Genomic DNA, 52,178 nt, shown 5'->3' on the forward strand with positions numbered 1-52,178 from the left:
TCAGGGCGTTCGCCGCGGAGGGACACCGGTCGGTCCTGGCTATCCCCTCGCCCGACGGCTCGTTGATCTCCTATGACGTAACAGTCGCGGACGGGAAGGTGAGCGCCGTCGTCGTCCGTTGATCTCCCTGATCGGCGCTATTTCCTGATCGCCACCGACTCCGCCATGAACTCGGCAACCACCTGCTGGGAGATCGCGACGTCGAGGACGAACACGCCGTCGTCGTGGGTCGCCAGCCAGTCGGCGAGTGTGGAAAGGTCCGCGAGCGAGTGCGCCTTGATGCCTTCAGCACCGAGTGCCCGCCCGACGGCGGCGAAGTCCACTTCATCGATGAGCATCGCCTGGTTGTGGAGCCCCTTGGCCGCGTATTGATGGAGTTCAGCGCCGTAGGCGGAGTCGTTCAGCACGATCAGGACGCCCCTCCGGGTGGCGCGGAGGAAGGTCTCGAAGTCAGCCAGCCCCATCAGGCCGCCGCCGTCGCCGCTGACCAGGACGGTGGTGCGCTCCGGTCGGGCGACCGAGACGCCGGCGGCGGACCCGAAGCCCATGCCGATGGACTGGAAGGCCGTGCCCACCAGGATCATGGCGTGCGGATCGGGCACCGAGAGGTACATCGGGGCCCAGCCGATGAAGTGTCCGCCGTCCATGACTACGGACCGCTCACGGGGAAGTATGTGCTCGAGCGCCGCGACCACCGCGCGGGGGTTGAGCCTGCCGTCCGGTGCGAACTCGACCGGGTCTTCGATTGGTGCGGATGAGCGGAACTCCTCCCCCGCGACTTCCGGGATGCTTTCACGCCAGGTGCTCTCCGCAGGCTGCACGAGCTGCAGCAGGGCTTCGGCGAACGGGCGGATGTCGGACCGGATGTAGTCCACGACGATCGGATGGCGCTCGTCCGGTTCGTTGTCCACGCGGATGATCCGCGTCTCCGGTGGGAAGAGCGTTCCGTAGCGCGTCTGGAAGATGTTCATGCTGGCACCGACCACCAGCACGACGTCGGCCTGCCGCGCCACCTCGAGGCGGTGGCGGCGGGTGAAGCCGCCCGCGACGCCCAGATCCCATTCGCTTTCGAACGCGTTGATCGCCATCACGGAGGTCATGAACAGCGCACCCAACCGGTCGCCGATGTCCCGCAGCGGGGCAGCGGCACCGGCGAGGACCACGCCGCGGCCGGCAATCACGACGGGCCGCTTCGCTGAGGCGAGGAGTGCGGCCACCCGCTCCAGGTCGGCTTCCTGCGGGGGCCATGCTGCCTTGGCGGGTAACGGCTCCAGCGGCTCGGCATCGGTGAGCGGTTCGGTGGCAAGGTCGTATGGGATGGCGACGATCACGGGCTGCACCGTCTGCAGCGCCAGGTCGAAGGCCCGGTGCGTGATCGCTGCGGCATTGCCCGGATGAGCTACGAGCGTAGTCACTCCGACCGCCTCAGCAGCTTTGGGCTGGTCAATGTCGAAGTTCCGGAAGCCACCGGCAGGCGCATCCCCGACAACCAGCACCAGTGGAATCCGGGCGATGCGCGCCTCAGCGAGGGTGGTATAGGCGTTGGTGAAACCCGCACCGTAAGTGGTGGTAGCTGCGGCTACCCCGCCGGTCGCCCGGTGATAGGCGTCCGCCATGGCGACGGTCGCGGATTCATGACGGGCTGAGGTAAATGGGAAGCCGCTCCGTGTGAGCCTGCTGATGAAGTGGGCGTTGCCGTTGCCCATCAGCCCGAAGAGATGGCCTGCCCGCTCTGCGACGGCGTCAGCAACGGCCGCCGATACATGGCCTTCGTCCGGAAGCTTTTGCGCCCCGGCCGTGGGTGGAACGTGCGTACTCGCGCTCGTCATAGTCCTCTGCACTCCTTCGTGTCGTCGTGAATAGGGTATGTGATTCACGGTGCACCGATGACTTCGCCGGCTTGCCCGCGTCTATAAGGCAAACCACAACGGTTGGACGAAGGAAAGGAAGATTGCGATGAACGGCACCTCAGCACCCGTTACCGGCTACGCCCCCGTCAACGGGCTGGACATGTACTACGAGATCCACGGTGGAGGAGGCGATGTTCCGCTTCTCCTCCTCCACGGCGGACTGTTCAACATCGACCTGCAGTTCGGTCAGCTCATCCCTGATCTGGCGAAGACACGCAAAGTCATTGCCGTCGACTTCCAGGCACACGGACGGACAGGCGATATCGACCGTCCGCTGACCAGCGCGGGCCTGGCGTCCGACGTCGTCGGGCTCCTCCGCCATCTGGGCATTCCGCAGGCGGATGTTTTCGGTTACAGCGTGGGCGGTGCAGTGACCATTCAGCTCGCCGTCGAGTACCCCGAGGTTGTTCGCAGGATCGTGACCTCCTCGGTGTCGTTCGACCCGAGCGGTGACAGGTCGGAGAACCAGGGCGCTATGGAGGAGATGACCGTGGACATGATCGCGGGCACGCCGATGGAAGCGGACTACCTCGCGAAGTCACCGACTCCTGACAGGTTGCAGGACCTGTTGAACAAGCTGGTGCGCTTTGACGACGGCGCCTCCGGTTGGAGCGAGGACCAGATCAAGGCCATCGAAGCACCAACCCTCATCACGGTCGGTGACTGCGACATGGTGCGCCTCGAGCACGCTGTCCGGTTCCTTCAACTGCGCGGCGGTGATGTGAACGGCGACTTCGAGGGCGTACCTGCCTCCCAGCTCGCCGTGCTTCCCGGCACCACGCACTTCTTTGGTCTCAGCCGTCCGTCGCTGGTGCTTGAGCTGGTAGTCCCGTTCCTCGATGCGCCGATGCCCGGAACGGAACCGTCGACGCCGTTGATGTCCTGAGGACGGCTAGCTCCGGCGCACGAGCGCATACCCGAACGGCTCAAGGTGGACTTTGTCCACGGAGTCACCGTCCACGGAGTCACCGCCCAGCAGGTCAGTTCCTGACACCTCGATGGCGACGGCGTCGGCACCGTGGTTGATGAGCGTTACCACGTCACCGCGCTGAGCAACCTCCACCAGCTCGGGCAGTCCCTCAAGTACGGGCACGACGCCGGCACCTGCGAACACGTGAGCGCTCACCTGGCGTGCGCCGTCGTCGTCGGGCACCGTTGCGAGGTAATAGGCGCGCCCGGCGCCGGCCGTGCGGCCGGTGAAGGCGGGCAGTCCCTCGGTCCGGCCGCCGCTGAAGCTGCCAAGCACCTCCGCGTCGACGGCGGCGATCTCCTCGGCGAGATACAGTCCGTCGAAGGAATCGGAGCCAAGGGAAACCGGCGCGGTCTGCTGGCCGGGCGAGGTGGAAGAAGGCGGCACAAGCGCGCCGAACTCCTCGAGCGTCACGCCGAGCAGCGGTCCGAGCTGGGTCAGGTAGCCGCCCTCGCGGAACCGGTCATGCTCGTCCACAACGTCGCTGAACGCGGTCACCAGCAGGTGCCCGCCGTCCGTAACGAACCGGGTGAGGTTCGCGGCGCCGTCGGACGTCAGCAGGTAGAGCTGCGGCGCGACGACCACGGAGTACTGGGCCAGATCCGACGTCGGCTGCACGAAGTCGACCTGCACGTGCTGGCGGTGGATGGCGTTGTACCAGCGCTGGACGCATTCGACGTAGTCCAGGACAACCGGGTGATCGGGGTTCTCGATGGCCCACCAGTTCTCCCAGTCGAAGACGATGGCGACGCGGGCGTCCCGCGAGCCGGCAGGAAGCGTCGGCAGGGAGGCGAGTTCCTGTCCCAACTGGACAACCTCGCGCCACGTACGGGTCGATGTGCCGGCATGCGGGAGCATCGCGGAGTGGAACTTCTCGGAGCCTGCGCGGGACTGTCGCCACTGGAAAAACAGGATCCCGTCGGCGCCGCGCCCGACGCACTGCATGCTGAGGGCCTGCATCTGGCCCGGCGCCTTCGGTGCGTTGGTGGGCCGCCAGTTCAGCGCGTTCGTGGACTGTTCCATCAGCAGCCACGGCTTCTCCGGCTTCAGCGAGCGGATGAGGTCGCGCTGGAACGCCCCGGCGCGGAAGCTCTCGGCCTCGTTCGGATCGGGGTAGCAGTCATCGGAAATGACATCCATCTCCGCGGCCCACTCCCAGTAATTCGCGGGCTTGAACGCACCCATGAAGTTGGTGGTGACCGGCTGGGTGGCTCCGGCGGCGCGGATGATGTCCCGCTCCATCCGATAGCACTCGAGCAGCATGTCGGAGGTGAATCGGCGGAAGTCGAGCAACTGCCCGGGATTGTGGCTGTAGGGCGCCTTGCGCGGGGGGAAGATGTGGTCGAAGGACTCGTAGTGCTGGGCCCAGAACCAGGTGCCCCAGGCAGCGTTCAACTCTTCGAGCGTGCCGTACTTGCGCTTCAGCCAGCCGCGAAAAGCATCACGGGCCGAGTCGGAGTAGTCCAGGTTCAGGTGACACCCGTACTCGTTGTTCACATGCCACAGGACCACTGCGGGGTGGTCCTTGTACCGCTCGGCCAGTCGCTGCACGAGTGCGGAGGCAAGCCTCCGGTACGACGGCGACGACGGCGCGTAGTGCTGGCGGCTGCCATGCCAGTACGGTGCGCCGTTCTCATCTGCGGCCTGGATGTCGGGATAGGCGACGGTCATCCACGGCGGTGGTGACGCCGTCGCGGTTGCGAGGTCGACGGCGATTCCGGCCTCGTGCAGCATGCCGATGATGCGGTCAAGCCACTCGAAGTCGTAGACGTCCTCCGAGGGCTGGATCCGCGACCACGCGAAGATGCCGAGGCTCACCATCGTGACCCCGGCCTCGCGCATCCGCTCGACGTCTTCCGGCCAGACCGATTCGGGCCACTGCTCAGGGTTGTAGTCGCCGCCGTAGTGCACGGTTGATATTCCTTTCGATGTGGGAAAGTTCTAGCGCCGGGTGACGTTCTTGCGCTCGCGTTCCTTCACAACGAGCACGGCAAAAACCAGACAGCCCATTCCGGGCACAATCAGCGGCGGCAACTGCCAGGTCACGACGACGGTCAGCGCCAGCGCGACAAGCAGAGGCAGGATCGCTCCGGCGTCGGAAACGAAGGCCTGAACACCGTCACGCACAGCCTGCCGCCAGCCCTTCTCGAGACTCCAGCGGACAGCCGACTGCAGCAACGTGACCGCAAGTGCTGCCAGACCAAACAATCCGACGGCGAACACCGCCTGCCAGCCGGGCAGCACCTGGGTGCCGGCGAGGAGCAGGTTGAAAAGTAGGACTGCGGCGAGCGCCACCGCTCCCACGCCGACGATCCAGCCGGTTCGCAGGGCGGACAGGTAGTCCTGCCACCACTGTCCGACGGTGGACCGTTCCGCCAGCAGGTAGCGGTGCAGGTGCCGGGTGGAGGCCGCAACCGCGGCCGGGAGTGTGATCAGCAGGAGTCCGCCGACCACGGTCAGTACACCCATCCACAGCACTTCCGCGAACAGCGCGAACTTCCCCTCGGCACCCGGCCACTTGAGCTGGGTGCCGTCGGGAAGGGGGCGCCTTTGGCGCCTTTCGCGCTGTCCGCGGGGTGTCATCCCTTCAGACCCTGGGTGGCGACTCCGTCGACGAGGAACCGCTGGAAGATCACGAAGAACAGCATCACAGGCAACAGGGCGAGGACCGAGATTGCCACGGTGGCCCCGTAGTCGGAGGCGCTGGACTGGTCATTGAAGACTCGCAGGGCCAACGGCAGCGGGTAGTTCTCGGGCGAGTTCAGGTAGAGCAGAGGCCCGAGGAAGTCGTTCCAGCTCCAGATGAACGCGAAGATCGAGGAGGTGATGAGCGCCGGCTTGATGAGCGGGAGGGTGATCGACCAGAAGATCCGCCAGTGACCACAGCCATCGATGCGGGCAGCTTCGTCGAGTTCCTTCGGCAGGTTACGGATGAACTGGACCATCAGGAAGACGAAGAACGCCTCGGTTGCCAGGAACTTGCCGACCAGCAGGGGGAAGAACGTGTCAACCATGCCCAGGTTCCGGAAGATCATGTACTGCGGGATGATCAGCACGTGGAACGGCAGCAGCAGTGTTCCGATCATCATCGCGAAGAACAGCGGACGGCCCTTGAAATCAAGACGGGCGAAGGCGTAGGCCGCCATCGATGAGGAGATGACCGTACCGATCACCGCGCCGATACCGAGGATGGTCGAGTTCCAGAAGAACTTCCAGGTGGGAATGCCTGCCACGCCCTCCATGACCTTCACGAAATTGTCGAAGGTGGGGTTCTCGGGCAGAAGGCTCTGGTTCGAGCCGAACTCGGCGTTCGGCTTGAAGGATGCCGAAATCATCCACAGGAGCGGATACAGCACGACGGCGGTAAGCAGGACGATCCCGACGATCCACGCTACTGTCGCTGCAGTCTTGCGGGGGGTCTGAGGGCGCTTCCGGACCGGACGGACCGGGGAACCAACGGAGTTAGTCGCTGATTCGATATTTGCAGTGGTCACTTTGTGTCACCTCCGTAGTGCACCCAGCTCTTGGAGGTGCGGAAAAGAATGAACGCGAGAATGCCGACGGCAATCAAGAGAACCCAGGCCATCGCGGCGGCGTAGCCCATCTGGTTGTTCGTGAAGGCGCGGGTGTAGAGGTAGACGGTGTAGAAGTTCGTCGCACCCGCCGGTCCGCCGCTGCCCGAGCCGATGATGTAGGCGGAGGCAAAGATCTGGAAGGCGTTGATCATCTCAAGCAGCAGGTTGAAGAAGATGACGGGAGAGAGCATCGGCAGGGTGACGCTCAGGAACTTGCGCCAGGCCTTTGCACCGTCCACGGATGCTGCTTCGTAAAGCTCTCCCGGAATCTGCTTCAGGCCGGCCAGGAAGATGACCATGGGGGCACCGAACTGCCACACGGCCAGGAGGATCATCATCGGCATGACCAGGGCCGGTACTCCGACCCAGCCGCCGAGGTTGATGCCGAACAGGTTCAGGCCGTTGTCGATCGGACCATTCGTGGAAAACATTGCCCGCCAGACGATCGCAATGCTTACCGATGCTCCGATCAGGCTTGGTGCGTAGAACGCCGACCGGAAGAAGCCGGTGCCCTTCGACTTGAAGTTCAGCAGCATCGCGACGCCAAGCGCCGCGGCCAGCTTGATCGGCGTGCCGACCAGCACGTAGATCAGGGTGATCTGGACAGAACCCCAGAAAACGGTGTCGCCTGCCATCCGTTCGAAGTTGCCCAGCCCGGTCCATTTCGGAGCGGTGAAGAGGTTGTAGTCCGTGAAGGCGAGGTAGAGCGAGAAGAGCATGGGGCCCAGGGTGAGGGCGAAGAGCCCGATCAGCCAGGGGGTGAGGAAAAGGTAGCCGGCGAGATTGTCCTTGCCGCCCTTGCGTTTGGGCTGACCACCCGTCCGGCGGTTGCCCGCCGGACGGGTGCCGGGTTCGGCGGTAGTGCGGGTGTTTACTGGCGCGTGCGCCGATCCCGTTGTCATGAACTGCTCCTAATAGCGGCGATAGCTAAGGTCGGTGTTCAGCCGGCGAGGGTTACCGCGGCCTCGTCGAAGAACTGCTGGGCAGCATCTTCAGGCGAGATTGAACCCAGGCCGATTGAGGTGCCGAGGGTGAGGAAGGTGTTTTCCAGTGCGCCGTAGCCTACGACGGGCGCTGCCGGAGGCTCACCGATGCGGTCAGCGACCGAATCCAGGTACTCCTTGACTTCAAGCTCAGGACCTTCGAGTGCCGCGCCTTCGAGTGCGGTTTCGGATGCGGGAACGCCCAGCGATGCTCCGAAGATCTTGCCGACCTCGGGGCTGTTGATCAGGAACTCGACGAACGCCACAGCAGCTTCAGGGTGCTCGGTGCCGGCTGATACAGCGTGCAGCATGGAGGGCTTCTGGTAGAGGTCCTTCACCGAGGGGTCGTTCGTGGGAGGAGCAACGATGTTCAGGTCCTCAGCACCGGTGTCACCGAGGTAGCCGCCCATGAAGTTGGACCAGGTCATCTCGCTTGCGGTGAGGTTGGAGCCGAACCCGGACTTGGGCAGCAGTTCCTCAAGGGTGCGCGCTGGGATGACGGTCTCGTTTTCGCGAAGATCCGCGGTGCTGCTCCAGAATTCAGCAAGCTCTTCCTGTGTGAAGTTCAGCTGGCCGTCCTCGGTGAAGAGCTCGCGGCCCTCCTGGCGGAGCTGCAGCTCGAAGTTCTGGATACGGCCGGTGTAGTCGGTTCCGCCGAAGACTTCATCGCTGGCGTCACTCACGCTGGCCATGTACTCCTCGTATTCCTCCCACGAGGTTCCGCCTTCGTAGCCTTCAACACCTGCCTGCTCGATGAGCGCAGGGTTCTCGAACAGCGACCAGGCGTTGTAGCCGGTGGGCACACCGAGGGTCTGGTCCTCGAGCTTGCCCGTAGCCAGCAGGGTGTCGTCGATGGTGTCGGTGGTCAGGCCGTTGCCGACATAGTCGTTGAGATCCAGCAGCAGGCCGTTCTGGCCGTACTGGCGCAGGTAGCTGTAGTCGAACTGCATGACGTCCGGCAGTCCGCCGCCCGCGGCTTCGGTCTGGCGCTTCTCCCAGTAGGCGGGGAAGTCCATGAAGGTTCCGTTGACGTCGATGTTCGGGTTCTCTTCCTCGAACAGGGCGATCGCCTCGTTGTAGCGCTCAGCGCGGTCTTCGTTGCCCCACCAGGTGAAGTTGAGGGTGACTTCCTCGTTCGGGTCTGGGGTGCCGCCGGCTTCGCCGCCGCCATTGCCGCCACAGGCGGTCAGCATGAGAGCTGCCGCGACCGTGACCGCTACGCCGGAACCGGCGCGTCGTGAGAATTTGTTGAACATCTTTGTCCTCCTGGGGAACGGCTCAGATATGAGGTGAAGCTCTTTGGTTCCGCTGCTACAGTGGTGTGCATCACGGAAAGCGCTCTCCAATGAGAGTAAATTGAATCGTCTCAACACGCAAGGCCTATCTCTAGAATAATGTGATCCGTGATACTTCCGAGACCAAAGAAGCGAAGGATTTCCTGAAGATGCCGCAGTTTGACCTCCCCCTCCGCGAGCTCGAACAATACGCGCCGGAGCGGGCTGAGCCCACTGATTTCGATGCCTTCTGGGAAAAGACGCTTGCCGAGGCGGCGTCGTTCTCGCTTGACGCCCGCTTCGAGGAGGTGGAGGCAGGTTATACCGAGCTCGTTACTGAAGACGTCACTTTCGCGGGATACGGAGGGCACCCGATCAAGGGGTGGATGCTGCGGCCCCGGTCTGCGTCCGGCCCGCTGCCCACCGTCGTCACGTACATCGGTTATGGCGGCGGCAGGAGTCTTGTCGGTGAGTGGACAGCCATCCCCAGCACCGGCGTCGCACACTTTGTCATGGATCTGCGTGGCCAGGGGGCCGGACACAAAAGCGGAGACACCCCGGACCAGGGAGTGAGCGGACCGCACTTCGGAGGGCACCTCACGCTCGGAATCGATTCACCCGAGACCTACTACTACAGGCGCCTGTTCACCGACGCCGTGCGCGCTGTAGAGGCTGCGCAGGCTCATCCGTTCGTGGATCCCGCGCGTGTAATCATCTCCGGGGGAAGCCAGGGCGGGGCGATTGCGCTCGCATCCGCAGCCCTCACCCCAACCGTCCTGCAACAGGCCCCGCTGGCCGCAATTGTGGACGTTCCGTTCCTCTCGCATATCCGGCGCGCGACCGAGATTGTGGACACGGCACCCTACGGCGAGTTGGTGCGCTACCTCGGTGTACAGCGGGGTCGGGAAGAGGAAATCTTCAACACTCTCGGCTACTTCGACGGCGTGAACTTCGCAGCCCGCGCCACCATGCCGGCGCTCTTCTCCGTGGGTCTGCTCGATGACGTTTGCCCGCCTTCCTGCGTCTACGCCGCCTACAACCACTACGCAGGCGAGAAATCGATGAACGTCTACCCCTACAACGGACACGAAAACGGCGGAGCGGTCCAGCTCGCCGAGCACATCCGGTTCCAACGGGAGATCTTCGCCTCGGCCTGAGCCCCGGACGGTCGGTTGCGCGCCGCGGCCCGGTGATTTCCGTCGGCGGCACCGGTCCGGCGATCATTGAGCGGTGCCCGATACTTCTCCGCCGCAGACCGCCACCGTGACCGAAGTGCCCGAACTGAGGTTCGGCGTCGTCGTCCCTCCGTCGCTCGATCCGGCAACCATGCAGGAGCTGCGTGCATCCCTGCCCGTGCTGCTCACCGAGTCGTATCCGGGAGTCGGATGGCGCGTGGACCTTGCAGTCGAGACCCTCGACGGCCACGCGCCGTCGGAGCTGTTGGAAACCGCGCGGGATCGGCTGCTGGATGAGGACTGGGACCTCGCCGTCGTTGTCAGCGATCTGGCGTTGCGCAGCGGGCGGAAGCCCGTGCTCACGCAGATCAGCCCCGTTCACAGGGTGGGCCTGGTGGCTCTGCCCGCGCTGCGGGCGGTGGGACGCAAGGAAAGCATTACGACGGCAGTCAGCCGCCTGGTCGGCCCTCTGGCGGGATGGGACGACGACGACGAACCCGTTGACCGCGCGCGCCGCGCGCACGAGATGGCCGACGACCTGCCCGACCTCGCCGACGAGAACCCTCTTCAGTTCACCGGCCGGGTGCTCGCGGGAAATGCCCGCGTACTGCTGGGCCTCATCCTCGCGAACCGGCCGTGGCGGCTCGCCGTCACGCTCTCCCGTGCGCTGACCGCGGCGGCGGCCGCCGGCGTCGTCACCCTCGCGACCAGTGACCTCTGGCTGCTCGCAACCGCCTACGGGCCGTGGCGATTGGTCCTCCTGACCCTGCTTGCGGTGGGAGCCGTCACGCTGACGCTCATGATCGGTGCGGACCTGTGGGAGCGCCCACGGCGGCGGGTCGAGCGGGAACAGGTTGCTCTGTTCAACCTCGCGACGACGGCAACCGTGGTGATCGGTGTCGTCACCTTCTTTGCGGCGCTCTTCGTCCTGTCCTTCCTGGCAGCGGTGCTGCTGGTCGACGCGGGGGTGTTTGCCGCCGTCGTCGGTGAATCCGTTGGCCTCGCGGAGTATGCGCAGCTCAGCCTGCTGACCGCCGCGTTGGCGACCGTGGGCGGTGCGCTCGGCGCGGGGCTGGAGAACGACGACGTCGTCCGTGCCGCGGCCTTCACCCGAAACGACGTCTAGCTCCTCGCCGCCGTCCTGCCGGGAAGCGAACAAGAGCAATCCGGACAGGATGGCGCTGACTCGCACCTTCCTGTCCGGATTGCTCTTTTATCCGTAGGGGCCAAACGCTACCGGACCATAGTGAGGACCGTCTGCGCTCCGTTGTCCAGAATTCCCCGGGCGGCATCGGATACGACGTCCGGCTTCTTGCCCTGGTTGAGCGCCTTCACGAACCGGTCCATCGCCTTGCCGACGTTGGCGACATTGCCCTGCTCAACACCCTCCTGCGCCTGGGCCAGCGAGGTTTCGAGCTGCTTGGCTACCGGTCCCGCAACATCGCCGCTGGCGATCAGGGATTCGAGCGTGGCCTGCAGGTATCCGATGAGCCCCGGAGTCCAGGCATCTGGCACCGGAACATCTGCGAAGTCCATGTCCGAGGCAAAGTAGTAGCTCGTGTAGGACGGCTGGTTGTAGGAGGTGTTCTGGCGGGCCACCTCAGCGCGGTACTGCGGGTCGTGCATCAGCGTGGTCAGCTTGTGGTCCGTGACCTCGGTGCTGAGGTACACGCGGATCGCCGAGCTGTCTGCGGTACGAAGGAACAGCTCTTCCCGCCAGTCACCGAAGGCGTCCGCCACCAGTGCCGGGTTGCCCTTGGTGCCGTTGTTGGTCCGGGTGCCCTCAGCTGTCACGAGGCGGCCGCGGGTCCAGTCGTCGATGGTCGGCGTCCCGTTGCCGGAACCGTTGACGAGCTGCGTGGTCATGTCCGCCGCCCACTTGATGCTCTGGTTGGTGCCCGGGGTGCGGGACTCAACCCGCTCGCCGGTTGCGTTGAGCAGACCGGACCCGTCGCTGCCGCCAGGCATGCTGGCCCACACTTCGATACCCTCGACGTCGGAGCGCACATCACCGATCATGCCGCGGCCGGTGTCGCGGCCGGAGTACGCGCCGAAAAGCACTTCGCCGGTTGCCGCGTCACGCATGGCCGAGCCATAGGGAGCCCAGGCTCCGCCCTCGTGAACGGTCCAGATCTCCAGTCCGGGGCGGTTCGGATCAATGTCGGTGACGTGCATTGCGTCGCCGTGGCCAAGGCCTGCTTCCGCACCCGGATTGCCGCTGCCCGACGGCAGGGTGTCGAAGGAGCTGTAGAGGAGCGAGCCGTCGTCGTCGATGGTGGCTGCGCCGTAAACGATCTCGTGCTTGCCGTCGCCGTCCACATCGGCGGCGCTGAGGGAGTGGAAGCCCTGAGTGGTGATGGAACCGAACTCGGGATCAGTGCCCAGGCGTCCATGGGGGCCGTCGTTGAACGGATTGGTCATCGGAGTCCAACCGCTGTCCACGTTCCAGACCTTGGAGAGGTTCTTGCCGTCCCAGTTGTAGGCAACCAGGGTGGAGCGGGTGTAGTAGCCGCGGGCGAAGACGGCCGACGGACGCTGGCCGTCGAGGTAGGCGACACCCGCCAGGAAGCGGTCCACACGGTTGCCCGGCTCGATGCGGCTCATGGCGTAGTCGCCCCACATGAGGCCGTCGTCGTGACGTCCCGGCTCGTAGTCCACGGTCTGGAGCTCATCTCCAGTGGCGCCGTCGAACACCGTGAGGTATTCGGGGCCGCTCAGGATGAAGCCCTCGAAAGCGCGGAGGTTGTTGCGGGTGCTCCGTGAGGGTGCGTAGACGTCGATGAAGTAGTCCGCCATCGCGCGGGCATCGGCGTCGGAGAGCGGGTACTCGTACCGCTGCTCGATTCCGAACGCTTCCTCGAGGGTTGCCGGCCAGTTTCCGGCAACCACCTCAGGGTGCTCGTGCCAGCCGGCGAACATGTCGACGACGTGCTCGTAGTAATCGGCCGCGCTCTTCCGGTAGTCATCGGTGTTGCTGTAGCCCGCCGCGACGTCGTCCGCCGGCATGGTGATGTATTCAGGCTCGCCGGCCACGCCGTCCGTGTACCTGGTGACCGTGGTGCCTGGCGCGGTCTTCATCATCATCTCGGTGCGGCCGTCGCCGTCGAAGTCATAGACCATGAACTGCGTGTAGTGCGCGCCGGAACGGATGTTCACGCCGAGGTCGATGCGGTGAAGCAGTGTGCCGTCCATCGCGTACGTGTCGATGTAGGTGTTGCCGGTGTAGCCGACCTGTGAGACGTCCTTGGAGTTGTTCGGCTCCCACTTCACGACGTACTCATAGTCGCCGTCACCGTCCGCATCGCCGAGGCTCATGTCACTCGCCGAGTAGGCGTAGCTGTCACCCTTGGGAGTGACACCGTCGGCCGGCTTCTGGAGCGGGATCTCGGTGTACCCCTGCGCCCACGGGCTGACGTCTGCGCTGCGCTGCAGTTCAACCCCACCGACGACGGCGGCAACGGAGTAGGTTGCATCAGCCGGCGCGCCGGTGTCGAGGTAGTTGGTGCTGTCGGTGACTGTGGCGATCTTCTCGCCGTTGCGGTAGACGGCGAAGTCGGCGCCGGTCTGACCGGTTTCGTTGGCTCCGGTTACTTCAGTAGCCAGGAGACGCCAGCTGAGGAAGGTTCCCTCGGTCGTGGCGGCCGCGACCAGGCCGCGGTCGAGGTGTTCGAGCTGTACGCCGATCTGGGCGTCGGGGGCGGGAGCAGCTGCGGCGGGAACGCCGCCGCCTCCCGCAATCAGGGCTGCACTGACGGCAAGCGTCGCCGGTATGGGTGTCAAGCGAAAGCGCGGGTTCATCTTTGAATCCTTTCAACGGAAAACGCTTTCTCTAGGCTAGGGGAAGTGCCGGAGACAGGTCAAGGTTTTTCCAAGGTCGAGATGAGTGGCCTCGATGCCGCCGGATGCGGAGAAGGTTCGGTGGTGTCCGCGGCCGCCTACCGCGCCGCGGGGCTATGTTGTCTCAGGCAGTAAAGTCGGCCCCCACGACTCGATCAGCAACAAGCGGGGTTGATGGGGTTTGCTAACTGGCGACTCGTTCAGTGATCGTCCGGCTCCTGGAACTCCAATGGAACAGCATCCGGATCACCATCCGGGGCAAGGAAAAGGTGTACGTGTCCTCCCCCTGACTCAACGGTCAGGGTGTCGAGCTGCGCTGCTCCGGACTGCCAGAGGCGAACCGCCGCATCGCGCCGCTCGATCACAGTCTCGGCATACGATTCGCGCTCCTCATGGGGCGCATTGAGAAGGTGGCCATAATCCGCCACAGCCGACTCGAGCAAGTGGGCGGCACCGACGAAGGCCTCCCTGGCCACCGTCTGTTCGCTTGTGCCTTCCCCGACAGCGTCCAACGACGACATCGCGCGCTCCAGCGCCAGCTCCCACTCACCCGCCTCACCGGCGCCTGCGACGTTCGGAGTAGCGTCTTGCTGCGCCGACACAGCGAAGGAGAGCTTCTGCAGGACCTCCCCCATATGCCCATGCGCCACTTCGGCGGCGGAAGCAAGGCTGACGTTGAGCTCTGCCCGTTCCCGCGCCTGCTCAGCAGCCAGTTTCTCAGCGACCGCTTCAATTGAAGCGACCTCAGGCGCCTCCTCTCCGCGCGGATCCCGACCAGCGGCAAGCGCGGTAGCGGCGACAGCGACGAGCACCACGGCAACTGCAGCCATGGCGAGGACCAGTGTTATGCGCCAGCGGCGGGACAAACGGTTCACGATGATCAACACAACCTTTGATGGATCTACCACACGCTCCATTCGCTGCCGACTTTTGACGGCAGTGTGGAGCGTCGCGAAGCAAGCACGTCAGCAGGTATCGGGGTAGGCGACCTGATGGTCGCCAGAGGAAGATCGCCGCACTGGCCCTGACGCAGCGGCCAGTGCGGCGACCATACGTTTACTCCAGCTCGCTCTGCCAGGTTTGCAGGTCGCGAACCTTTCCGATCAGCAGGCCCTGCGCTCCGGAACCAGCGTCAACGTGCGCCCGTACCTGTGCGACAGCTGCATTGAGCTTGTCTGCAGAGTCAGCATGCAGGCCCGCATCCGCCAGCTCCTGGGCCTTCTCCAGTTGCTTCGACAGCTGTTCGGCGGCCTTCGGCGAAATCGTTCCGTCAGCCAGCAGGTTTTCGGTCAATGATTCCACCTCGTACCAAGTGGTGCAGTCGCCGCCGCCGTCGACAGCACCGGCCGACCATGCGATCCCACCCAGAAGGTGCTCAAGGAACACCGGATCCACGTACGACGCTTCTGTGTGCCCTCCGGCCGTGTACCACGAGCGCGCTGACTCAAAGTTGTGGCACCAGGACAGCGGGTGATCGGAACCCATGGCATTACGGCCGGGGTTGTAGGTTGTCTCATCGAGATTTGTGAGCACACGTACGGCATCGCGCGGGCTCTGGTTGAAGTTGTACCACTCGTCAAATCGGGTCCAGGATCCTGACAGATGCTTCGTGGAAGGGTGGGTGCCGTCTTCAACCGTCTGAACGGCGGTTTGCTGCGCGGGATGGCTGACGAACCGGGCACCGCCGCCTGTTAGTTCGCTGTACCAGGGAACGGTGTGCATCGAATCTGTCGCGGCATGGACACCGGCAAATCCGCCGCCGGCTCGGATATACCCCTGGAATGCTGTCAATTCACTGGTGTCGAGCAACGTGGGTTTCGCCGGATCGAGGTTATTCGTGCCGTCGACCGTGGATACGAAAACGATCGTTTCGTACTTGGCCAGATCCGACGCACTGGTGAAAGGGGTGGTTGGCAGCGTGCGGTCCGGTTGCCCCAGATTCCTCGACGAGGTCGGCGGATCCCAGACATCGACGCTGAAACCGTTCGCTTCACCGAGGGCGATGATCGCCGTTGTGGCCTCGTCGATGCTGCTATGGCGGAAGCCTGTCGTCTTTCCCACCACAAGAACGTCATAGTCCTCGACCACAGCGGCTGTGGTGGAGACTGGCTCGGCCTGGGCGGGGGCCGTCGCCAACGCGGGAACGACGAGCGCCGCTCCTAAAACGCCGAGGGCTGCCTGACTGATGTATCGCTTCATTGCGCTCCTTCTGTTACGGCTGAATTCCCGAGCCGCGGACGGCTGAGCCGGAGGTTCGGGGGAAGTACGCTGCCGGTCCCCTTCAGCGCCGCTACTCTCATCGGCGGAATATGTTGGATCGAACAACATATTCCAAGTAAAGCGCCAATTGCGTCAGGAATCTACAGTTCGGCCTGAGGAAAATGCCCTGCTGATGAGAAGGGACCGGCAGCCCTACGCCGGGGACAGCCTGATTGGAGACCTGACCGTGTCATTACGCCGCCGTATCGACAGAAGAAAAGACGGGTTGCGCAGAGCCCTGCTTCGGTCAGCGCAGGGCATCCACGGGCGCGTCGCGGTCGCAGATCAACGTCCCGCCCGCGACCCATAGGCGGGCGCGGTGCACCTCCGAGCGCCGCAGTGCGCCGGACTGAAGCTCGACGTCGTTACTTCCGTCCCACTCCGGATGCGTGAAGTAGAACGCGACGGCTTCCTCGCCACGGACGACGACGTCGGCATGCCTGCCCACCTGCCGATCCTCGGGGTGCTTTCCCGGCGCGTCGAGGATGAGACCCTGAGCGGTCCAATGCACACCGTCATGTGACCGGTAGACGCGCTGGCCCCGCCACTCGTCGACAATCATCCACATCCAGCCGGCGAGCGGGAAAACGTTCGGCCCTTCGTGCGGCAACCCGTCGATGACCCGCCCTTCCACGGTCCACGACTGTCCGTCCGGACTTACTGCAGCCCAGGTGGTGGAGCCGTCCGCTTCGTCCTTGTACCAGAGGCGGAGCAGTCCGTCAGGGGTGCGGGCGACCGCGGCATCGATGACGTAGTTGGAACTCAGCTCAAGAAACCCGCGGTGTTCCCAGTTCTCCAGGTCGTCGCTGACCAGGTGGGCGATACGGCGCTCGTGGCCCTCCCAGGTCGAAGCCACCCCACGGATCCACGTGAGGTACATGGAGTACTGCCCGCCGTCCCACACGACTTCGGGCGCCCAGTGGGTGTTCAACCCGGGCTCATCCGCCGGGTCGAGCCCGTCGACCACACCGCGATAATGCCAGTGAGCGCCGTCGTCGGACACCGCCATGCCGATCCGGCTGCCGTGCACCCACTCGACGCCGTGACCGGGGTCCGAGGGGCGCCGCTGGGTGTAGAACATCCGCCACTGCCCGGTCTGTTCATCCCGGATGACCGTTGGATCGGTGGGTCCGCCGAGCGGGTCGGACAGCAGCGGCGCGCTCACTGCCCGGGACGCAGGTCGCGGACCGGTACGCGCATGCTTCCGCGGAAGTCCGGCTCGGCCAACTCGGTTCTGGTCACGGGCCGTCCGCGCCCGGCTGAGGCATACAACGCCGCGACGATCTCGATGGCGCGCGCAGGATCCGCAGCGACCGGCGGCACCTCGCCACCGGCGAAGAGCGATGAGTACACCTCGGAAAGAAGCGCATCGTGTCCACTCGGCACCTCGACCTCCGGCAAGGCCCAGGAGGCGACGCGCTCTGATGTCACATGGCGGGCCGGCGTCAGCTTCCAGCTCGCATGATGGTGGCCGTAGAGGTGCTCGAGCTCAATGGTGGCGTGCTCGGTGTCAATCCGGATCAAACTCGATTCGCGGGGCGCGAGCACGGTGGTCATCACGGATGCCACGGTGCCGCGCTCAAACACGACGACGCCGCAGGAGGTGTCCTCAGTCTCCACATCGCGGTCCAACCGGAACAGCTGCCCCGAGGCGGAGCTCCACTCGCCGAGCAGGTAGGAGAGCAGATCGATCTGGTGGATCCCGTGGCTGAGGGTGGTGCCGCCGCCCTCAGACTCCCAGGTTCCGCGCCACGGCACGTCGAAATACTCTGCTCCGCGGTACCAGTGCGTATGGCAGACTGCGGTCAGCGGCCGGCCGAGTTCCCCGGACTGCAGCAGGTTCCGGATGTGCGTTGCCGCCGTACCGGTGCGCTGCTGGAAGACGACGGCGAGTTGCCGGTCAGCTGCGGCGGCGGCCGCCTGCATGGCGTCAACTTCGGCCAGCGACAGCGCAGGCGGCTTCTCGGCGATGACGTGGGCACCGGCGTCGAACGCCGCTGCAGTCTGCTGCGCGTGGCCGGCAGGAGGAGTGCAGATATGCACGACGTCGACAGCCTCCTCCGCGAGCAACTCCTCCAGGGTGCCGTACCCGGCTGGGATACCGTGCCGTGCGTTGAAATCGCGGACGCGCTCGTCGCTGGGGTCAGCGGATGCGATGACGTTGACGCCGGCGATGTCTGCAAGTGCCTCGGCGTGCAGGTGTGCAACAGCGCCGGTGCCAAGGATGGCGGCACGGAGGGTGGGGGTCATTCGGGATCCTTAGGTGCAGGGCGCAAAATTGTCGGTGTGCCGCAGGATCGTCGAGAGATCGCGACGGTCCTGAGAACAAGTGACGATCCTGGGGAGGCGGGTCACTTAGAGTGCGGCTCGAGCTGGTCCTCGAGGTTGAAGACCTCTTCGAGCTGAAGGAATCCCTCATCAGGACGGCCCTCGAGAGCCACAAAGAACTCCCCCATCTCAGCTTGCCAGCGGGCGTTGACGCCGGTCTCCGCCATGGCTTTCTGCGCGGCGGCGAAGTCATCCGACTCGACGTAGCCGATCAGGAGACCGTCCGGGCGCAGGAAAAGTGAGTAGTTGTTCCACCCGGTGTCCTTCAGAGCACGCAGCATCTCCGGCCAGACCGCCGCGTGGCGCTCCTTGTATTCCTCGATGCGGTCGGGCTTCACCTGCAGTTGGAAGCAGACGCGTTCCATGATTCTCCTCGTTGAGCGTTGTTCGAATGGCATAGTGAATCGTTTCACGGCAGATGCTATCACCGGAGAAAGCCGAGCAGTAGCGCGTTGGAGACGCTAGAGCGTGCTCCCGCGGCTGACCAGCTCCGGCTGGAAAATGACTTGACGGCTTTCCGATGTGGGCCGGTCGATGGCCTCAAGCAGGAGTTCGATGGCGGTCCTGCCCATCAGCTCGGTGGGACGCCGAACGGTGGAAAGCGGGACGACCGCGGACTGCGCGAAGTCGATGTCGTCGTAACCAATCAGGGCCAGATCCTCCGGGATGCGGAGCCCTCGGATGAGCAGCACCGCCTGCATGACGCCAATCGCCACCAGATCATTCGCACAGAAGATGCCGTCGGGCAGCGCTTCAAGGCCTCGCTCCGCAAGAAGCTCACCGGCAGCCCGCCCGGCGAGCACCGTCATCGCGGCCGCTTCAACGACCTCGAGCTCCGCATCCGGATACTCAGCGACTGCTTGCTGCGCTCCGGCAAGGCGATCCGCTACCTGCTGGATGTCCGTCGATGCGCCGACGAAAGCGATCCTCCGCCGTCCGCGCGTGAGCATATGCTTCACGGCCATGTACCCGCCCGCGACGTCGTCGACTGACACGGAGCTCACGCGACGCTGCGGGTCGACGCGGTCCACCAGGACCACCGGAACTCCGTGCGCACGGAGCTGCTTGAGCCGCTCGTCCACGTTTCCCACCGGTGAAATCAACACACCCTTGACGCGTTGCTGCTCGAACACGTCGAGATAACGGCTCTCCCGCTCTCCGTCGTGTCCACTGTCCCCCAGCAGCACCGTACTGTCCGACTCTGCCGCGCGGTCCTCGGCGGCGCGAGCGAGGGAAGAGAAGAACGGGTTGCTCACGTCGAGCACGATGAGGCCGATCGTGCGGCTCATTCCGGCTCTCAGTTGCCGGGCGGCGTCGTTCCTCACGAAGCCCAGTTCAGAGATGACGCTGAGAACCCGCTCCCGGGTTTTTTCCGCGACGCGGTCCGGGTTGTTCAATACATTGGACACTGTTCCAACAGCGACCTGCGCCTGGTCTGCGACATCTTTGATACTGACCATTGCGGCTACGCCTCATTTCGTGGGATTGGTAGCTGTGAGCAAGTGATGTTCAGAAATGTGCAGTCTCCAAAAGATTGCTTGACACCACTTTGAGCCAAGGATACCTTTGAATCGTGCCAATGAATCGATTCAAATTCGATTTCATTTGCTGACTCTCCACCTCAGCCTCAGCGGTCCTGTGAAGAGTCGGCGCAAAACAACGACGACGCGCGCCGGCCAAGTAGCCAGCAGCAGTAGATGTGGAGAAGTAATGGTTGACCTGAGCGGCATCACGCCAACCCTGGAGAACCTCGCTATCGAGGTGCCGTCCTGGGCTTACGGCAATTCCGGAACCCGTTTCAAGGTGTTCCAGACACCGGGCACCCCGCGCACTGTGCAGGAAAAGATCACAGACGCCGCCAAGGTTAACGAACTGACCGGTCTGGCTCCCTCTGTTGCCCTGCACATCCCATGGGACAAGGTCGAGAACTACTCGGAGCTGTCGGACTTCGCGCAGGGCCTCGGCATCAAGCTGGGCACGATCAACAGCAACACCTTCCAGGACGACATCTACAAGTTCGGTTCCCTGACCCATAGTGACCCGTCCGTGCGCAACAAGGCCCTGGACCATATGTACGAGTGCATTGACGTCATGAACGTCACCGGCTCCCAGGACCTGAAGATCTGGCTGGCCGACGGCACCAACTACCCGGGGCAGGGTGACATGCGCTCACGCCAGGACTGGCTGCATGACTCCCTGCAGAAGGTCTACGCCCGCCTGGGCGATGACCAGCGCATGGTCCTCGAGTACAAGTTCTTCGAGCCGGCTTTCTACCACACCGACGTTCCGGACTGGGGCACCTCCTACGCCCACACGCTGGCCCTGGGCGAGAAGGCGTTTGTCTGCCTGGACACCGGCCACCATGCACCCGGCACCAACATCGAGTTCATCGTGGCGCAGCTGATCCGTCTCGGGAAGCTCGGATCCTTCGACTTCAATTCACGCTTCTACGCCGACGACGACCTCATTGTGGGATCGGCAGATCCGTTCCAGCTGTTCCGCATCATGTACGAAGTTGTCCGCGGCGGCGCGCTCGATCCCGCCAGCAACGTCGCGTTGATGCTGGACCAGTGCCACAACCTCGAAGAGAAGATCCCCGGGCAGATCCGCTCGGTGCTCAATGTCCAGGAGATGGCCGCGCGTGCGCTCCTCGTCGACCGCGCGGCGCTGACCAAGGCGCAGGAGGCCGGCGACGTACTCGGCGCCCATGCCCTCTTCATGGATGCCTTCTACACCGACGTCCGTCCGGCGCTCGCGCAGTGGCGTGAATCCCGCGGCCTCCCCGCGGACCCGATGGCTGCCTACGCAGCCAGCGGCTACCAGGAAAAGATCAATGCAGACCGCCAGGGCGGGCAGCAGGCAGGATGGGGCGCGTAACGATGGAGAACGCAGTGAGCACAGTAAACAGCACAGTCCAGGCTCTCATCGAGCGCTCCAACCGGCTGGGAGCGGACAAGCGCAACACCAACTACGCGGGCGGCAACACGTCCGCGAAGGGCTCCGACACCGACCCGGTGACCGGTGAAAACGTCGAGCTGCTGTGGGTGAAGGGCTCCGGTGGTGACCTCGGCACGCTCAAGGAGCAGGGGCTGGCCGTGCTGCGCCTGGACCGCCTCCGCGCCCTGACCAACGTCTACCCGGGCCTTGACCGCGAGGACGAGATGGTCGCCGCGTTCGATTACACCCTGCACGGCAAGGGCGGCGCCGCCCCTTCGATCGATACCGCCATGCACGGCCTCGTCGACGCCGCGCATGTTGACCACCTCCACCCGGACTCCGGTATCGCGATTGCAACGGCGGTCGACGGCGAAGCGCTCACCGAGAAGATTTTCGGTGACAAGGTGGTGTGGGTTCCCTGGCGCCGTCCCGGATTCCAGCTCGGCCTGGACATCGCCGCGATCAAGGCCGAGAACCCGCAGGCCGTGGGCACCATTCTCGGTGGGCACGGCATTACCGCCTGGGGTGAGACCTCCGAAGAGGCCGAGAACAACTCCCTGTGGATCATCGAAACCGCCGAACGCTACATCGCCGACAACGGCCGCCCGAACCCGTTCGGTGAACCCCTCGAGGGCTACGCGGCGCTCCCACCGGAGGAGCGCCGCGCGAAGGCCGCCGCCCTCGCGCCCGTAATCCGCGGCCTGGCCTCCACAGACCGGGCGCAGGTCGGGCACTTCACCGATGACGACGCTGTCCTGGACTTCCTGAGCGCCTCCGAACATCCACGGCTGGCAGCCCTGGGCACCTCCTGCCCGGACCACTTCCTGCGCACCAAGGTCAAGCCGCTGGTGCTGGACCTGCCGGCAGATGCTTCCATCGAGGCTTCCGTTGCCCGCCTGAAGGAACTGCACCAGGAGTACCGCGAGGACTACCGCGGCTATTACGAGCGCCATGCCGAGTCTGATTCCCCGGCCATGCGCGGAGCCGACCCCGCGATCGTCCTGATCCCCGGCGTCGGAATGTTCTCCTACGGGGCGAACAAGCAGACCGCCCGCGTCGCAGGCGAGTTCTACATCAACGCCATCAACGTCATGCGCGGAGCCGAGGCGATCTCGACCTACGCACCGATCGATGAGTCGGAGAAGTTCCGCATCGAATACTGGGCACTGGAAGAGGCCAAGCTCGCGCGGATGCCCAAGCCCAAGTCCCACGCCACCCGCATCGCGCTGGTCACCGGCGCCGCCTCCGGCATCGGCAAGGCCATCGCCACCCGCCTGGCCGCTGAGGGTGCGTGCGTGGTCATCGCCGACCTGAACCTCGAAAACGCTGAGAAAGTAGCCGAGGAACTCGGCGGCTCCGACGTCGCTATCGGCGTCCAGGCCGACGTGACCAGCCCCGAGCAGGTTCAGCAGGCGATCGACGCAGCCGTCCTGGCCTTCGGCGGGCTCGACCTCGTGGTCAACAACGCCGGCCTGTCCATCTCCAAGCCGCTGCTGGAAACCTCCGAGAAGGACTGGGACCTGCAGCACAACGTGATGGCCAAGGGCTCGTTCCTGGTCTCGAAGGCCGCCGCGAAGGTCCTCATCGACCAGGAAATGGGCGGGGACATCATCTACATCTCCTCGAAGAACTCCGTCTTCGCCGGCCCGAACAACATCGCGTACTCGGCCACCAAGGCAGACCAGGCCCACCAGGTGCGCCTGCTCGCCGCTGAACTCGGTGAGTATGGTGTCCGGGTCAACGGCATCAACCCCGACGGTGTGGTCCGCGGCTCCGGCATCTTCGCCGGCGGCTGGGGCGCCAAGCGCGCCGCGGTCTACGGCGTCGACGAGGAGAAGCTGGGCGAGTACTACGCCCAGCGGACCCTCCTCAAGCGCGAGGTGCTCCCCGAGAACGTGGCCAACGCCGCCGTCGTACTCACCTCCGCCGAACTGTCCCACACCACCGGGCTGCACGTCCCCGTCGACGCCGGCGTCGCCGCCGCGTTCCTCCGCTAAGTTCCGTCGATGAGTTCGAAGCCTGCGGTCTACGCAGCCATCGATATCGGCGCCTCATCCGGCCGGGTCATCCTCGGCCGGATGGGCGCCGACGGCCCGTCCCTCGAAGTCGTGCACCGGTTCCCGAACGGCGTGCAGGAGAACGACGGCGCGCTGCGCTGGAATGTCGCTGCACTCTTCGAGGAAGTGCTGCACGGCCTCACACTCGCGGGGGAGCGGGCGAAGGCCGCCGGCGAGCAGGTGGTGAGCATCGGTGTCGACACCTGGGCCGTGGACTACGGCCTGGTGCACGACGACGGCGAACTCACCTCCCAGCCGCACAGCTACCGTGACTCCCGCACGGCGGATGTGACGGAAAAGGTACACGCCACCGTTCCGTTCGAGCAGCTTTACGAAACAACCGGGCTGCAGTTCCTGCCGTTCAACACCGTCTACCAACTGGCGGCCGAGCCCTCCCTCGCGAACGTCCAGGCGCTGCTGATTCCGGACCTGCTCGGGCTCTGGCTCACGGGGGAGCGCCGAACCGAGGTGACGAATGCCTCGACCACCGGCCTGCTCGACGCATCGACGGGCAACTTCGCTACCCACCTCTTCGACGCACTCGAGATTCCGCGCCAGATCTTCCCGACACTGATCGAACCCGGACAGGCGCTGGGGTCCCTGCTGCCGTCGATCGCGGAACGCATCGGACTGGATGCCGCAACGCGGATCGTCGCCGTCGGATCCCACGACACCGCGTCCGCCGTGGCCGCGGTGCCCGCCGGTGAAGCGAACTTCGCCTACATTTCCTCCGGCACCTGGTCGCTCGTCGGCGTCGAGCTTCCCGAACCGATCCTCACCGCAGCCAGCCGCGCCGCAAACTTCACCAACGAACGCGGCGTCGACGGAACAATCCGCTACCTGCGCAACTGCGGCGGCCTGTGGCTGCTGCAGGAGTGCCTGCGCGAGTGGGGGCCGTCGGTCACGCTTGAGAACGTCCTGGCGGAGGCGGCTGCTCTGCCGCCCGGCGGCCCACAGATCGACGCCGATTCGGATGACTTCATTGCGCCGGACACTATGCCGGACCGCATCCGGGCCGCGGCGGGTTCCACGCTTGAGTCCCCCGCCGCCGTCGTCCGCTGCATTATGGACAGCCTCGCGCAGGTCTACGCGCGCACGCTTGCCCAAGCCGCCGACCTCAGCGGACAACCGATCGACGTCGTCCACATTGTGGGCGGCGGATCGCAGAACCGGCTGCTATGCCAGTTGACCGCCGACGTTACGGGTCTGCCCGTGGTTGCCGGTCCGGTTGAGGCGACGGCGCTTGGCAACGTGTTGGTCCAGGCGCGGGCCGACGGCGCACTCGGTGAGGGCGCCACCCTCGCCGACATCCGAGCGGCTGTGAGGAGCACGGCACAGACTCAGAGCTACGAGCCGTCAAGGCATGTCGAAGCAGCACTGACCAACAGCTAAGGCAAAGGATCACAGTGACAGTTCGCACCACACCCATCCGTACCGCCGTCGTGGGAGCCGGAGGAATCGCACAGGGCCAGCATCTGCCCGGGCTGCGGGGGCTCGGCGACCGGATCGAGATTGCGGCGATCGTGGACATGGACGGCAACCGCGCCGCCGAGGTGGCCCGTGAATGGGGCGCGCCGCACTCATTCACGGTGGTGCCGGACATGCTCGAAACGGTGCAACCCGACCTCGTCGTGGTATGCACTCCCCCCGGCTCCCACACCGACGCGGTGATCCGTTCACTCGACGCCGGCGCCTCGGTCTGGTGTGAGAAACCACCGACCCTGTCGCTCGCCGAGTACGACGCGATCCTCGAACACGAGCGGGAGAACGGCCCGTATGCGTCCTACGTCTTCCAGCACCGGTTCGGCTCGGCTGCGCGAACGCTGCGGTCACAGATCGCAGCCGGTGAGTTGGGCCAACCCCTGATCGGTATCTGCCACACGCTCTGGTACCGGGACGCGGCCTATTACGACGTCGCATGGCGGGGCAAGTGGGAGACCGAGGGCGGTGGTCCTGCCATGGGACACGGGATTCACCAGATGGACCTGTTGCTTTCTCTGCTCGGTGACTGGACCGAAATCAACGCCACCATGGCAACTCTCGGCCGTGACGTCGAAACCGAGGACGTATCCTTTGCCCACGTCACGTTCGAGAACGGCGCGATCGTGTCCGTGGTGAACAGTGTGCTGTCTCCCCGGGAAACCAGCTACCTGCGCTTCGACTTCGCCGATGCCACCGTGGAGGTCGAGCACCTGTACGGCTACGACAATTCGCACTGGAAGTGGACGCCGGCGCCACACGTCAACCCTGACACCGTAAGCTCCTGGGCGCCTACCCAGAACCTCGCCAGCTCGCATGCCGTACAGCTAGAGGAGCTTGTGTCCTCCCTCGAACGTGGGGAACGGCCGGCAGCATCCGGTCACGACGGACGGCGGGTACTTGAGCTCGTGGCAGGCCTGTACCAGTCGGCCATCACAGGACGGCGGGTGCGGCGCAACCAGCTGACCCGCGACAATCCGTTCTACTGGTCCATGAATGGTGAACACTCAACGATCGGGGAAACAGCGAATGCCTGACCTGCAGCTCAGCCGTCCGAACAACAGCGAGCTCGTGATCTCCTGCGGCTCCGTGGACCTGGCGACGTACGTGTTCATTCCACCTGCCACCCGGTCCGAAGCGCCAAAGCCGTATCTGCATCCTCTCCGGACGCTGAGCGGGGCGCCCCTGACCGGCTTCCGCCCCTGGGACCATCGCTGGCACAAGGGCCTGCAGATGACGTGGTCCCATGTTTCCGGACAGAACTTCTGGGGCGGGCCCACCTTCTCTCCGGAGACCGACTACCAGTGGAGGGACAACCTGGGCTCGATCGAGCACGACGGGTTCCCTGCTGTGTCCGCAGCCCCGGAGCGCATCGCGCTCGGTGAGGAGCTGACGTGGCGCAACTCCGCCGGCGAGCGGTGGATCTCGGAGCAGCGCGAGACCGTGTTCTCCAGCGTGGACCTGCAGGAAGAGTCCTGGCAGCTGGATTTCAGTACCGAACTCACCAACATCTCCGACCGTGTTCTCGACCTTGGCAGTCCCACCACGCACGGACGCCCGAACGCAGGCTATACGGGGTTCTTCTGGCGTGGTCCCCGCAGTTGGACCGGCTGTGCGATCGTCGGTCCTGACGGCGTCGACGGGGAAGCGATGATGGGCACCTCCGCACCCTGGATTGCCTTGGTTGGGGACAATGACGAGCTCGACGGCGGTGCCACCATTGTGGCGTTGGCGGGGGCGTCGTCGTCGTCGGTTCCGCTGAAGTGGTTCGTCCGGAGCGAGCCGTTCGCGGCGCTGGCCCCCTCCCCCGCGTTCGACGAGGGGATATCGCTGGCACCGGGAGAGTCGCTGCGGCTGCAGCACCGGTACGTCTTCGTGGACCGCATCTGCGAGCGCGACGACGTCGAGCGGTTGGCCAAACAGGCGGCCCTGTGAGTGCTTCGCCGCCGCTGTTCCCCGGCAGCGTAGGCATGAGTGATCTGCGTGTCTACGAATGGGAGACCGAAGACGGTCATCACGGCGGGACCCCGCACCTGCACACCGTGTCGAACGAGGGCTATGTGGTGGTCGGCGGCTCCGGGGAAGTACACACGCTCTCGTCGGAGGGCTACGCCCGAGATTCCCTGACAGCCGGTTCTGTGCTGTGGTTCAGTCCGGGCACCGTGCACCGGCTCATCAACACCGGCGACCTGCGCATCCTGACGGTCATGCAGAACTCGGGCCTGCCCGAGGCAGGCGATGCGGTGCTCACCTTCCCACTCGAGATCGTGCAGGATGCTGACCGCTATCGCTTGGCGGCCACCTTGCCCGAGGGGGACGAAAGCGAGCGGGCGGACGCAGCACGACGGCGGCGCGATCTCGCGATCGAAGGCTACGGTTCCCTGCTGGCTGCCCTAGAGGACGGCGACCGGGGGCCGCTCGAGGAGTTTTACGCGGCCGCCACGGCGTTGGTGCAGCCCCGTGTGGAGGAATGGGCCAGGCTCTGGTCGGACACCGTCCTCGCCGACGTTGAGACGACTCGCGCTCAACTGGCCTCCCTCGCTGAAGGCGACGCTTCGCACCTGCGGGATGCCGTCGTCGTGCGCGCCGTGCCCCGGCCGGAGCCACGGGCCTTCGGGATGTGCGGGCGGCTTCAGGTGTGGGACGCTCACAGGCCTTAACCCGCGCCCCTGACCAATGCGGCGCCGCAAGAACGCCGATAAGTGGCAGGATCGCGGGGTAGTCTCCACGTTTTTGCGCAAGCCCGGCACTTTTGCGGATCAGGTTGCTCTCGCAGCGGCGCGCTCGTACGGACCGGGCGCCCTTCCACCTCGATAAGCTCTACGGGTGACCCACCATCCGGGTGCCGGCCTCGGCGCGCTCTTCGTCCTCATCGCCGCGGTGCTGTGGGGCACCACCGGGACGGTTGCCAGCTTCGCTCCCGATGTCGGACCCCTCGCCATCGGCGCGGCCGCCATGGGGGTCGGCGGACTCCTGCAGGCAGCCCTCGCCAGCCCTGGTCTGGCTCAGGCACGTCAGGAATTACGACGGCGGTGGCTCACCATCGCCGTCGGCGGCCTCTCTGTCGCTATCTACCCTCTCGCCTTCTACAGCTCGATGCGCCTGGCCGGCGTGGCAGTCGGCACGGTCATCTCCATCGGCTCGGCACCCATCGCGTCTGCGGTCATCGAGCGGGTGATTGACGGGCACAAGCTGACGCGGCGCTGGGTGATCGGTGCCGGCGTCGGGCTTGCGGGAGTGGTGCTCCTGACCTTCGTGGAGCCCGCGCACGCGGCTGAGGCCGGCAACGCCGGCGTCGGAGTCCTGCTTGGACTGCTGGCAGGGGCCACCTACGCACTGTACTCGTGGGCAGCGCACCGCACCATGCAGGGTGGCGTGCCGTCACGGGTTGCCATGGGCACGATCTTCGGAGTGGGCGGAGTCCTTCTGATGCCGGTGCTCCTCGCCACCGGAGCACCGCTGCTTGAATCCTGGAACAACTTCGCGGTCGGTGCCTACATGGCGTTGGTCCCGATGTTCCTCGGTTATGTGTTCTTCGGGCTCGGCCTCGCCCGGGTCAGGGCAAGCACCGCGACCACTCTGTCCCTGGCGGAACCGGTGGTGGCTGCGATCCTCGCCGTCGTCATCGTGGGTGAGAGGCTGCCCGCGGCCGGATGGATCGGCGTCGCGCTCGTGATCGCGAGCCTTGCCGTGCTTACGGTGCCGGTGCGGCGCAGGATCCCCACGCCTGCCGGAGCGCCCTGACCCGTAACGACGTCCGTTTGGTCACAGCCGCCGTGGAAATGTGGCCGCCTAGAGTGGGAGCATGTGGTGGGAACCGGTGCTCGCAATCCTGGCGGGGCTCCTCCTGCTGTACGCGGTGGCGCTCGTGCTTCTCTACCTCTACGCGCGCCGTCACCCGGAAACGGTGAGCATGCGCAGCGCGATGAGACTGCTGCCGGACCTGCTCAGGCTTTTCCGCTCATTGGTAACTACCCCCGAAGTGCCGACGGTCGTCCGAATGCTCATTGTCGGCTTGCTGGTGTACCTCGTCCTCCCGATCGATCTCGTTCCCGACTTCATCCCGGTCCTCGGTTACGCCGACGACGTGATTGTGGTCGCCGTCGTCCTCCGCGCGGTGATCCGGCGGACCGGCCCTGATCTGGTGGCCAGCCTCTGGAAGGGCGACGACGACGGCCTCCGGATTGTCCTCCGCCTCGCCGGAGTGTCCAGGGCTTGACGGCGTGAACGACGTAACTTTCCGGCAGATTGAGTGGTTCACGCTCCTTTATGCCCCTGGATCTGAGCAAGTTTTTTGGAGTTCAGGGACCAGCGAAAATGGCATGCACCGGTCCCGCATTCCGCTAGTTCGCAATGAATTCGACACCAATCCCGGGTGAACTCAACCCCAACCGGCAGTAAACACGTCGTGGTGCAACATCATGGTCGTCAGTATGCTTACTAAACTGCTGCTCGACCGGGAACAGGGTGGGACCATGGTGGATAGAAATGAAGCGCTCGGCGGGAACATGCACGCCCGGACGTCGGCTCGCTCCAGAACTGTCGGAGTGATTCTTGCCGGTGGAATCGGAACCCGGATGGGCCTTGATATTCCAAAGCAACTGGTGCCTATCGCGGGGAAAACGAGTCTCGAGCACACCACAGAGATCTTCCAGAACTGTGAGCTCATCGACGAAGTCCTGGTGATGATGGACCCGCACTGGATCGACCGGGCGCGAGAGTTACTGCCGACGGCGCACTACTCCAAAATCACGACAATCCTCGCCGGCGGCCGGGACCGCAATGAAACATCGTTCCTTGCCCTAGAGGAGATCGCCGATCCCCAGGCGAAGGTGATCTTCCACGACGCCGTCCGCCCCCTTCTCGACGCCGGAATCATCACGTCCTGCGTCGACGCTCTGGACACCTATTCCGCCGTGGACACCGCCATTCCCTCTGCCGACACCATCATCGAGGTGGACGAGCACGACTTGATCCGGGCCGTACCCCCTCGCGCATCGCTCAGGCGTGGCCAGACACCGCAGGCTTTCCGATGGGAGGTGCTGATGCGGGCCTACTCACTGGCCCGGCAGGATCCGGATTTCGCCGCAACGGATGACTGCAGCGTGGTCCTCAAGTACCAGCCGGAGGTGCCGATCTTCGTTGTCCCCGGACATGAAGCGAACATCAAGCTCACCCATCCCATCGACATCCACCTTGCCGACAAGCTGTTCCAGCTCAAGCACCAGCACCCCGGGGCGATCCCACTACCCACGTCAACGCTTCGGGGCGCGTCCGTCGTGGTGCTCGGAGGAAGCTCGGGCATCGGTGCTGAGCTTGCCCGGCAGCTGAAGGAGGCGGGGGCCGACGTCGTGTGCCACAGCCGGACCGGCAGCGGAACCTTCGTGGAAGACCGGGCGTCCGTCCGGAGCGCACTCGCTTCCGCAGCGGCAAGCTTCGGGAAAATAGATCACATCGTGCTCACCGCCGGCGTCCTGACCGTGGGCGAACTGGTCACCCTGACAGACGAGCAGCTGCAGCATGATGTCGGAGTCAACCTGATGGCGGCGTTCGTTGTGGCGCAGGAGGCACACTCCTACCTCCGGGAGTCGCAGGGCTCGCTCCTGCTCTTCTCCTCCAGCTCCTACACCCGTGGCCGCGCCAAGTACACCGTCTACTCCGCTACCAAGGCTGCACTGGTAAACCTGACCCAGGCATTGGCTGATGAATGGAGTGGCGATCACATCCGCGTCAACTGCATCAGTCCCAGCCGCACGGCCACACCAATGCGGGAGAAGGCTTTCGGGATGGAGGACCAGAACACGCTGGTGCAGGCGGCCACCGTTGCTTCCTCAAGTGTTCAGGTGCTGGCTTCCGACTCCACCGGCCAGATCTTCGATGTCCGCCTACCGCAGACAGACCCCCTGCTCACGGAATTGGAATCGGTCCTTTGAACGGGTCCTTGACGGCGGACACGCTGCGGCTGACCGTCTCTAAGGTGACCGTCCCTGCCGGCGAACCCCTTTCCCTCCTGCTTGGTGGCCGGCGAATCTGGACCTTCAAGGCGCCGAGCGAAGCTGCGGCGGCGCCCAGCTGGTCTGTGGAGTGGCCACCTGCACTGGCTGAACGGCTGGCCGGACGCGCAGCCCTCGCCGTCGAGCGCAATGGTATTCGAGTGGTGGAAGAGCAGCTCGTCTCCTTTGACGGCACAACCGACGAACTGCACCTGACAGAACCAGGCACGGGCTTCCCCCAGGTGGTCAACAAGTGGGGGCGCGTTGCCCGCTCCTTCGAAGGAAGGGATGCTGCCCTGGTCGAGGAGGTCCTCGACGAGGTCGAGCACCTGATCAGCGTCCTCCGCCGCGAACTGGGGATCGACCTCTTCGTCACCGGCGGCACCTTGCTGGGACCTGTCCGCAACGGCAGAATCATGGCAAACGACGACGACGCCGACCTCGCCTACCTGAGCACGCACGGCAATCCGTCCGACGTTGCCCTGGAAAGCTTCACGATAGAACGAACACTGCTAACCCACGGGTATGAAGTGGTGCGCCATTCGAGCGGACACCTCCAGTTGATGTTTCCGGGCGGAAGCATCACTGACCGCTTTTACATCGACATTTTCAGTTACTTCGTGTGTTCCGGATGGTTCTACGGCACCTTCCACGCACGGGAGCGTGCCGAGCGCGTAACCATTCTCCCCCTGAAGCCGCTTCCCGTTAACGGGCGCCTGCTCCCCGGTCCAGCGGAGCCCGGACAACTCCTCGAAGCAATCTATGGGCCCACCTGGGAGACGCCTGATCCGACCTTCACCTTCGTCACCCCGCCTCCTGCATTCCGCCGGTTCTACTGGTGGCTGAACCACTTCGATGTCGACCGGGAGAATTGGGAGGATCACCACAGGGTGGACATCGCCGCGGGCCCAGCCGACACCGAGTCAGACGTTGCCCGGAAGGCTCTCCAGGTTTTCGGAGAGGGCTCCACCGTCCTGGAACTCGGGTGCGGATTAGGCGCTGATGCTCGCTTCCTTGCAGCCTCTGGGTTCGGAGTTCTGGCAATTGATTACAGCCGCCCAGCCATCCAGTACGCGCGGGCTCAACAAGACCCGGCTACAGGGTCCTCTCACTTCGAAACGGCCAACCTGAACTCAGCGCGCTCCGCCCTCCACGTGCGGAAGCTGTGCACTGCATTCACGAACCCGGTACATGTCTACGGGAATCACCTTTTCGACGCGCTGAGTCCGCTCGGCTGGGACACCACCCTGATGTTGGTCAAACATCTCCTCAACAACAGCGGCAGTCGCGCACTGTTCGAAATCAGGACCGGCAGCACCGGCGAACCAGTCCGGTGGAGCGGCTGCCAGCCTGTCGACTGGGATCGCTTCCAGGAACAGCTCCATCGTTACGAGCTGAGCATCGAGGACGAGGAAGAAGCTGCACAGAACGAGGCAGATGCAGGCCCGACACACAGACGCGTCGTCGTACGGAAGGAGAACAGGTGAAGAGGATCCGGGTAGGAAAGCGGACATCGCACCGTGACGTCATGGACCAGCTGGCGGACCTCCAGCTGGAAGTGCAGGCGCTGAAAGCTGAAGTAGCACGCCTCGACGCCGACCTCGACGAGTCACGCAGGCTGAACCTGCGCGCAGCCGAACTGCTCGACGTCGTCTACCAGGAGTTGGGAGACCGCCATGACCGGGCCACGTTGTAACCGACCCATCGAAGTGATCGGCGGGTTCGAAAGCACGTTCCTGCCGGCTCACGATCGGGACATCTTCGAAACCACCCAACATGACCTCCGGTGGCGGGAGGACCTGCGATTACTGAGCAACTCCGGCATTGTGCGGTTGCGATACCCGGTCAGGTGGCATCGCGTCGAGGAGACCGAGGGCAGTTATGACTGGTCGACGACCGATGAGGTTCTCGGCTTCCTGCGGGACGAGGGCTTCCGCCCCATCGTTGACCTCGTCCATCACACGAGCTACCCCCGCTGGCTTTCCGACGGGTTCGCCGATGCACGGTTCGGCGACGCCTACCTTCGCTACGCGGAGGCTTTTGCTCGACGCTACCCGTGGATCGAGGAATACACCCTCTTCAATGAACCCTTCTCCACCCTGTTCCTCAGCGGCCATGAGGCTATTTGGCCTCCCTATCACTCCGGCCTGCAGGGCTTCGTCGATCTGATCGTGAACGTGCTGCCCGCGGTAGCCGAGGCCAGCCGCCTTTACCGCACGCTGCTGCCTCACGCTCGCCACGTTTGGGTAGACACCTGCGAGTTCCACACGGGGTCGGACGCAGCGGGCCAGTCCTACGCTGACATGGCGAACGAGCGCCGCTTCCTGGTGCTGGATGCCTTCCTCGGCAGAGACTACGACGACGGCGGCCAGCTCGCACGCGATCTTGAGCCGGTGGGCGGCGAGCGCCTGAAGGGCCTGGTCCCCGGCTTCGTGGATGTCCTCGGGCTGGACTACTACGCTCACTGTCAGTGGAACTTCTCCATAGAGGGAGGATCGACCCCCACGCCGACGCCTCTTCCCCTGGCGGATCAAATCGGGCAGTACTGGGAGCGCTACGGGCTTCCCTGCATGATCACTGAGACGAACGTCCGTGGCCACACCTCTGACCGCGCAACCTGGTTCAAGTACGTCCTTGAACAGTGCGAGATCGCGCAGGAACGGGGCGTTCCCCTCGAAGGCCTGTGTTGGTTCCCAGTCATCGACTCCACCGACTGGGATTCCCTGCTGTTCCGCTGTGACGGCCATATTGACCCCGTGGGGGTCTACTGGCTGGACGAGAACCTCGAGCGGCGGAGCTCCGTCATGGCGACCTCGTATGCGCTGGCCGCCGGCGGTGCACGAGCGCTTGACCTTCCCGCCTACCGGTTCCAGCAACCCGTGGACGCCTGGCTCAAGGGCTATCTACCGCAGATGTCGCACTGGAATTGGCAGGAGCCGCCCTCTACCGATATTGGATCCAGCCTCCCCCGAACAACCACACGTATGGAATTGAGGATCGTCGATGCAAAGTGAACTCATTGTCCTGTCACACCTCCGCTGGGATTGGGTCTGGCAGCGGCCGCAGCAACTCGTGTCGAGGCTCGGCAAAGCGCCGGCGCGCAAGACATGGTTCGTGGAGGAGCCGCTCACTCCTGCGGGTGGGACCACCGAGAATCGGCTCAACAGCAACGAGGTCGACGGTCTCACACGCGTCTGGCTCGAGATCCCCGAGCAGGGCAGGCACGTCGGCTTCTTCGATGAAGTGATGCCCGACTACGTGGAACAACTCCCGAAGCTGATCGGCGAGCCCGAGGGTGAGCGGGTCGTCTGGATCTATACGCCGCTTGCACTTGAGGCCGCCCTCGCTCTCAAACCCACCACTTTGGTGTACGACATCATGGATGACCTTGCGGCCTTCAAGGATGCCGCTCCTGAGCTTCTGGTGCGCCAGCGGCAGGCCCTGAGGAAAGCCGACGTCGTTTTCGCTGGAGGGAGATCGCTCCACCGGTCCGTCGTCAAACAGGGCAGAGAGGACGCACATCTCGTGCCAAGCGGGGTAGCTGCGGAGCACTACGCCGCGGCCGGCCGCGCGGCCGGCACGGACCGCAGCACACGAACTGCCGGGTACGTCGGAGTCCTCGACGAACGACTTGATCTCGCCCTGGTGGCAGAGCTCGCCGAACGGCTTCCGGACTGGGAGATCCGTATGATCGGTCCCATTTGCAAGATCGACGCCGCGGATCTCCCGCAAGCGCCGAACATCAGCTATCTGGGTCAGCAGGCCTACGAGGATCTTCCCCGCCTGATGGCTGACCTGGATGTGGCGCTGATGCCATTTGCCTTGAACGAATCGACCAGATCGATCAGCCCGACGAAGACGCTTGAGTACCTCGCGGCCGGTCTTCCGGTTGTATCAACGCGGGTACCCGACGTAGTGGCCGATTTCGAGGGCGTGGTAGAGCTCAGGAATGATGCGCGTGGTTTTGCGGCGGCCTGTGTCGACCTTCAGGGACAGGCCGGCAGGAAGGCACGGGCTACCGAGTTGAAGCGGCTTATGAAGCACCACCACTGGGACCGTATTGCGGGGCTCATGGAGAAACTGGTCTTCACGGCTGCGAACGCCAATTCAGAAGCCGATGCCGCCGAGGCGACTGCTTAGCTGCCATGGCTGCCGGCAACAGAGCTGCGGATACTTATCTCTCCTCCGAGTACCCGCCGCCCGGACACCTGCTCCTTCACCTCAGCGACACCCACATCCTGGGCAGGGGCGAGCCACTGTACGGAGCCGTGGACAGCGAGGCCCGGCTCCGGCAATTGCTTGGGAGCATCCGGGCTTCGAATCTCCGGCCGGACGCCCTCATCCTCACGGGGGACCTGACCGACAGGGGTGAGCCGGCGGCGTACCGGAAGCTGCGCAGCGTCGTCGAACCGGTGGCCCGAGAGACCGGCGCACAGCTCATCTGGCTGATGGGCAATCATGATCGCCGTGAAAATCTCCGCGCCTGTCTTCTGGGGGAAGCACCTGCGGCCACCCCGTTGTACCGGAGCTACCTGCTGGGTGGACTGCGGATCATCACTCTGGACACCTCGGTGCCCGGGTACCACTATGGGTCGCTCGATTCCGAACAACTCGCTTGGCTAGCGGCAGAACTGGCGACACCCGCACCGGAGGGCACCATTCTTGCGATGCATCATCCTCCCATCCCGATGATCCAGAACCTTGCGGTGCTGACGGAGCTGCGGAACCAGGACCGTCTGCGCCGGGTCATTGAAGGGTCGGACGTACGGCTCATCCTTGCCGGACACCTTCATGTCTCGACCTCGTCGATGTTCGCCGGCATCCCGGTCTCCGTGGCATCGGCAACCTGCTACACCCAGGATCTGCACGTGCCCGACGGCGGCGCCCGCGGGTGGGATGGCGGCCAGGGCCACAACCTCGTGCATGTCTACCCCGGGACCATCGTCAATTCGGTCGCGCCGCTAGGATCTTTCAGCACGGTTGGAACACACCTGTCAGCAGAAGAAGTCGAAGAGCGGGTTCGCGGCGCCGGAGTTTCCAGCGGTAACTAGCAGTAGCGCTCCCGTCACATCCGCCCGAACTTCGAGCGCACCAGCGCGAAAGCACCGTAACAAATCAGGCCGACGGCGATCGAGATGAGCAGCGGCATGCCGAACGGGTGATCGGTCAACGCCTTCAGGCTGCCGTCCAGCCCGGTGGACCGTTCCGGATCATGGGTGACCACCGCGGCCACGAACAAAACTCCCACGAGGATGAGAGCGAGGCCCTTTGCAACGTGGCCGATCACGCCGAGTATCTCGATGAGAGCACCCCGCCGCGTGTCCTCGAAGTGACGGAGCTCAGGCCGGAACTTGCGCAGGATCCCCTTGAAAACGAAGTACACCCCAATGCCGAACACGGTCCCGCCCACCGCGAGGATCACGAAGACCCCGAAGGGTGAACCCATCATCGCCGCAGTGAAGTCACGCGTAGATTCACTCGAGTCAGCCTTGCCGCCGAACGCGAATCTCGCGAAGGTGAAAGCCATACTGCCGTAGATGATGCTCAGCGACCCTGAGGAGATTGTCTTCGAGATCTGTTCCCCGGTCGGAAGGTGACGGGCCCGCAGGGTAGCCTCGCTGAACTGCCAGACAGCCAGCCCGAAACAGCCGACGGCACACGCCCACATGGTCCACGGGCCGAGGGTCCCCCCAGCCAGGCGTTCCAGCGCACCCGTAGGCTCCGCCTCGCCGTTTCCCCCGAACGCGATCTGCAAAGCGATGATTCCGATGAGCACATGCACTATAGCGAGAACAGCGAATCCGAAGCGGGCGACGACGTCGAGCGCCTTATGGTCCGACACCTCTTCCGCGACGTCCGCGGCCTCCCGTGCCCGAGAATTCTCGTCCGTTGACATCACCGCTCCTGTAGTGCCCTGAGTATTTCAGGGTACAGCGGCAGGAACTTTCTTGGTGGGAACCCTGTGTGCGGGGGCGGCGTGCGAACCCTGTGTGGAGGGCGGCACAGGGCCCACCCGGGAACTCACCGCACCAGCTGTCGTTTTAACTTTCACCAGTCCCCTCCGCTCTTACTGCTGGAAGGACCACTCCTGATGATCAACGACAACCTGAATGGCGGCCGACGACGCCGCGTCGGGTTGTTCGTGATGCTCCTGCTGCTCGCGGTACTCGCGTCGGCTGCAGTGCTCGTGGTGTCCGGTTTGCGCAGCGGGGGGAGCTTGTCACTGGGGCTTCCGGAATGCACCGTCCACACTGCGGAAGGGGAGGTTGGACTCGACCGTGACGAGGCCAAGCGGGCTACGACCGCCGCCGCGCTCCTGGCTCGCGGGTTGGAAGCGCCGGACACCTCCGATATCGACGACGCCGTGATACAGCGGCTGACCGACGGGCCCGCCGAAGACGCCGGACCCGGCCTGGCATGCCGCGGTTCAGCGTCCGGCGGCCTGGAGGAACAGCAGCTGGGTGCCAGCGGTCTCACCCCACGCGCCGAGCAGGTGCTCGAGGCGATGACTGGGGTGTTCGGCAAACAGAGTCTCGGCGGGTACGCCCCGGGTGGCGTCAGTCAGGGGCACGGAGCGGCGTCGACGCACTATGACGGACGAGCCATCGACATCTTCTTCCGTCCCGTGTCGGAGGACAATCGGCGCGACGGCTGGATGCTGGCCCACTGGCTCGTCGCTCACGCCGAGGACCTCGACATTCAGTACGTCATCTTCGACGACCGGTTTTGGAGCGCGCACCTCACCAGAGCGCAGTGGCACGATTACGACGCCCCTGATCCCAGCAACGAAATCCTGCGCCATCTCGATCACGTGCATGTGGACGTGCTGGGCGGAGGCGACTGACTAGCGCCGCCAGAACAGGTGATGCGTCACGCCGCTGGAGCTGGGCACGACGTCGAGGTGGAAACGGTCGAGAAGCTCCTCAGGTGATTCCCAGAGGCGCGATCCCGATTCGAGCTTCATCGGTGACACTGCGACATGCAGCGTGTCCACGAGGTCCGCATCGAGAAACTCCCGAATCGTCGTTGCTCCTCCACCCAATCGGACGTCCTTGCCGTTTGCGGCCTCTTTCGCCTTCCCCAGTGCAGCGACAGGATCGACGTTGATGAAGTGGAACGTGGTGTCCGAGAGGGTGAAGGATGGCCGCTCGTAGTGGGTCATCACGAACACCGGAGTGTGGAAGGGCGGCTCGTCACCCCACCATCCCCGCCAGTCCTCGTTCTCCCAGGGGCCGCGGTGGGGACTGAACTTGTTGCGGCCCATGATTTCGGCCCCGATGTTGTTCTTGAAGTCACGCGTGAAGTAGTCGTCGAGGCCGCGCGTTCCGCCGGGGTCGGTCCGGTTCGGCCAGCTCGCCGTAGCGCCTGCCCACGCGAACATTTCTCCGGGGTCCGCGTGGCCGAACGGTCGCTCCAGGCTTTGGTTTTCGCCCGCGCCGAAGCCGTCACTGGAAACGTTGAAGTTCTGGACCCTGAGTAGCTGGCTCATCTTGGACTCCTCATTGCCTTCAGAGGCATCGCGGCTACCCAGAAACTATCGGCAACCGGCGCCATCCACAACGGTCAGTCTGAGCGCCACTCCCCCGTCTCGAAGAATCGGCGCAGCACGGCGAGCGCAGGGGCGGGGTTCAGCCCGCGCTCGGCCAACCAACCATCGTCGTTGTAGGAGCAGGCGTACCGATCGCCGGAGTCGCAGAGGAGCGACACGATGCTCCCACGCCGGCCGGCAGCCTTCAGCTGCGCAACAAGCTGCCACACTCCCCACAGGTTGGTGCCGGTGGAGGGACCGGCGGAGATTCCAGCGAATGCCAGCAGGTGGCGTGATGCGGCAACCGATGCGGCATCGGGCACCTGGATCATCGCGTCGATGACGGAGGGGACGAAGCTCGGCTCGGGCCTCGGTCGGCCGATTCCCTCGATGCGCGAGGGCTTCCCGACGGCTGCGGCCCCACCCGCCCAGGTGGGATAAAACGCCGAGTTCTCGGGATCTACGACAGCGAGCCGCGTGGGGTACCGGTTATACCGGAGGTACCTGCCGATGGTGGCACTGGTCCCACCGGTCCCTGCCCCTACCACCACCCAGTCCGGGACGGGGAACCGCTCGTGCTCCATCTGCCGGAAGATCGATTCGGCGATGTTGTTGTTGCCGCGCCAGTCCGTGGCCCGTTCGGCGTAGGTGAACTGGTCCATGTAGTGTCCGCCCGTTTCGGCGGCGATGTGCTCTGCAGCGTCGTAAACTTCCGAGGCATTCTCGACGAAGTGGCAGGTCCCGCCGTACTGCTCGATCAGGGTGATCTTCTCGGGACTTGTGGAGCGGGTCATCACTGCGATGAACGGCAGCCCCAGCAGCTGTGCAAAATAGGCCTCGGACACGGCGGTGGAACCGCTCGACGCCTCGACGATCGTGGCTCCTTCCCGGATCCAGCCGTTCACCAGCCCGAAGAGGAACAGCGAGCGCGCAAGCCGGTGCTTCAGGCTTCCGGTCCGATGGGTCGACTCGTCCTTCAGGTAGACGTCGATACCCCAGCTCTCGGGCACGGGCAGCGCCAGCAGGTGCGTGTCGGCTGACCGGTTGCCTTCAGCTTCGATGCGTCGGATCGCTTCATCGGACCAGGAGCGGTCAGCCCCAGCGGAAATCGTCATACCTGAACACTATCCACGGCAGGTACGACGGCGGTGCCCGGGTGAGCACCGTCGTCGTCCGTCGGCAGCCGCTACAGCCGGCGGTCGGCGAAGACCTTCAGTGCGTCACGCACAAACTCCGCGCCCTTCCGGCCGCCGTAGTTCGCTGCGAAGCGATCGTCAGCGACGTACATGTCGCCGAGGCCCACGAAGTACTCCTTCGACGGCCGACCGTCAGACGAGGGCAGGCCCGGGACACCGGACAGCCACTCGAAGTGCCGGCGTGCCAGTTCCTGCGCAGCGTCGCTGTCAGGCGCAATCCCTTGTTCCGCGGCGGCAGTCCAGTCAGCGCCGAGCTGCGCCGTACGCGCCTTGTACTGCGTGCGTTCAGCCTCGCTCATGCCCCGCCACCAGCGATCTCCGGTCGCATACGCCTCGGCGCCCCACCGTTCCTCAACTTCGTCCTTGTACCGGGTGTGGTCGAAACCGTCGAACATGTTTTCTGCCATGAGTTGTTCACCTCCTTCCAGTTGGTCGATGGTCAGTGAAACCGACGCGATCTGCCGCGCCAGCCGCTCCTGTTCCTGTCTCAGCAGCTCCAGGTGCTTCCGGAGGGCGCGAGCAGGCTCAGCTTCCCGGTTCAGCACTTCCGTGATAGCAGGTAGTCCCAACCCCAGGCCGCGCAGCAGGAGGATCCGCTGTAGACGCACCAGGGCGTCGTCGTCGTAATAGCGGTAGCCGTTGCTGCCCACCCGCGACGGGGGCAACAGCCCCAGCCGGTCATAGTGGCGAAGCGTGCGGCTCGTGGTTCCCACCAGTCTCGCTACGTCCTGGATCGAGCGGTCCATGTGCCCTCCTGCCTTGTTTGTCCACCGTATAGGTTGACGTCGCGTCAAGGTCAACAGCCAGGTGTAGGGTTCCAGCATGAGCACTGTGGAGGAGCAGTTCCTCGCCCGCGCCATAGCCCTCGCAACCCAGAATGTGTACGACGGGGGTGGCCCCTTCGGTGCCCTCATCGTCACCCCGGACGGGCGTGCTTTCGAGGGCGCCAACCGGGTGACGGCAAACAATGATCCAACCGCCCACGCCGAAGTGATGGCGATCAGGAACGCGTGTTCATCCCTCGGTACGTTCGACCTGACGGGCTGCACTCTCTACACCAGTTGCGAGCCGTGCCCTCTATGCCTGGCGGCCGCACTCTGGGCGCGCGTCGACAGCATTTCCTTCGCGGCCGATCGGCATGATGCAGCCAAGGCAGGATTCGACGACGCCGTGTTCTACGAATTCTTCGAAGCACCCGTTGCAGAACGCTCCATGCAGGTGCGGCAAATGGAGCTTCCTGACTCAGCGAGCGCCGAACCGTTCCGCGCCTGGGCTGACCTCCCCGACCGCATCGACTACTGACGCTCGGACTAACCTGTCTCCAGCCGCCCGGAAAATACACAGTATGCTTAGCAATTAGTTTGACGGCATACAGGTTTATTCCTCGGGAAGGGCAACACATGGCAGGTTCCCACCTACACAGCACCCGCTCGAGCCCGTGGGCTGACGGCCTCGGACGCACCGGTTCCCGGGCCGCCCAGATCCTGCTGATTCTCACTCTGGCGGTGGTCGCAATCTACGGGCTGCTGCAAATCCGCCTGCTGGTGATTCCCGTCATCATCGCGCTGATTCTCGCGGCAGCCATCGGCCCGTTCGTGAATCTCCTGCGTCGCCGAGGGGTGCCCGGCGCACTCGCCACAGCCATAGCGTTCCTGGCCCTGCTGGTCGTTCTCTCAGGGATCATTACGATCATCGTGCTTTCGGTCCGCAGCCAGGCTGATGAACTGATCGCCGCCGCCACCGAAGGCCTGGATGAGCTTCAGGCCTTCCTGACGAGCGGGCCGTTCCCGATCTCCCCGGAGCAACTCGGCGAGGCACGTACCGCGATCATCGACTACGCGACCAGCGCGCAGTTCCGGTCGGGTGCGATCTCGGGTGTCTCCGTTGTGGCGGAATTCCTTACCGGTGCCACCCTGACCGCGGTGATCCTCTTCTTCTTCCTGAAAGACGGCAAGAAGATCTGGGAATTCTTCCTCCGCCCCTTCAAGGGCGAGCGCGAACAGAAACTGCGTCGTTCGGGAGCCCGTACCCTCGAGGTACTCGGTAGCTATGTCCGAGGAACAGCGATCGTCGCCCTGGTGGACACCGTTGCTATCGGCATCGCGCTGCTGATCCTCGGTGTACCTCTGGCCATTCCGCTCGCGATGATCGTCTTCATCGGTGCCTTCATCCCACTGGTGGGCGCCACCATCGCCGGCGTTCTGGCAGCGCTCGTCGCGCTGGTGGCCAACGGCCCGATTGTCGCCCTCATAGTGGTCGGCGTCGTCATCGCCGTCAACCAGTTGGAAGGTGACCTACTGCAGCCGATCGTCATGGGCAAGTCGCTGCGGCTTCATGCACTGGTGATCCTGCTGGCCCTGACCGCCGGAACCATCCTCGCCGGCATCATCGGCGCCGTCCTGTCCGTGCCGATAGCCGCCGTGACCTGGGCGGTCCTGCAGGTGTGGACGGCGGAAGACCCGAGGATGGAGCCGTTGAATCCGGACATGCCACCGGCCGGATCAGAACCCACCTGAGCCGAGCACACTAGAAACTGCAGGATCACTACCGAGTAGGACGCACACGATGACCACCGAAACCGCCGCCCCTTCAAAGCTCCGGCAAGGAATCTCCGGCAAGCTGCTCTACCTGTTCATCCTTGGTGACGTACTCGGCGCCGGCGTCTACGCGCTGGTCGGTGTCATCGCGGCTGAGGTTGGTGGGGCCATCTGGGTGCCACTGGTTGTTGCACTGGCACTGGCGCTCCTCACCGCGGGTTCCTACGCGGAGCTCGTGACCAAATACCCGAAGGCAGGCGGTGCTGCGGTCTTCGCCCAGCGGGCATACAAGACCCCGTTCATCTCATTCCTGGTGGGGTTCTGCATGCTCGCAGCCGGGGTGACCAGTGCTGCCGGCCTGGCCCTCGCCTTCACGGGTGATTACCTCTCCGCCTTCATTGCCGTGCCGCCGGCCTGGGCCGCCGTCGTTTTCCTTGTCCTGCTGGCGTTGCTGAATGCCCGCGGCATCAAGGAGTCAGTCCGCTCCAACGTGGTGATGACTGTCATCGAGGTTTCCGGACTGGTGCTGGTCATCGTCCTGGTGGCTGTCTTCCTCGGCCAGGGCAATGGCAATCCCGAGCAAATCTCACAGTTCCCGGCCAACGCCAATCCGGCAGTTGCCGTCCTGGGAGCGTCCCTCATTGCCTACTACTCCTTCGTGGGCTTCGAGGTGTCGGCGAATGTCGCGGAGGAAGTACGCAATCCGGCCCGCGTGTATCCGAAAGCCCTGTTCGGAGCCCTCGCCACCGCAGGCGCCGTGTACCTGCTGATCGGCCTGGTATCCGCGGCCGCGCTGCCCGCCGAGGACCTCGCAGGGTCCACCGCGCCCCTCCTCGACGTTGTCAACGCCACAGGCTTCGGCATCCCGCCGTGGCTGTTCAGTTTGATCGCCCTCGTCGCTGTCGCCAACGGCGCACTGCTGACCATGATCATGGCGAGCCGGCTGACCTTCGGCATGGCCGAGGAAGGGCTCCTGCCCTCGGTACTCGGTAAGGTGCTACCCAACCGCCGCACTCCGTGGGTGGCCATCATTGCGACGACGGCGATCGCCATGGCACTGACCCTCACAGGTGACCTTGCTTCGCTGGCCGAGACAGTCGTCCTGCTCCTGCTCTTCGTGTTCATCAGCACGAACGTCGCGGTCCTGGTGCTCCGCCGGGACCGGGTGGAGCACCAGCATTTCCGCATCCCGACGGTGATCCCCTACCTGGGTGTCGCTTCCTGCCTGGTGCTCCTCACCCAGCAGTCGGCGGAGATCTGGCTGCGCGCAGCGATTCTGATCGGTGTAGGTGTTGTCCTCTACGTCATCAGCACCGTCGTCTCAAAGCGGACCAACGCCGGCCAGCGGGCTGAGACGCGGTAGCTGTGGGCCTTGCTTTGACGGGATCCCTGGTCATCGCTCTGGTGCTGGCCGGATTGCACCTGGCCGCTCCACGGATCCGCAAGCTGCCCCTCGTACCCGAGGGTGTAACTGGTTCGTTTGCGGGAGGACTCGCGGTTGCCTACGTCTTCCTACACCTGCTGCCGGAAATCGCCGAGGGCAACGAGGCGGTCGGCGACCTGCTCGAAGACACCATTGAGGTCACCCCGCTTTTCGACCTGGGGATCTTCGTCGTGGCTCTCACCGGCTTTACTGTCTTCTACGGTCTGGACCGCCTCGCGACCACCCGACGGAGACGCAGACGCCGCGATTCCGCAGGAGCCTACTGGGTTCACCTCGGTGCTTTTGCCTTCTACAACACGCTCATCACCTACACGATGGCTCTGCGCGTCGAGACTGGTTATCTGTTCGCGATCCTTTTTGCCATCGCGATGGGTCTCCACTTCGTGCTCACGGACCGCCATCTTGAGGAGCACTACCCGCACAGGTTCGCGTCGAGCGGCCGGCTCGTTCTTGCGGGCGCGCTGCTTATTGGTTGGCTGTTGTCGGCGGTCTTTGCGCCGACAAGCACAGTGGTGGTTGCCATCCTCACAGCGTTGCTCGGCGGATCGGTACTCCTGAACGTTTTCCGGGAGGAGTTGCCGTCGAACCGCGGATCAAGCTTCCCCTGGTTCCTTGGTGGCCTCATCATCTACTCAATCCTTCTTGCTCTCATTACGGCGGTTGCACAATGAATCCGAAACTCGATCAGACCGCGCGGGAACTCTTCGGCTGGGACTCCCTTCTTCCGGGACAACGCAAGGCACTGAACGCGGCCGACGACGGCAGGAATCTCCTCTGCGTCCTCCCCACCGGCTATGGCAAATCGGCCATCTATCAGGTGGCGGCCATGTCAGTTCCGGGAGTCGCCGTCGTCGTTTCGCCGTTGATCTCGCTGCAGCGGGACCAGGTGGAAGCCATCAACGAGGCGCTCGGCGAAGTTCGCGCGTACGTGCTGAACTCGACAGCGTCCGACGCCGAGGTCGACGAAGCATGGGCAGCCGCCGAGGACTCCGACGAAGAGCGTCGCGCCAAGTTCCTGTTCCTCGCGCCGGAGCAACTGGCACGGGAAGAGGTAAGCGAGCGGCTCAAGGCCCTGGACGTGTCATTCCTCGTCATCGACGAAGCCCACTGCGTCTCCGCCTGGGGTCACGACTTCCGGCCGGATTACCTTCAGCTGGGTTCCCTCGTGCGGCGACTCAAGCGGCCGGTTATCGCACTGACCGCAACAGCCTCACCCCCTGTTCGGCAGGAAATCCTCGAAAGGCTGAAGCTCGACGACGCACTCGTCATCGCGGAAGGTTTCGATCGACCGAACCTGCACCTCAGCGTTCACCAGCACGAGTCGGAGCGGGACAAGAAGCACGCAGTCCTTGAGCAGGTGACCTCGCGTGAAGGCCAGGGACTGCTGTACACCGCCACGCGCCGGCAGACGGACGAATACGCACAGGAGCTGAGGGATGCGGGCCTGCGTGCTGATGCGTACCACTCAGGACGGAAGAAATCTGAGCGAACGGCATTGCATGACGCATTCCACGCCGGTGAACTGGACGTCGTGGTGGCTACCACCGCGTTCGGCATGGGCATCGACAAGCCCGACGTACGGTTCGTCATCCATTCCGACATTCCAGATTCTCTCGACAGCTACTACCAGGAAGTGGGTCGGGCGGGGCGAGACGGGGATCCTGCCGACGTCGTGCTGCATTATCGCCAGGAGGATCTCGGGATCCGGCGGTTCTTCGCAGCCAAGAGCGTGCAGGAGGATGGCCTCCGCGAACTGCTCGCTGCGCTCCGGTCGGCCGATGGCTCTCTTGATGCCGCGGGCATCCGGGAAGCAACCGGACTGACTCAGCGGAAGCTGTCGGGACTGCTGAATCAACTGCTTGAGGTGGGGGCTGTCCGAGAGCGCAGCGGGAAGTACCGGGCCGCAGCAGATGACGCGGACCAGGTGATTGCCGACGTCGTCGAGCATCGCAAGCGGCGGCAGGAGGTGGACCGCTCACGGGTGGAGATGGCGCGGCAGTACGCCGAGTACCGGGGGTGCCGTCGCCGGTTCCTGCTCGGCTACTTCGGCGAGGAGCGCGAAGGCCTGTGCGATGCCTGCGATAACTGCGACACCGGCCGCTCCGCCGATCACCACGAAGAGGCTGAAAACCAGCCCTTCGCGCTGCAGAGCACCGTGCGCCACGGGGAGTGGGGCGAGGGCGTGGTCATGGGCTACGAAAACGACGTCGTCACCGTACTGTTCGAGGAGCACGGCTACAAGTCATTATCCGTACCGCTCGTTGAAGAGAAGAAGCTGCTGAAAGAGGTGCACTCGTGAAAGCCCTGCCCGTGCTATCAAGGGCGGGAGGACACGGGTTGAAAGCGGTCTTCGCCGGGATGAAGGTGTTCAGGCCGCACCGGCCGATTCACTCCCACGGCGTGTTGCTCGAGGGCACCCTTACCCATTCGCGGGTCTTCAGCGGCGAGGAATGGCTGGACAATTCCGATGAGGAGCAGGTTCTTGCGCGCGTCTCCCGCTCAGTGGGACTGCCGGATGCCCTGCCCGACGTCGTCGGCCTGGCTTTGCGTATCGGTGAGGCCGATGTGTTGCTGTCCACGACCGGAGGCGGGGTGCCCGGGCGCTTCATGATCCTTCCGCGTCGCTCGGTAGTGGACGGACCGTTCACCTCACTGATGCCATTCCGCGGAAGCGGCGGGCCAGTCTTGCTGGCAGTGCGCCGGGAGGGTCCTGGCCCGGACCTCAGGACCCTTTCCGAGCTTCGCTCCTACGACGGCGAACTCCAGTGGGGCCTGCATTACAGCCGGCTGCGCGGTCCCTGGACCCGCTCCGGCACTCTACGGCTGAGGGTGTGTGACGATCAACACCGGGACCCCCGGTTCGACCCGATAGGACACCCTCCAGCAGGCCTCAGCTCCTACACATGGGCTCGAGAATTGCGGGTTCCGTCATACGCTCTCGCGCAAGAAACACAGCATGGCTACACTTCGGAGAAGAACACCGCTCAGCCCCGAAAGTGATCCATGGAAACCAACCACAAGATTTCCCCGGAAGACCCCTTCCCCGAAGACCTAACGGTCCTGGACGACGTCGAGGTGGAAGTGCTCAACAGCCGGATCCACCGGGAGCTTGAGGCCGAATACGCGGAGGGCTTCCCAGAGCCCGAAACCGAAGCACGGCTTGAGGAAGTCAACCTCGAGCTGAACCGCCGTGAGCAGGAGGGCTGAGCGGGCTCACCCGGATGACTTAATCGAAAATCTGTTCTAGTTTTAAACCCGGCACTGAAGAAGGTGAAGGGTTATGACGGCGCAGCACATCGAAGAGGTCCAGCCGGGTTCGCGGTCCCTCAATGAGGAGGCTGACGTACGTTTCACCTCCAGGGGCGCACCCCTGGCGCTTCGCTGGCGGGCGAGCATCTGGCAGGTGCTCGGGGAGCCCATGCACTGGACCAGTTCCCGGAGTTGGTGGGAACCGGGCCAGGCCGGAAAAATGGGGCAAGGCAGCGTCATGACGCTGCAGTACTGGCGCTTCCGGGCGCAGACGGGACCGGCGTCCCCCATCCTTGTTTTCGATATCTGCAGCGACCCGCGATGGGAGGGCTGGCGTCTGGTGCGCATCACGAACCTCGGTGCGGGGTGATGCGGTTACAGGCTGGTCGCCCCGGTGGTACTCATGCTGTAGTGGTCGGCCACCAGTTCCAGAGTGCGTGATTGGGCACGGCGGGAGTGCCCCTGAACGACAAGCATGATTTCGTCGACGCGAGTGTGAGCGTGGAGCTCCTCGAGGCTTTTTGCCACCTGCTCCGGTGTCCCGTGCAGCGTCTGATCGGTGTACTCATCGAGGATCGCTTGTTCCTGCGTGCTGGCGCGGAAAAGTTCGACTTCCTCAGGGGGAAGCACGGAAAAGGTCTTGCGCTGGAACATCCTGAGCATCGCCATGGCCAACGTCGCAGATTGGCGGCGCGCCTCGACTGGGTCTTCGTCAGCAATCACTCCGACGCTGACCAAGCTATAGGGTTCAGCGAGGCACCTCGACGGGCGGAAGTTCTCCCGGTAGATGCGCAGGGCGTTGAGTACATCGGCGCGCCCGAATTGAAGTGCGAAGGCATAGGGTCGACCGAGTTCGGCAGCCAACCGTGCTGAATAGACTGAGGATCCAAGGAGCCAGAGGTCAGCGGTAGTCGTCTCGCCGGGGAGCCGGTTCTGCTCGGCCTGCCATGGTCCAGGCACCGCCGGAACATTCCGGTAGGGGTGGTCCTGCGGGAAGTCGTTGTTCAGAAATCCAAGGAGCTCGGCAATCTGTTCAGGGAACGCATCGTTGGCCGCGTGGTGGCGGCGCAGCGCGGCGGCTGTTCCCGCGTCCGTACCGGGCGCTCGCCCCAAGCCGAGGTCGATCCGCCCGGGTGCAAGCGCGCTCAGCATGCCAACCTGCTCTGCGATGACCAGCGGTACATGGTTGGGAAGCATGATCCCGCCCGCTCCCAGTCTTATTCGCTGCGTTTCTCCGATGAGGCGCGCCACCATGAGCTGTGGTGACGAAATGGAAGCTCCGGGCATGGCGTGGTGCTCAGACATCCAGAACCGTCGGTAACCCCGCTCGTCCGCCAGCTTCGCCAACGCAACTACATCGGCGAGTGTCTCCCCCGCGGAGTAGCCCACACCGGTGAGGGCATTGTCGAGGACGGACAGCGCGAAAGGTGCGGTGCCCGAGAAGTGTGCATGGTTCACGAAGCGCGCTCAGCCCCAGCCATGGCAGAACTACCCAGGTCGCTTCCCTGCAGCGCTTCCTGCGCGTTGACGGCACTGATCCAGGCATCGGTGGTGCCCACCTGAGCCCAGTTCGAATTCAACAGGGTGAGCAGGGTGGTGTGCACCGTCTTCGCATCGACGAAGCCGGCGTCATTGGCTAGGTTGATCGCCCCGGTGGCGTCAGAAAGCACTTCGGTGGTGAACCCAATCGCTTCAGCCTCAACGGCCGAGCCCAGGATGCAGTTATTCGTCATGTATCCGACAAGGGTGACGGTGTCGACGTCGTTCTGGCGGAGCCAGTCGGTCAGGTCGGTACCGGCGTACACAGAGCCGTACTGCTTCACGACGCTCTTCCACTCACCCGTCCGCCGGCTCTCGACTTCGGGGTGCAGTTCGAATTCAGGAGAACCGGGCGCGAAGACGGGAGCACCCTCACCGGCGGTGTGCTGAATGACCGCGATTGGCATGCCCGCCGCGGTGGCGGTGTCGATTGCCGCTGCGACTCGCGGCAGAGATTCTTCATGCGGAGGGTACTGGATCTCAAAGATGCCGCCGAAATACTGCTGCTGAACATCAACGAGGACGAGGGCGCGGCGCGGAGTAGCCATAGTTCACAATCTCCCGGGTAGAGGTAACCGGCCTGATGGCCATGAATCAATCGTCCCGGCAAGCGCCGGGGGCCGACAGTGGCACAACGGCACATGTACGATGGATTTAGGCCAAAGAATGGAGCCCTACATGCGTATCGCTGTTTACGCCTTCCATGGTGTGACGATGTTCCATCTCGCCGTCCCGCAGATGGTGTTCGATGAGGTCACCCGGCAGGGGCTCGCCGACTGGACCACAGTGCTTTTCTCGGATCACCCCGGCTCGGTCCGCACTGCCGAGGGTTACGAATTGGGAGGCGTGCAGGGACCCGAGGTCGCCGAGGACGCTGACGTAGTGGTGGTGCCCTCCTGGTTCGACGACGGCCGCCCGCTCAGCGGTGGTCTGCGTTCAGCGCTGCAGAGCGCTCATGAGCGCAACACCGCAGTCCTCGGACTGTGCCTCGGAGCGATCGCCGTCGCCGACGCGGGCCTTCTCGCCGGACGCCGTGCCGTTACCCATTGGCAGGCATTCACGACCCTGGCTGACCGGCACCCGGATATCTCCCTCGACCAATCCGTGCTGTACATCGACCACGGCGACGTCCTCACGTCAGCGGGAACCGCATCGGGGCTGGACGCATGCCTGCATATCGTGCGGGACCGATTGGGAGCGGACGCTGCCAATCAGGTGGCGCGCAGTCTGGTCGTCGCTCCACACCGCGAGGGTGGACAGGCGCAGTACATCGAGCACCCTGTCCCGGAGCGGGCCGGTGACGATCCCATCGCACGCGTACTTGAATGGTCGCTGGCCAATCTTCGTGAACCGCTTACAGTCGAGCGCCTGGCTGACCAGGCACACATGAGCCGCCGAACCTTCGTCCGCGCGTTCCGCGCGAAGACCGGGGCAACACCGGCAGGCTGGATTCGCAGCCATCGGCTCGATGCCGCCAGGAGACTCCTGGAGACCTCGGACTTGTCCATAGACCAGATCGCGGCCGACTGCGGCTTCGGCAATGCCGTGACCTTCCGGCAGAACTTCGGAGCGGCCTTCTCCACCACTCCTACCGAATACAGACGCCGGTTCACCACGCGTCCTGGTCCGACGACGCGTTGATAGAAGTCGGCCATGGGCTTACCGCTTTCGCACGGTGGCACCGTATCAGGAGGTGAGGAAGCGCTCGTAGGCCGCAATGGCGACGTCGAACACATGAGTGTCACTGATGTCGCTCTCCAGGAAGGGCGAGATATCAGCGGTCGAGTTGCCGGGGCTTCGACGCCACGTGCCAACAGCCTCCCCCTCCAGAACAAGGGTGGGCTTGAAGACCCCGTTCTTGGCCAGCATGACGCGCGCTGCGTATTCGCGGGGAAGCGTCAAAGCCCTGTCCTGATAACCGAGAATGTATTCGTCATAGCCAGGCAGCAGGAGCCCCCGCTGGGGGCTTGATTCCGGCACCAGTTCGGCGGCGGCCCAGTAGGTCGCGCCGTCGTAGACGTACTCCGTCAACTCGCTGCGGGCGAGCGCCAGCCCCTGCTTGGCGTCAGCGACGGTGAGCTTGGACCACCAGACGAAGTCGTGCAGCGTTGCAGGACCATGGCCTGTGAAGTAGCCGAGGACAAACCGTCGAAGCGCCTCGTCCCGATCCGGTTTCAGGCCCTCGGACGGCGCCCATTCGTCGAGGAGCACCAGGGCTTGCTGGCTTCCGGCGGGAGGTCCCCAACAGACGACCTGGGTATGCGCGAGGTACCAAATGATGTGATATCCGCGTTGACCGGCCGGGGAGATACCGGCCCGGTCCAGGGTTTCAAGGAACTCATCGCGCGGAAGTTCGAGGCCCCCTGCGAGCGCCTCACGCGCTACGTCTCCGGCGCCCTCAAGGGTCCGCTGGTCCAACTCCAGCTCACCCAGGCGCCTCGTCGCCGACCTCAGCATCCGCTCACCGGTCAGGCTCAACATCCAGCGAAGGTCGGCTGGACGCACGAAGTGCAGGGTTCCTCGGATCGGATAAGAACGCACTACCTCGGCGCTGTCAAGAACGGCAAGGATGTCCTCCCGACTGGATCCGGGCACGCGCAAACCGACTGCCCACAGCGCCTGCCCGAACTCCTGTGCCTGCACAGCGAGCAGTCTGCTGACCACATCCACAGCGCCCGGTGCGGAACCGTCGTCGTTTGTGGCGGAAAAGTGACTGGCCAGCCGGAGCTGCACCAGGTGGTCCCGGGTTATCGGCGCTGCCATGGCTCAAGTATGCGTCGAACAGAAGCCGAACCTACGGCATGATGGGCAGATGGCTTCCTCAGAGCGCTTCACGCTACAGGTTGACGGCGCTGATTTCACCTGCGCGTACTTCCGGCCGGACGGGGCCACCGCGACCGTCGCGATCGCACACGGGGCCGGCGCCGGCATGGATCACCCCTTCCTGATCGGCTTCAGTGATGCCCTGAACGCTGCGGGACTGGCCACGATGCGCTTCAACTTCCCCTACATGGATCAGGGCAAGCGGTTCCCGGACCGGCCTCCGAAAGCGATCGCCGCCTGGCGCGAAGTGATGGCCAGCGCCGAAGAGCGCTCCGACGGCGAACCGGTGTGGGCCTGCGGGAAGTCCTTCGGCGGGCGCATGGCATCCATGGCCGTGTCCGAGGGTATGGAGGCAGCAGGCCTCGCGTTCCTCGGATATCCCCTTCACCCGCCGGGGAAACCGGAGAAAATTCGCGATGAGCATCTGTACAGCGTCGGAGCTCCCATGCTGTTCCTTCAGGGCAGCAATGACTCCTTCGCCCGGAAGGACCTTTTGGACGCCGTGATCTCGAAACTCGAGGGAAGGGCAACCCTGCAATCAGTGCCCGACGCCGACCACTCCTTTGCGGTCAAAGGCACCAGGCGGAGCCCTCAGGAGATCGGCGCGTCACTCGCGCCGGCACTGGTGTCGTTCATTGCGCGTAATGCCTGACCGTCAGCTTGAGTGGGTACGGTGAAACCATGCCAATTTCAGTCCCTTCGAACCTGACGTTCATTCCCGCCCGGGACGGCGAGGAAACTCCCCGACCGGCCATACTTGTTCTGCCGGGAGGCGGATACGGGCAAACCTCAGCCCACGAAGGGGAACCCGTCGCTGAATGGCTCGCCGGGCTTGGCGTGCACGCTTTCGTGCTCCGGTACCGGGTTGCACCTCATCAGCACCCGGCACCGTTGTCCGACGCGAAGGAGGCGATGCTGTGGATCCGCGGCGGGGAGCACGGGATAGCCGTCGACGCTGACCGTGTCGGAGTCCTGGGGTTCTCTGCAGGTGGGCATCTCGCGGCAACCCTCTCTACCGACACCCCATGCGGGGATCCACATCTGGACGTCACCGGAGCAATTCCTGACCTTTCGGTCCTCTGCTA

Annotated in this window: 49 protein-coding genes; 29 read left to right on the forward strand and 20 right to left on the reverse strand. The window is 64.4% G+C overall.

What is annotated here, in order from left to right; all coding sequences use genetic code 11:
• Nucleotides 1-137: 137 nt before the first annotated feature.
• Nucleotides 138-1,829 (reverse strand): thiamine pyrophosphate-binding protein, encoded by a 1,692-nt coding sequence (locus tag RIF85_RS01875; protein ID WP_309070210.1) that lies wholly within the window; start codon nucleotides 1,827-1,829, stop codon nucleotides 138-140.
• A 127-nt stretch (nucleotides 1,830-1,956) separates the two neighbouring features.
• Between RIF85_RS01875 and RIF85_RS01880 the strand changes: the two genes are divergently transcribed.
• Nucleotides 1,957-2,796: an alpha/beta hydrolase gene (locus RIF85_RS01880; protein WP_309070211.1), complete on the forward strand. Its 840-nt coding sequence runs from the start codon at nucleotides 1,957-1,959 to the stop codon at nucleotides 2,794-2,796.
• 6 nt (nucleotides 2,797-2,802) lie between these two features.
• Here RIF85_RS01880 and RIF85_RS01885 read toward each other — a convergent pair whose 3' ends face one another.
• From RIF85_RS01885 to RIF85_RS01905, 5 genes are read right to left on the reverse strand one after another with little or no spacing between them, the layout of a single operon-like run.
• Nucleotides 2,803-4,791, reverse strand: coding sequence for a beta-galactosidase (locus RIF85_RS01885; RefSeq protein ID WP_309070212.1), 1,989 nt, complete (start codon nucleotides 4,789-4,791; stop codon nucleotides 2,803-2,805).
• Between the two features lie 30 nt (nucleotides 4,792-4,821).
• On the reverse strand, nucleotides 4,822-5,463 hold the full coding sequence (locus tag RIF85_RS01890; RefSeq protein WP_309070213.1) for a hypothetical protein: 642 nt from the start codon (nucleotides 5,461-5,463) through the stop codon (nucleotides 4,822-4,824).
• Nucleotides 5,460-6,374 (reverse strand): carbohydrate ABC transporter permease, encoded by a 915-nt coding sequence (locus tag RIF85_RS01895; RefSeq protein WP_309070214.1) that lies wholly within the window; start codon nucleotides 6,372-6,374, stop codon nucleotides 5,460-5,462. The genes RIF85_RS01890 and RIF85_RS01895 overlap by 4 nt, the downstream gene beginning before the upstream one ends.
• Nucleotides 6,371-7,357, reverse strand: coding sequence for a sugar ABC transporter permease (locus RIF85_RS01900; RefSeq protein WP_309070215.1), 987 nt, complete (start codon nucleotides 7,355-7,357; stop codon nucleotides 6,371-6,373). Before RIF85_RS01900 ends, RIF85_RS01895 begins: the two co-directional genes overlap by 4 nt.
• Before the next feature lie 38 nt (nucleotides 7,358-7,395).
• Nucleotides 7,396-8,694, reverse strand: coding sequence for an extracellular solute-binding protein (locus RIF85_RS01905; protein WP_309070216.1), 1,299 nt, complete (start codon nucleotides 8,692-8,694; stop codon nucleotides 7,396-7,398).
• Between the two features lie 140 nt (nucleotides 8,695-8,834).
• On the opposite strand from RIF85_RS01905, the gene RIF85_RS01910 reads away from it, so the two are divergent.
• Both RIF85_RS01910 and RIF85_RS01915 read left to right on the forward strand, forming a co-directional pair.
• Nucleotides 8,835-9,869, forward strand: coding sequence for an acetylxylan esterase (locus tag RIF85_RS01910; protein ID WP_309070217.1), 1,035 nt, complete (start codon nucleotides 8,835-8,837; stop codon nucleotides 9,867-9,869).
• A 73-nt stretch (nucleotides 9,870-9,942) separates the two neighbouring features.
• Nucleotides 9,943-11,013: a hypothetical protein gene (locus tag RIF85_RS01915; RefSeq protein WP_309070218.1), complete on the forward strand. Its 1,071-nt coding sequence runs from the start codon at nucleotides 9,943-9,945 to the stop codon at nucleotides 11,011-11,013.
• A 107-nt stretch (nucleotides 11,014-11,120) separates the two neighbouring features.
• Here the strand turns inward: RIF85_RS01915 and RIF85_RS01920 are convergent, their stop codons facing one another.
• The 7 genes from RIF85_RS01920 to RIF85_RS01950 all read right to left on the reverse strand — a co-directional run bounded on the left by RIF85_RS01920 (nucleotide 11,121) and on the right by RIF85_RS01950 (nucleotide 19,771).
• Nucleotides 11,121-13,685, reverse strand: a complete 2,565-nt coding sequence (locus RIF85_RS01920; protein ID WP_309070219.1) for a rhamnogalacturonan lyase — start codon at nucleotides 13,683-13,685, stop codon at nucleotides 11,121-11,123.
• Nucleotides 13,686-13,924: 239 nt separating this feature from the next.
• On the reverse strand, nucleotides 13,925-14,632 hold the full coding sequence (locus RIF85_RS01925; RefSeq protein ID WP_309070220.1) for a hypothetical protein: 708 nt from the start codon (nucleotides 14,630-14,632) through the stop codon (nucleotides 13,925-13,927).
• Nucleotides 14,633-14,780: 148 nt separating this feature from the next.
• Entirely contained in the window at nucleotides 14,781-15,923 is a 1,143-nt protein-coding gene (locus RIF85_RS01930; protein ID WP_309070221.1) for a ThuA domain-containing protein, read from the reverse strand.
• A 307-nt stretch (nucleotides 15,924-16,230) separates the two neighbouring features.
• Entirely contained in the window at nucleotides 16,231-17,148 is a 918-nt protein-coding gene (locus tag RIF85_RS01935) for a hypothetical protein (RefSeq protein ID WP_309070222.1), read from the reverse strand.
• On the reverse strand, nucleotides 17,145-18,233 hold the full coding sequence (locus tag RIF85_RS01940) for a Gfo/Idh/MocA family oxidoreductase (protein WP_309070223.1): 1,089 nt from the start codon (nucleotides 18,231-18,233) through the stop codon (nucleotides 17,145-17,147). Before RIF85_RS01940 ends, RIF85_RS01935 begins: the two co-directional genes overlap by 4 nt.
• A gap of 101 nt (nucleotides 18,234-18,334) precedes the next feature.
• Nucleotides 18,335-18,676 (reverse strand): L-rhamnose mutarotase, encoded by a 342-nt coding sequence (locus RIF85_RS01945; RefSeq protein ID WP_309070224.1) that lies wholly within the window; start codon nucleotides 18,674-18,676, stop codon nucleotides 18,335-18,337.
• 96 nt (nucleotides 18,677-18,772) lie between these two features.
• Complete coding sequence (locus tag RIF85_RS01950; protein WP_309070225.1) at nucleotides 18,773-19,771, reverse strand: LacI family DNA-binding transcriptional regulator; 999 nt, start codon at nucleotides 19,769-19,771, stop codon at nucleotides 18,773-18,775.
• A 250-nt stretch (nucleotides 19,772-20,021) separates the two neighbouring features.
• On the opposite strand from RIF85_RS01950, the gene rhaI reads away from it, so the two are divergent.
• From rhaI to RIF85_RS02020, 14 genes are all read left to right on the forward strand, one after another.
• The gene (gene rhaI / locus RIF85_RS01955; protein ID WP_309070226.1) at nucleotides 20,022-21,188 is read left to right on the forward strand and encodes an L-rhamnose isomerase; all 1,167 of its coding nucleotides are present in this window, start codon (nucleotides 20,022-20,024) and stop codon (nucleotides 21,186-21,188) included.
• Between the two features lie 2 nt (nucleotides 21,189-21,190).
• Nucleotides 21,191-23,245, forward strand: coding sequence for a bifunctional aldolase/short-chain dehydrogenase (locus tag RIF85_RS01960; RefSeq protein WP_375164818.1), 2,055 nt, complete (start codon nucleotides 21,191-21,193; stop codon nucleotides 23,243-23,245).
• Nucleotides 23,246-23,254: 9 nt separating this feature from the next.
• Complete coding sequence (locus tag RIF85_RS01965; protein ID WP_309070228.1) at nucleotides 23,255-24,697, forward strand: rhamnulokinase family protein; 1,443 nt, start codon at nucleotides 23,255-23,257, stop codon at nucleotides 24,695-24,697.
• A gap of 14 nt (nucleotides 24,698-24,711) precedes the next feature.
• On the forward strand, nucleotides 24,712-25,821 hold the full coding sequence (locus tag RIF85_RS01970) for a Gfo/Idh/MocA family oxidoreductase (RefSeq protein ID WP_309070229.1): 1,110 nt from the start codon (nucleotides 24,712-24,714) through the stop codon (nucleotides 25,819-25,821).
• Nucleotides 25,814-26,719: a PmoA family protein gene (locus tag RIF85_RS01975; protein ID WP_309070230.1), complete on the forward strand. Its 906-nt coding sequence runs from the start codon at nucleotides 25,814-25,816 to the stop codon at nucleotides 26,717-26,719. Before RIF85_RS01970 ends, RIF85_RS01975 begins: the two co-directional genes overlap by 8 nt.
• A complete protein-coding gene (locus RIF85_RS01980) occupies nucleotides 26,716-27,444 on the forward strand; it encodes a cupin domain-containing protein (protein WP_309070231.1) in 729 nt (242 codons plus the stop codon). Before RIF85_RS01975 ends, RIF85_RS01980 begins: the two co-directional genes overlap by 4 nt.
• Before the next feature lie 166 nt (nucleotides 27,445-27,610).
• Nucleotides 27,611-28,528 carry an EamA family transporter gene (locus RIF85_RS01985; protein WP_309070232.1) on the forward strand — a complete coding sequence of 306 codons (918 nt, stop codon included), beginning with the start codon at nucleotides 27,611-27,613 and terminating at the stop codon, nucleotides 28,526-28,528.
• A 61-nt stretch (nucleotides 28,529-28,589) separates the two neighbouring features.
• Nucleotides 28,590-29,003 (forward strand): DUF1232 domain-containing protein, encoded by a 414-nt coding sequence (locus RIF85_RS01990; protein WP_309070233.1) that lies wholly within the window; start codon nucleotides 28,590-28,592, stop codon nucleotides 29,001-29,003.
• A 214-nt stretch (nucleotides 29,004-29,217) separates the two neighbouring features.
• The gene (locus tag RIF85_RS01995) at nucleotides 29,218-30,717 is read left to right on the forward strand and encodes a bifunctional cytidylyltransferase/SDR family oxidoreductase (RefSeq protein ID WP_309070234.1); all 1,500 of its coding nucleotides are present in this window, start codon (nucleotides 29,218-29,220) and stop codon (nucleotides 30,715-30,717) included.
• A 44-nt stretch (nucleotides 30,718-30,761) separates the two neighbouring features.
• Entirely contained in the window at nucleotides 30,762-32,264 is a 1,503-nt protein-coding gene (locus RIF85_RS02000; protein ID WP_309070235.1) for a class I SAM-dependent methyltransferase, read from the forward strand.
• The gene (locus RIF85_RS02005) at nucleotides 32,261-32,473 is read left to right on the forward strand and encodes a DUF6752 domain-containing protein (protein WP_309070236.1); all 213 of its coding nucleotides are present in this window, start codon (nucleotides 32,261-32,263) and stop codon (nucleotides 32,471-32,473) included. Before RIF85_RS02000 ends, RIF85_RS02005 begins: the two co-directional genes overlap by 4 nt.
• Nucleotides 32,454-33,791, forward strand: a complete 1,338-nt coding sequence (locus RIF85_RS02010; RefSeq protein ID WP_309070237.1) for a family 1 glycosylhydrolase — start codon at nucleotides 32,454-32,456, stop codon at nucleotides 33,789-33,791. The genes RIF85_RS02005 and RIF85_RS02010 overlap by 20 nt, the downstream gene beginning before the upstream one ends.
• Nucleotides 33,781-34,917, forward strand: coding sequence for a glycosyltransferase (locus tag RIF85_RS02015; RefSeq protein WP_309070238.1), 1,137 nt, complete (start codon nucleotides 33,781-33,783; stop codon nucleotides 34,915-34,917). The genes RIF85_RS02010 and RIF85_RS02015 overlap by 11 nt, the downstream gene beginning before the upstream one ends.
• Nucleotides 34,918-34,922: 5 nt before the next feature.
• A complete protein-coding gene (locus RIF85_RS02020; RefSeq protein WP_309070239.1) occupies nucleotides 34,923-35,828 on the forward strand; it encodes a phosphodiesterase in 906 nt (301 codons plus the stop codon).
• A 14-nt stretch (nucleotides 35,829-35,842) separates the two neighbouring features.
• On the opposite strand, the gene RIF85_RS02025 is transcribed toward RIF85_RS02020, so the two are convergent.
• A complete protein-coding gene (locus tag RIF85_RS02025) occupies nucleotides 35,843-36,673 on the reverse strand; it encodes a DUF1206 domain-containing protein (protein WP_309070240.1) in 831 nt (276 codons plus the stop codon).
• A gap of 195 nt (nucleotides 36,674-36,868) precedes the next feature.
• Between RIF85_RS02025 and RIF85_RS02030 the strand changes: the two genes are divergently transcribed.
• Nucleotides 36,869-37,621, forward strand: coding sequence for a hypothetical protein (locus tag RIF85_RS02030; RefSeq protein WP_309070241.1), 753 nt, complete (start codon nucleotides 36,869-36,871; stop codon nucleotides 37,619-37,621).
• On the opposite strand, the gene RIF85_RS02035 is transcribed toward RIF85_RS02030, so the two are convergent.
• The 3 genes from RIF85_RS02035 to RIF85_RS02045 all read right to left on the reverse strand — a co-directional run bounded on the left by RIF85_RS02035 (nucleotide 37,622) and on the right by RIF85_RS02045 (nucleotide 40,247).
• A complete protein-coding gene (locus RIF85_RS02035; protein WP_309070242.1) occupies nucleotides 37,622-38,266 on the reverse strand; it encodes a dihydrofolate reductase family protein in 645 nt (214 codons plus the stop codon). It lies immediately after the preceding gene.
• A 74-nt stretch (nucleotides 38,267-38,340) separates the two neighbouring features.
• Nucleotides 38,341-39,420, reverse strand: a complete 1,080-nt coding sequence (locus tag RIF85_RS02040) for a PLP-dependent cysteine synthase family protein (RefSeq protein ID WP_309070243.1) — start codon at nucleotides 39,418-39,420, stop codon at nucleotides 38,341-38,343.
• A 71-nt stretch (nucleotides 39,421-39,491) separates the two neighbouring features.
• On the reverse strand, nucleotides 39,492-40,247 hold the full coding sequence (locus RIF85_RS02045) for a MerR family transcriptional regulator (protein WP_309070244.1): 756 nt from the start codon (nucleotides 40,245-40,247) through the stop codon (nucleotides 39,492-39,494).
• Between the two features lie 76 nt (nucleotides 40,248-40,323).
• Here RIF85_RS02045 and RIF85_RS02050 point away from each other — a divergent pair, with 76 nt between their 5' ends.
• From RIF85_RS02050 to RIF85_RS02085, 8 genes are all read left to right on the forward strand, one after another.
• Nucleotides 40,324-40,803 carry a nucleoside deaminase gene (locus RIF85_RS02050; RefSeq protein WP_309070245.1) on the forward strand — a complete coding sequence of 160 codons (480 nt, stop codon included), beginning with the start codon at nucleotides 40,324-40,326 and terminating at the stop codon, nucleotides 40,801-40,803.
• Nucleotides 40,804-40,901: 98 nt separating this feature from the next.
• The gene (locus tag RIF85_RS02055) at nucleotides 40,902-42,017 is read left to right on the forward strand and encodes an AI-2E family transporter (protein ID WP_309070246.1); all 1,116 of its coding nucleotides are present in this window, start codon (nucleotides 40,902-40,904) and stop codon (nucleotides 42,015-42,017) included.
• 49 nt (nucleotides 42,018-42,066) lie between these two features.
• Complete coding sequence (locus RIF85_RS02060) at nucleotides 42,067-43,401, forward strand: APC family permease (protein WP_309070247.1); 1,335 nt, start codon at nucleotides 42,067-42,069, stop codon at nucleotides 43,399-43,401.
• Between the two features lie 2 nt (nucleotides 43,402-43,403).
• Nucleotides 43,404-44,153: a hypothetical protein gene (locus RIF85_RS02065; protein WP_309070248.1), complete on the forward strand. Its 750-nt coding sequence runs from the start codon at nucleotides 43,404-43,406 to the stop codon at nucleotides 44,151-44,153.
• Nucleotides 44,150-45,781: a RecQ family ATP-dependent DNA helicase gene (locus RIF85_RS02070; RefSeq protein WP_309070249.1), complete on the forward strand. Its 1,632-nt coding sequence runs from the start codon at nucleotides 44,150-44,152 to the stop codon at nucleotides 45,779-45,781. The genes RIF85_RS02065 and RIF85_RS02070 overlap by 4 nt, the downstream gene beginning before the upstream one ends.
• Nucleotides 45,778-46,482: a hypothetical protein gene (locus tag RIF85_RS02075; protein ID WP_309070250.1), complete on the forward strand. Its 705-nt coding sequence runs from the start codon at nucleotides 45,778-45,780 to the stop codon at nucleotides 46,480-46,482. The genes RIF85_RS02070 and RIF85_RS02075 overlap by 4 nt, the downstream gene beginning before the upstream one ends.
• 3 nt (nucleotides 46,483-46,485) lie before the next feature.
• Nucleotides 46,486-46,689: a hypothetical protein gene (locus tag RIF85_RS02080; protein ID WP_309070251.1), complete on the forward strand. Its 204-nt coding sequence runs from the start codon at nucleotides 46,486-46,488 to the stop codon at nucleotides 46,687-46,689.
• Nucleotides 46,690-46,762: 73 nt separating this feature from the next.
• A complete protein-coding gene (locus RIF85_RS02085) occupies nucleotides 46,763-47,101 on the forward strand; it encodes a DUF6504 family protein (protein ID WP_309070252.1) in 339 nt (112 codons plus the stop codon).
• A gap of 5 nt (nucleotides 47,102-47,106) precedes the next feature.
• Here the strand turns inward: RIF85_RS02085 and RIF85_RS02090 are convergent, their stop codons facing one another.
• Together RIF85_RS02090 and RIF85_RS02095 are read right to left on the reverse strand one after the other, a co-directional pair.
• Nucleotides 47,107-48,189, reverse strand: coding sequence for an LLM class flavin-dependent oxidoreductase (locus RIF85_RS02090; protein ID WP_309070253.1), 1,083 nt, complete (start codon nucleotides 48,187-48,189; stop codon nucleotides 47,107-47,109).
• The gene (locus RIF85_RS02095; protein WP_309070254.1) at nucleotides 48,186-48,818 is read right to left on the reverse strand and encodes an isochorismatase family protein; all 633 of its coding nucleotides are present in this window, start codon (nucleotides 48,816-48,818) and stop codon (nucleotides 48,186-48,188) included. The genes RIF85_RS02090 and RIF85_RS02095 overlap by 4 nt, the downstream gene beginning before the upstream one ends.
• 130 nt (nucleotides 48,819-48,948) lie before the next feature.
• On the opposite strand from RIF85_RS02095, the gene RIF85_RS02100 reads away from it, so the two are divergent.
• Nucleotides 48,949-49,911: a helix-turn-helix domain-containing protein gene (locus tag RIF85_RS02100; protein ID WP_309070255.1), complete on the forward strand. Its 963-nt coding sequence runs from the start codon at nucleotides 48,949-48,951 to the stop codon at nucleotides 49,909-49,911.
• A 45-nt stretch (nucleotides 49,912-49,956) separates the two neighbouring features.
• Here RIF85_RS02100 and RIF85_RS02105 read toward each other — a convergent pair whose 3' ends face one another.
• Entirely contained in the window at nucleotides 49,957-51,033 is a 1,077-nt protein-coding gene (locus RIF85_RS02105; RefSeq protein ID WP_309070256.1) for a winged helix DNA-binding domain-containing protein, read from the reverse strand.
• A gap of 49 nt (nucleotides 51,034-51,082) precedes the next feature.
• Here RIF85_RS02105 and RIF85_RS02110 point away from each other — a divergent pair, with 49 nt between their 5' ends.
• Nucleotides 51,083-51,745: an alpha/beta family hydrolase gene (locus RIF85_RS02110; RefSeq protein WP_309070257.1), complete on the forward strand. Its 663-nt coding sequence runs from the start codon at nucleotides 51,083-51,085 to the stop codon at nucleotides 51,743-51,745.
• A gap of 29 nt (nucleotides 51,746-51,774) precedes the next feature.
• The coding region (locus RIF85_RS02115; RefSeq protein ID WP_309070258.1) for an alpha/beta hydrolase at nucleotides 51,775-52,178 on the forward strand (404 nt) is incomplete at its 3' end.

It is taken from the genome of Arthrobacter sp. (assembly GCF_031179385.1).
Lineage (GTDB): Bacteria > Actinomycetota > Actinomycetes > Actinomycetales > Micrococcaceae > Arthrobacter_D.

Coding starts and splice junctions, on each gene's coding strand:
- RIF85_RS01875 (WP_309070210.1), bottom strand. CDS start 1,829: ATGACGAGCGCGAGTACGCACGTTCCACCCACGGCCGGGGCGCAAAAG.
- RIF85_RS01880 (WP_309070211.1), top strand. CDS start 1,957: ATGAACGGCACCTCAGCACCCGTTACCGGCTACGCCCCCGTCAACGGG.
- RIF85_RS01890 (WP_309070213.1), bottom strand. CDS start 5,463: ATGACACCCCGCGGACAGCGCGAAAGGCGCCAAAGGCGCCCCCTTCCC.
- RIF85_RS01900 (WP_309070215.1), bottom strand. CDS start 7,357: ATGACAACGGGATCGGCGCACGCGCCAGTAAACACCCGCACTACCGCC.
- RIF85_RS01905 (WP_309070216.1), bottom strand. CDS start 8,694: ATGTTCAACAAATTCTCACGACGCGCCGGTTCCGGCGTAGCGGTCACG.
- RIF85_RS01920 (WP_309070219.1), bottom strand. CDS start 13,685: ATGAACCCGCGCTTTCGCTTGACACCCATACCGGCGACGCTTGCCGTC.
- RIF85_RS01930 (WP_309070221.1), bottom strand. CDS start 15,923: ATGAAGCGATACATCAGTCAGGCAGCCCTCGGCGTTTTAGGAGCGGCG.
- RIF85_RS01940 (WP_309070223.1), bottom strand. CDS start 18,233: ATGACCCCCACCCTCCGTGCCGCCATCCTTGGCACCGGCGCTGTTGCA.
- RIF85_RS01945 (WP_309070224.1), bottom strand. CDS start 18,676: ATGGAACGCGTCTGCTTCCAACTGCAGGTGAAGCCCGACCGCATCGAG.
- RIF85_RS01950 (WP_309070225.1), bottom strand. CDS start 19,771: ATGGTCAGTATCAAAGATGTCGCAGACCAGGCGCAGGTCGCTGTTGGA.
- rhaI (WP_309070226.1), top strand. CDS start 20,022: ATGGTTGACCTGAGCGGCATCACGCCAACCCTGGAGAACCTCGCTATC.
- RIF85_RS01960 (WP_375164818.1), top strand. CDS start 21,191: ATGGAGAACGCAGTGAGCACAGTAAACAGCACAGTCCAGGCTCTCATC.
- RIF85_RS01965 (WP_309070228.1), top strand. CDS start 23,255: ATGAGTTCGAAGCCTGCGGTCTACGCAGCCATCGATATCGGCGCCTCA.
- RIF85_RS01975 (WP_309070230.1), top strand. CDS start 25,814: ATGCCTGACCTGCAGCTCAGCCGTCCGAACAACAGCGAGCTCGTGATC.
- RIF85_RS01990 (WP_309070233.1), top strand. CDS start 28,590: ATGTGGTGGGAACCGGTGCTCGCAATCCTGGCGGGGCTCCTCCTGCTG.
- RIF85_RS01995 (WP_309070234.1), top strand. CDS start 29,218: ATGCTTACTAAACTGCTGCTCGACCGGGAACAGGGTGGGACCATGGTG.
- RIF85_RS02010 (WP_309070237.1), top strand. CDS start 32,454: ATGACCGGGCCACGTTGTAACCGACCCATCGAAGTGATCGGCGGGTTC.
- RIF85_RS02015 (WP_309070238.1), top strand. CDS start 33,781: ATGCAAAGTGAACTCATTGTCCTGTCACACCTCCGCTGGGATTGGGTC.
- RIF85_RS02020 (WP_309070239.1), top strand. CDS start 34,923: ATGGCTGCCGGCAACAGAGCTGCGGATACTTATCTCTCCTCCGAGTAC.
- RIF85_RS02025 (WP_309070240.1), bottom strand. CDS start 36,673: ATGTCAACGGACGAGAATTCTCGGGCACGGGAGGCCGCGGACGTCGCG.
- RIF85_RS02030 (WP_309070241.1), top strand. CDS start 36,869: ATGATCAACGACAACCTGAATGGCGGCCGACGACGCCGCGTCGGGTTG.
- RIF85_RS02035 (WP_309070242.1), bottom strand. CDS start 38,266: ATGAGCCAGCTACTCAGGGTCCAGAACTTCAACGTTTCCAGTGACGGC.
- RIF85_RS02040 (WP_309070243.1), bottom strand. CDS start 39,420: ATGACGATTTCCGCTGGGGCTGACCGCTCCTGGTCCGATGAAGCGATC.
- RIF85_RS02045 (WP_309070244.1), bottom strand. CDS start 40,247: ATGGACCGCTCGATCCAGGACGTAGCGAGACTGGTGGGAACCACGAGC.
- RIF85_RS02050 (WP_309070245.1), top strand. CDS start 40,324: ATGAGCACTGTGGAGGAGCAGTTCCTCGCCCGCGCCATAGCCCTCGCA.
- RIF85_RS02055 (WP_309070246.1), top strand. CDS start 40,902: ATGGCAGGTTCCCACCTACACAGCACCCGCTCGAGCCCGTGGGCTGAC.
- RIF85_RS02060 (WP_309070247.1), top strand. CDS start 42,067: ATGACCACCGAAACCGCCGCCCCTTCAAAGCTCCGGCAAGGAATCTCC.
- RIF85_RS02070 (WP_309070249.1), top strand. CDS start 44,150: ATGAATCCGAAACTCGATCAGACCGCGCGGGAACTCTTCGGCTGGGAC.
- RIF85_RS02080 (WP_309070251.1), top strand. CDS start 46,486: ATGGAAACCAACCACAAGATTTCCCCGGAAGACCCCTTCCCCGAAGAC.
- RIF85_RS02085 (WP_309070252.1), top strand. CDS start 46,763: ATGACGGCGCAGCACATCGAAGAGGTCCAGCCGGGTTCGCGGTCCCTC.
- RIF85_RS02095 (WP_309070254.1), bottom strand. CDS start 48,818: ATGGCTACTCCGCGCCGCGCCCTCGTCCTCGTTGATGTTCAGCAGCAG.
- RIF85_RS02100 (WP_309070255.1), top strand. CDS start 48,949: ATGCGTATCGCTGTTTACGCCTTCCATGGTGTGACGATGTTCCATCTC.
- RIF85_RS02105 (WP_309070256.1), bottom strand. CDS start 51,033: ATGGCAGCGCCGATAACCCGGGACCACCTGGTGCAGCTCCGGCTGGCC.
- RIF85_RS02110 (WP_309070257.1), top strand. CDS start 51,083: ATGGCTTCCTCAGAGCGCTTCACGCTACAGGTTGACGGCGCTGATTTC.